This window comes from Allobosea sp. 10L422, assembly GCF_056395345.1.
Map to the genome: position 1 here is coordinate 1 of NZ_JBFTJI010000017.1, position 55,501 is coordinate 55,501.

52 protein-coding genes and 4 pseudogenes (1 of these 56 cut by a window edge) are annotated in these 55,501 nt (G+C 63.3%); 29 read left to right on the forward strand and 27 right to left on the reverse strand.

Annotated features, from left to right (window positions below):
- The coding region (locus AC1DEZ_RS25040; protein ID WP_476780969.1) for a sulfatase-like hydrolase/transferase at positions 1–677 on the reverse strand (677 nt) is incomplete at its 3' end.
- 585 nt (positions 678–1,262) lie between these two features.
- Here AC1DEZ_RS25040 and AC1DEZ_RS25045 point away from each other — a divergent pair.
- Positions 1,263–2,038: pseudogene (locus AC1DEZ_RS25045) on the forward strand (LysR substrate-binding domain-containing protein); the annotation flags it as partial.
- Between the two features lie 206 nt (positions 2,039–2,244).
- Here the strand turns inward: AC1DEZ_RS25045 and AC1DEZ_RS25050 are convergent.
- Entirely contained in the window at positions 2,245–3,276 is a 1,032-nt protein-coding gene (locus tag AC1DEZ_RS25050; protein WP_476780970.1) for an AraC-like ligand-binding domain-containing protein, read from the reverse strand.
- A 66-nt stretch (positions 3,277–3,342) separates the two neighbouring features.
- On the opposite strand from AC1DEZ_RS25050, the gene AC1DEZ_RS25055 reads away from it, so the two are divergent.
- From AC1DEZ_RS25055 to AC1DEZ_RS25070, 4 genes are all read left to right on the forward strand, one after another.
- Positions 3,343–3,750, forward strand: a complete 408-nt coding sequence (locus AC1DEZ_RS25055) for an outer membrane protein (protein WP_476781020.1) — start codon at positions 3,343–3,345, stop codon at positions 3,748–3,750.
- 60 nt (positions 3,751–3,810) lie between these two features.
- Positions 3,811–4,209, forward strand: a complete 399-nt coding sequence (locus AC1DEZ_RS25060; RefSeq protein WP_476780971.1) for an HdeA/HdeB family chaperone — start codon at positions 3,811–3,813, stop codon at positions 4,207–4,209.
- 250 nt (positions 4,210–4,459) lie between these two features.
- Complete coding sequence (locus AC1DEZ_RS25065) at positions 4,460–4,777, forward strand: hypothetical protein (protein WP_476780972.1); 318 nt, start codon at positions 4,460–4,462, stop codon at positions 4,775–4,777.
- A 10-nt stretch (positions 4,778–4,787) separates the two neighbouring features.
- Entirely contained in the window at positions 4,788–5,246 is a 459-nt protein-coding gene (locus AC1DEZ_RS25070) for a hypothetical protein (RefSeq protein WP_476780973.1), read from the forward strand.
- Positions 5,247–6,040: 794 nt separating this feature from the next.
- Here the strand turns inward: AC1DEZ_RS25070 and AC1DEZ_RS25075 are convergent.
- The gene (locus AC1DEZ_RS25075) at positions 6,041–6,754 is read right to left on the reverse strand and encodes a carbonic anhydrase (RefSeq protein WP_476780974.1); all 714 of its coding nucleotides are present in this window, start codon (positions 6,752–6,754) and stop codon (positions 6,041–6,043) included.
- A 156-nt stretch (positions 6,755–6,910) separates the two neighbouring features.
- Between AC1DEZ_RS25075 and AC1DEZ_RS25080 the strand changes: the two genes are divergently transcribed.
- Positions 6,911–7,807: a MarR family transcriptional regulator gene (locus AC1DEZ_RS25080; protein ID WP_476780975.1), complete on the forward strand. Its 897-nt coding sequence runs from the start codon at positions 6,911–6,913 to the stop codon at positions 7,805–7,807.
- A 156-nt stretch (positions 7,808–7,963) separates the two neighbouring features.
- On the opposite strand, the gene AC1DEZ_RS25085 is transcribed toward AC1DEZ_RS25080, so the two are convergent.
- Positions 7,964–8,086, reverse strand: coding sequence for a hypothetical protein (locus AC1DEZ_RS25085; RefSeq protein ID WP_476780976.1), 123 nt, complete (start codon positions 8,084–8,086; stop codon positions 7,964–7,966).
- Between the two features lie 73 nt (positions 8,087–8,159).
- The gene (locus AC1DEZ_RS25090) at positions 8,160–8,882 is read right to left on the reverse strand and encodes a Crp/Fnr family transcriptional regulator (RefSeq protein WP_476780977.1); all 723 of its coding nucleotides are present in this window, start codon (positions 8,880–8,882) and stop codon (positions 8,160–8,162) included.
- Between the two features lie 123 nt (positions 8,883–9,005).
- Here AC1DEZ_RS25090 and AC1DEZ_RS25095 point away from each other — a divergent pair, with 123 nt between their 5' ends.
- A complete protein-coding gene (locus tag AC1DEZ_RS25095) occupies positions 9,006–10,442 on the forward strand; it encodes a DUF1254 domain-containing protein (protein ID WP_476780978.1) in 1,437 nt (478 codons plus the stop codon).
- Between the two features lie 16 nt (positions 10,443–10,458).
- Complete coding sequence (locus AC1DEZ_RS25100) at positions 10,459–11,490, forward strand: DUF1254 domain-containing protein (protein ID WP_476780979.1); 1,032 nt, start codon at positions 10,459–10,461, stop codon at positions 11,488–11,490.
- Between the two features lie 403 nt (positions 11,491–11,893).
- On the opposite strand, the gene gcvA is transcribed toward AC1DEZ_RS25100, so the two are convergent.
- A complete protein-coding gene (gcvA, locus tag AC1DEZ_RS25105) occupies positions 11,894–12,769 on the reverse strand; it encodes a transcriptional regulator GcvA (protein WP_476780980.1) in 876 nt (291 codons plus the stop codon).
- A gap of 179 nt (positions 12,770–12,948) precedes the next feature.
- On the opposite strand from gcvA, the gene AC1DEZ_RS25110 reads away from it, so the two are divergent.
- On the forward strand, positions 12,949–14,364 hold the full coding sequence (locus AC1DEZ_RS25110) for an amidase (RefSeq protein ID WP_476780981.1): 1,416 nt from the start codon (positions 12,949–12,951) through the stop codon (positions 14,362–14,364).
- 63 nt (positions 14,365–14,427) lie between these two features.
- On the forward strand, positions 14,428–15,669 hold the full coding sequence (locus AC1DEZ_RS25115; protein WP_476780982.1) for an MFS transporter: 1,242 nt from the start codon (positions 14,428–14,430) through the stop codon (positions 15,667–15,669).
- Positions 15,670–15,869: 200 nt separating this feature from the next.
- Here AC1DEZ_RS25115 and AC1DEZ_RS25120 read toward each other — a convergent pair whose 3' ends face one another.
- The 3 genes and pseudogenes from AC1DEZ_RS25120 to AC1DEZ_RS25130 all read right to left on the reverse strand — a co-directional run bounded on the left by AC1DEZ_RS25120 (position 15,870) and on the right by AC1DEZ_RS25130 (position 17,998).
- Positions 15,870–16,226: a DUF2200 domain-containing protein gene (locus AC1DEZ_RS25120; RefSeq protein WP_476780983.1), complete on the reverse strand. Its 357-nt coding sequence runs from the start codon at positions 16,224–16,226 to the stop codon at positions 15,870–15,872.
- Between the two features lie 74 nt (positions 16,227–16,300).
- Positions 16,301–16,890, reverse strand: a pseudogene (locus AC1DEZ_RS25125) (alpha/beta hydrolase family protein); the annotation flags it as partial.
- 244 nt (positions 16,891–17,134) lie between these two features.
- Positions 17,135–17,998: a LysR family transcriptional regulator gene (locus tag AC1DEZ_RS25130; RefSeq protein ID WP_476780984.1), complete on the reverse strand. Its 864-nt coding sequence runs from the start codon at positions 17,996–17,998 to the stop codon at positions 17,135–17,137.
- Between the two features lie 103 nt (positions 17,999–18,101).
- Between AC1DEZ_RS25130 and bla the strand changes: the two genes are divergently transcribed.
- On the forward strand, positions 18,102–18,998 hold the full coding sequence (gene bla, locus AC1DEZ_RS25135) for a class A beta-lactamase (RefSeq protein ID WP_476780985.1): 897 nt from the start codon (positions 18,102–18,104) through the stop codon (positions 18,996–18,998).
- 427 nt (positions 18,999–19,425) lie between these two features.
- Positions 19,426–20,019, forward strand: a complete 594-nt coding sequence (locus AC1DEZ_RS25140) for a uridine kinase family protein (RefSeq protein ID WP_476780986.1) — start codon at positions 19,426–19,428, stop codon at positions 20,017–20,019.
- Between the two features lie 389 nt (positions 20,020–20,408).
- Here AC1DEZ_RS25140 and AC1DEZ_RS25145 read toward each other — a convergent pair whose 3' ends face one another.
- From AC1DEZ_RS25145 to AC1DEZ_RS25155, 3 genes are all read right to left on the reverse strand, one after another.
- Positions 20,409–21,827: an aldehyde dehydrogenase family protein gene (locus AC1DEZ_RS25145; protein ID WP_476780987.1), complete on the reverse strand. Its 1,419-nt coding sequence runs from the start codon at positions 21,825–21,827 to the stop codon at positions 20,409–20,411.
- Positions 21,828–22,036: 209 nt separating this feature from the next.
- Positions 22,037–24,835, reverse strand: a complete 2,799-nt coding sequence (locus tag AC1DEZ_RS25150; protein ID WP_476780988.1) for an ATP-binding protein — start codon at positions 24,833–24,835, stop codon at positions 22,037–22,039.
- A gap of 296 nt (positions 24,836–25,131) precedes the next feature.
- Complete coding sequence (locus AC1DEZ_RS25155) at positions 25,132–26,247, reverse strand: redoxin domain-containing protein (protein WP_476780989.1); 1,116 nt, start codon at positions 26,245–26,247, stop codon at positions 25,132–25,134.
- A gap of 263 nt (positions 26,248–26,510) precedes the next feature.
- Here AC1DEZ_RS25155 and AC1DEZ_RS25160 point away from each other — a divergent pair, with 263 nt between their 5' ends.
- The 3 genes from AC1DEZ_RS25160 to AC1DEZ_RS25170 are packed head-to-tail and all read left to right on the forward strand — an operon-like array spanning position 26,511 to position 29,025.
- Positions 26,511–27,785 (forward strand): epoxide hydrolase family protein, encoded by a 1,275-nt coding sequence (locus AC1DEZ_RS25160; protein ID WP_476780990.1) that lies wholly within the window; start codon positions 26,511–26,513, stop codon positions 27,783–27,785.
- 26 nt (positions 27,786–27,811) lie between these two features.
- On the forward strand, positions 27,812–28,225 hold the full coding sequence (locus AC1DEZ_RS25165) for an organic hydroperoxide resistance protein (protein WP_476780991.1): 414 nt from the start codon (positions 27,812–27,814) through the stop codon (positions 28,223–28,225).
- 23 nt (positions 28,226–28,248) lie between these two features.
- The gene (locus AC1DEZ_RS25170; RefSeq protein WP_476780992.1) at positions 28,249–29,025 is read left to right on the forward strand and encodes an alpha/beta fold hydrolase; all 777 of its coding nucleotides are present in this window, start codon (positions 28,249–28,251) and stop codon (positions 29,023–29,025) included.
- Positions 29,026–29,308: 283 nt separating this feature from the next.
- Here the strand turns inward: AC1DEZ_RS25170 and AC1DEZ_RS25175 are convergent, their stop codons facing one another.
- Both AC1DEZ_RS25175 and AC1DEZ_RS25180 read right to left on the reverse strand, forming a co-directional pair.
- Positions 29,309–29,824, reverse strand: a complete 516-nt coding sequence (locus AC1DEZ_RS25175) for a cytochrome P460 family protein (RefSeq protein WP_476780993.1) — start codon at positions 29,822–29,824, stop codon at positions 29,309–29,311.
- A gap of 58 nt (positions 29,825–29,882) precedes the next feature.
- The gene (locus tag AC1DEZ_RS25180; protein WP_476780994.1) at positions 29,883–30,926 is read right to left on the reverse strand and encodes an alpha/beta fold hydrolase; all 1,044 of its coding nucleotides are present in this window, start codon (positions 30,924–30,926) and stop codon (positions 29,883–29,885) included.
- A 257-nt stretch (positions 30,927–31,183) separates the two neighbouring features.
- Here AC1DEZ_RS25180 and AC1DEZ_RS25185 point away from each other — a divergent pair, with 257 nt between their 5' ends.
- Complete coding sequence (locus tag AC1DEZ_RS25185; protein WP_476780995.1) at positions 31,184–31,642, forward strand: DUF1348 family protein; 459 nt, start codon at positions 31,184–31,186, stop codon at positions 31,640–31,642.
- Here the strand turns inward: AC1DEZ_RS25185 and AC1DEZ_RS25190 are convergent.
- The gene (locus AC1DEZ_RS25190) at positions 31,631–32,917 is read right to left on the reverse strand and encodes an MFS transporter (protein ID WP_476780996.1); all 1,287 of its coding nucleotides are present in this window, start codon (positions 32,915–32,917) and stop codon (positions 31,631–31,633) included. The genes AC1DEZ_RS25185 and AC1DEZ_RS25190 overlap by 12 nt on opposite strands.
- Complete coding sequence (locus AC1DEZ_RS25195; RefSeq protein WP_476780997.1) at positions 32,914–34,542, reverse strand: ABC-F family ATP-binding cassette domain-containing protein; 1,629 nt, start codon at positions 34,540–34,542, stop codon at positions 32,914–32,916. The genes AC1DEZ_RS25190 and AC1DEZ_RS25195 overlap by 4 nt, the downstream gene beginning before the upstream one ends.
- Before the next feature lie 142 nt (positions 34,543–34,684).
- On the opposite strand from AC1DEZ_RS25195, the gene AC1DEZ_RS25200 reads away from it, so the two are divergent.
- The 3 genes from AC1DEZ_RS25200 (at position 34,685) to AC1DEZ_RS25210 (ending at position 36,900) form a co-directional block, all read left to right on the forward strand.
- Positions 34,685–35,281, forward strand: a complete 597-nt coding sequence (locus AC1DEZ_RS25200; RefSeq protein ID WP_476780998.1) for a TetR/AcrR family transcriptional regulator — start codon at positions 34,685–34,687, stop codon at positions 35,279–35,281.
- A gap of 72 nt (positions 35,282–35,353) precedes the next feature.
- Positions 35,354–35,884, forward strand: a complete 531-nt coding sequence (locus tag AC1DEZ_RS25205; RefSeq protein WP_476780999.1) for a TetR/AcrR family transcriptional regulator — start codon at positions 35,354–35,356, stop codon at positions 35,882–35,884.
- Between the two features lie 53 nt (positions 35,885–35,937).
- Positions 35,938–36,900 carry a quinone oxidoreductase family protein gene (locus AC1DEZ_RS25210; protein ID WP_476781000.1) on the forward strand — a complete coding sequence of 321 codons (963 nt, stop codon included), beginning with the start codon at positions 35,938–35,940 and terminating at the stop codon, positions 36,898–36,900.
- A 136-nt stretch (positions 36,901–37,036) separates the two neighbouring features.
- Here AC1DEZ_RS25210 and AC1DEZ_RS25215 read toward each other — a convergent pair whose 3' ends face one another.
- From AC1DEZ_RS25215 to AC1DEZ_RS25230, 4 genes are read right to left on the reverse strand one after another with little or no spacing between them, the layout of a single operon-like run.
- Positions 37,037–38,089 (reverse strand): cupin domain-containing protein, encoded by a 1,053-nt coding sequence (locus AC1DEZ_RS25215; RefSeq protein WP_476781001.1) that lies wholly within the window; start codon positions 38,087–38,089, stop codon positions 37,037–37,039.
- Positions 38,090–38,142: 53 nt separating this feature from the next.
- Complete coding sequence (locus AC1DEZ_RS25220) at positions 38,143–38,685, reverse strand: DsbA family protein (protein WP_476781002.1); 543 nt, start codon at positions 38,683–38,685, stop codon at positions 38,143–38,145.
- Positions 38,682–39,191: a redoxin domain-containing protein gene (locus AC1DEZ_RS25225; RefSeq protein WP_476781003.1), complete on the reverse strand. Its 510-nt coding sequence runs from the start codon at positions 39,189–39,191 to the stop codon at positions 38,682–38,684. Before AC1DEZ_RS25225 ends, AC1DEZ_RS25220 begins: the two co-directional genes overlap by 4 nt.
- A gap of 32 nt (positions 39,192–39,223) precedes the next feature.
- Positions 39,224–39,742 (reverse strand): Dps family protein, encoded by a 519-nt coding sequence (locus AC1DEZ_RS25230; protein WP_476781004.1) that lies wholly within the window; start codon positions 39,740–39,742, stop codon positions 39,224–39,226.
- A 276-nt stretch (positions 39,743–40,018) separates the two neighbouring features.
- Here AC1DEZ_RS25230 and AC1DEZ_RS25235 point away from each other — a divergent pair, with 276 nt between their 5' ends.
- The 5 genes from AC1DEZ_RS25235 (at position 40,019) to AC1DEZ_RS25255 (ending at position 45,047) form a co-directional block, all read left to right on the forward strand.
- The gene (locus tag AC1DEZ_RS25235; protein ID WP_476781005.1) at positions 40,019–40,810 is read left to right on the forward strand and encodes a sensor histidine kinase; all 792 of its coding nucleotides are present in this window, start codon (positions 40,019–40,021) and stop codon (positions 40,808–40,810) included.
- 189 nt (positions 40,811–40,999) lie between these two features.
- On the forward strand, positions 41,000–42,883 hold the full coding sequence (locus tag AC1DEZ_RS25240; RefSeq protein ID WP_476781006.1) for a PAS domain-containing sensor histidine kinase: 1,884 nt from the start codon (positions 41,000–41,002) through the stop codon (positions 42,881–42,883).
- Positions 42,880–43,533, forward strand: a complete 654-nt coding sequence (locus AC1DEZ_RS25245; RefSeq protein WP_476781007.1) for a response regulator transcription factor — start codon at positions 42,880–42,882, stop codon at positions 43,531–43,533. The genes AC1DEZ_RS25240 and AC1DEZ_RS25245 overlap by 4 nt, the downstream gene beginning before the upstream one ends.
- Positions 43,534–43,650: 117 nt before the next feature.
- Positions 43,651–44,025, forward strand: coding sequence for a response regulator transcription factor (locus AC1DEZ_RS25250; protein ID WP_476781008.1), 375 nt, complete (start codon positions 43,651–43,653; stop codon positions 44,023–44,025).
- A gap of 179 nt (positions 44,026–44,204) precedes the next feature.
- Positions 44,205–45,047, forward strand: coding sequence for an alpha/beta fold hydrolase (locus AC1DEZ_RS25255; protein ID WP_476781009.1), 843 nt, complete (start codon positions 44,205–44,207; stop codon positions 45,045–45,047).
- A gap of 129 nt (positions 45,048–45,176) precedes the next feature.
- Here the strand turns inward: AC1DEZ_RS25255 and poxB are convergent, their stop codons facing one another.
- Complete coding sequence (gene poxB, locus AC1DEZ_RS25260) at positions 45,177–46,913, reverse strand: ubiquinone-dependent pyruvate dehydrogenase (protein ID WP_476781010.1); 1,737 nt, start codon at positions 46,911–46,913, stop codon at positions 45,177–45,179.
- 861 nt (positions 46,914–47,774) lie between these two features.
- Between poxB and AC1DEZ_RS25265 the strand changes: the two genes are divergently transcribed.
- Positions 47,775–48,170 (forward strand): hypothetical protein, encoded by a 396-nt coding sequence (locus AC1DEZ_RS25265; protein WP_476781011.1) that lies wholly within the window; start codon positions 47,775–47,777, stop codon positions 48,168–48,170.
- Positions 48,171–48,337: 167 nt separating this feature from the next.
- The gene (locus AC1DEZ_RS25270) at positions 48,338–48,526 is read left to right on the forward strand and encodes a hypothetical protein (protein ID WP_476781012.1); all 189 of its coding nucleotides are present in this window, start codon (positions 48,338–48,340) and stop codon (positions 48,524–48,526) included.
- A gap of 86 nt (positions 48,527–48,612) precedes the next feature.
- Here AC1DEZ_RS25270 and AC1DEZ_RS25275 read toward each other — a convergent pair whose 3' ends face one another.
- Positions 48,613–48,876, reverse strand: coding sequence for a hypothetical protein (locus tag AC1DEZ_RS25275; protein ID WP_476781013.1), 264 nt, complete (start codon positions 48,874–48,876; stop codon positions 48,613–48,615).
- A 16-nt stretch (positions 48,877–48,892) separates the two neighbouring features.
- The gene (locus AC1DEZ_RS25280; RefSeq protein ID WP_476781014.1) at positions 48,893–49,150 is read right to left on the reverse strand and encodes a hypothetical protein; all 258 of its coding nucleotides are present in this window, start codon (positions 49,148–49,150) and stop codon (positions 48,893–48,895) included.
- On the opposite strand from AC1DEZ_RS25280, the pseudogene AC1DEZ_RS25285 reads away from it, so the two are divergent.
- A pseudogene (locus tag AC1DEZ_RS25285) lies at positions 49,037–49,339 on the forward strand (phosphatase PAP2 family protein); the annotation flags it as partial. The gene AC1DEZ_RS25280 and the pseudogene AC1DEZ_RS25285 sit on opposite strands and share 114 nt — an antisense overlap.
- 678 nt (positions 49,340–50,017) lie before the next feature.
- On the opposite strand, the gene AC1DEZ_RS25290 reads toward AC1DEZ_RS25285, so the two are convergent.
- The 3 genes from AC1DEZ_RS25290 to AC1DEZ_RS25300 are packed head-to-tail and all read right to left on the reverse strand — an operon-like array spanning position 50,018 to position 53,116.
- A complete protein-coding gene (locus AC1DEZ_RS25290) occupies positions 50,018–51,577 on the reverse strand; it encodes a DHA2 family efflux MFS transporter permease subunit (protein ID WP_441514202.1) in 1,560 nt (519 codons plus the stop codon).
- A complete protein-coding gene (locus AC1DEZ_RS25295; protein WP_476781015.1) occupies positions 51,561–52,067 on the reverse strand; it encodes an isoprenylcysteine carboxyl methyltransferase family protein in 507 nt (168 codons plus the stop codon). The genes AC1DEZ_RS25290 and AC1DEZ_RS25295 overlap by 17 nt, the downstream gene beginning before the upstream one ends.
- Entirely contained in the window at positions 52,064–53,116 is a 1,053-nt protein-coding gene (locus AC1DEZ_RS25300) for a type III polyketide synthase (RefSeq protein ID WP_476781016.1), read from the reverse strand. The genes AC1DEZ_RS25295 and AC1DEZ_RS25300 overlap by 4 nt, the downstream gene beginning before the upstream one ends.
- A 905-nt stretch (positions 53,117–54,021) precedes the next feature.
- Here AC1DEZ_RS25300 and AC1DEZ_RS25305 point away from each other — a divergent pair.
- A complete protein-coding gene (locus AC1DEZ_RS25305; RefSeq protein ID WP_441514040.1) occupies positions 54,022–54,372 on the forward strand; it encodes an antitoxin Xre/MbcA/ParS toxin-binding domain-containing protein in 351 nt (116 codons plus the stop codon).
- A gap of 8 nt (positions 54,373–54,380) precedes the next feature.
- A complete protein-coding gene (locus tag AC1DEZ_RS25310; protein WP_476781021.1) occupies positions 54,381–54,878 on the forward strand; it encodes an RES family NAD+ phosphorylase in 498 nt (165 codons plus the stop codon).
- 113 nt (positions 54,879–54,991) lie between these two features.
- Here the strand turns inward: AC1DEZ_RS25310 and AC1DEZ_RS25315 are convergent.
- Positions 54,992–55,501 (reverse strand): annotated as a pseudogene (locus AC1DEZ_RS25315) (IS30 family transposase) (its annotated part continues 129 nt past the right edge of the window); the annotation flags it as partial.

Here is a 55,501-nt window from a genome sequence, read left to right on the forward strand (position 1 = left end):
TCGAGGTGATACAGATAGCCCCAGAATTCCTGGAAGCCGTGCGCGGTCGGCAGCGCGTCGGTATGATCGCCGAGATGGTTCTTGCCGAACTCGCCGGTGTTGTAGCCGAGGTCGAGCAGGAACTTGGCCAGCGCCGGGGTGCCGGGCCGCAGGTAGGATGGGCTGCCGGGCAATTGCGGCGGGATCATCCCCGTCCGCAATGGATGCATGCCGGTGAAGAAGGCATTGCGGCCGGCCGTGCAGCTCTGCTCGGCGTAGTAATGCGTGAAGAGCGCGCCTTCCTGGCCAATCCGATCGATATTGGGCGTTTCCCCGACCATCAGCCCGCGGTGGTAGATGCTCGTCTGCATGATGCCGATGTCGTCACCCATGATGAACAGGATGTTCGGTTTGGACGGCGCCTGGGCGGGAGCCGGCGCCTGCGCAATGGTCGGCGTCGCTGCCGCGGCAGCGATGAGTGCGGTGGCGCCGAGCAGGCCCGCGCGGGTTCGCCAGCACCAGCCACAGAAGGCGCGCTGCAAGTCCTCTTTGACGTCAGAAAGTCCACGCATCTCGATTTCAGGTGCCATTTTCATCTCCAACATTTGCTGAATGTAAGATTTGATGAATGCAGGCCTATTCGATAAGCGCAAAAAAGCCCTTCCGCAGATCTCGATTTGCTCTGCAGAAGTACCCATTGGATTTTGATTTCGACTTTTTGCGACGGAGCAGTTGGCGTGAATATTACGGAAACAAGTCTGTTCGAGCGATATTTGAGGTAACGTAGCAACCAGCCGCCCGAAGACTATATAATCCACCGCGACATCAATGTGAAATGAATTCGGACTCTGAGAACGGTGACCGCGTGAAGGCGCTCCAGTGGCGGGTCGCCGGCGGCGATGCACGCTATGAGGCCGCGAACAGATACTAACGCCGATGGATCGGCACGCCCGGTAACCATCCATCTCGGACGCCGGACAAAGCAACCGCCAGCGGGATCTGACGGGGCCAAGTTTAGAGAGGAGCCGGTTAGGCCGGCGGACATCTTGTGGCGGTCAGCCGCTCGATTTTGTCATGCCAACTTGGATCCCCCGTGCGGGGCAGCGTGTGACCGGGTCTCAATGACGCGATCTAGTCGCTCATTCACGCTGCCGACGTCGTTCTGGACGGCGCGGAGAAGGGCCATGACCTGTCCGGCCTGATCGCGCAGGCCTGCCCTGTCGACTAGTGCTCGGCAACATGGAGCCGATGGGCCGCGAGATCGCTCGCGGGTGTCGGCCTTGCTGGAAGCGCACCTTCTGGTCCGTACGACACGGGCGCTGACGCTCACCGAGGAAGGCGAGGCCTTTCATCACGCCGCTCTTCGGATCTTGCAGGATCTGAACGACGCCGATCAGCAAGCGGCGGGTGGCGCCGTGCGTGGGCGGCTGCGCGTCAGCGCCACGGTTCCGTTCGGAACGGTGTTCGTCGCGCCAGCCATTCCAGCCTTCATCACGCGCAATCCGCGTCTCATCGTCGATCTGAGCTTTACGGACGGCATTGTCGACCTGGTCGCTGAAAAGACCGATGTCGCCATCCGCATGGGAAACCTGCCGGATAGCGGCCTGATCGCGCGCAAGCTGGGACAGAGCCGGCGCATCGTCTGCGCCGCGCCCGCTTATCTGGAACGCAAGGGCAAGACCCAGAAGCCCACCGATCTTGAGCGTCACGATTGCCTGACCTTCAACTTCCGTCGCGCACGGCCGTCATGGCCGTTTCGTCAGGGGGGCGGGATCTGGAGCAACCGGTCATAGGAAGCCTTGTCGTGAACAACGGTGAGACGCTGAAGCAGATGGCGCTTGCTGGTGCCGGCATCGCACGGCTCGGGCTGTTTCATGTCGCCGAGGACATCGCGGTAGGCCGGCTAGTGCCTCTTTTAGAGAACTGGAATCCGGGCGATCTGGAATTGGTTCACGCGATCTATGTCGGCGGCGGGCCGGTGCCCCACCGAGTGCGTGCCGTCATCGAACATATGATCGAAACCTTGGCTGGATCGTCGCTCGTGAAGGGAGCGTCTTAACCAGAGGTGTCTCGTCGTACTGGCAGGTTTCCGTGACTTGGTGAGGGTTTGCCATGTCCGCTTCCGGGCGAAGGCTAAAGGTCCGCTTATGGCGCTCGGCGCACCTTCCGATTATCTGGGTGACGGAGCCGATCGTTGGGCTCCTCAGGCGCACGCTGTTGCGGGCTCCGGCGCTGCCAGCGCTCAACACATTGGTCGAACAGACTTCAGTATTCGACGATTTTCGCTACGTGCTCGTGGAGATAGTTGTGCAGCAAGGGAGCGCCGTCTCCCCCGGATGATATCAGGTTGCCTCCGTCGCGGGCGTCACTCGGCGACATGTTGAACCGCGCCCCGAACATGCGCGCGAAATTGGCGCCGCCCGAGAGGCCACATTGGTGCAGTATCGCCTTGTTCGAGAGCGGGTTCGCATTGCCGCGGCTCAGCAGGCGATAGGCCATGTCCAGCCGTCGATCCCGGATGAAGTTGGCGACTCCGCCATCGGCGGCAAAGCTGCGGTAGAGATGCGAGCGTGACAGGCGGAAATGCCCCATGATCACCTGCGGCGTCAGCCGCGGGTCCATGATATGCCGGTCGACATAGTCGATGATGCGTTGCCTCATCGGCAGGTTGATCGGCAGGTCGTCGTTAAGGCTATCGTCTCGGCCATTGATGGCGGAGGCGAGCAGGATCAAGAGAGCCTCCTGCGCCGCCGGGACGGCCTCCTGCGGCAGCTCGACCAGAACCTTGTCCAGCCCGACCATGTATTCGCTCAGAAGCCGGGTCGTCGCAGCCTGCCCCGGTAGCACGATGCCGTGGAGAGACTGCCGCGACACAAGACGCTGCAGCTCCGACCGGGCAACCACCACCGACAGTCGCGCGCCGGCGGTGACCTGGCTGTCCATGGTCTGGGTCAGATCGTGGACGAGGATGTCGCCCGGCTTGACGGCAACGTCCGCTCCGTCGAAATCCCCCTGCGACTGACCGGACAGCACGAGCTGCACCACGCACAGGTCGAGCGTCGATCGCACGACGGTCTGGCGCGTGCGCCAGACCTTCTGATCGTTGAATGTCGTCGTCCCCACGGTCATCGAGCCGAAGGGGCGCGAGCTCACGGTTCCGCGGAATCCGGTGTCCCCATTAAGATCCCAGGGAGAAATCTCGTAGATCAAGCGCGAGATGTCGCGCCAGCATTCGTCCCGGATTATCGGGTCGATCATGTCGGAGGACAGGAAGACTTTCTTGGGTTTGGCCGGCATCCCTTGTTCGTGCTCGGCGCCGAGGCTGACATCCAGTATCTCGACAACAAGAAGACCGCCCATGTCCTGGGCAGCAATTACGCCGCCGACTTCAAGAGCGAGGGCAGCTATTTCGGCACCGTCCGTGCCCGCGTCGGCTATTCGCCGATCGACAGACTGCTGATCTTCGTCACCGGCGGTCTGGCCTATGGCGATAACAAGACGTCAGCCACGGTTGCCGGTTCAGGCAGCCTTGCCGGCTTTGATTGGGTCGGCAGAAGGTCGGAATCCCGGATTGGCTATACGTTCGGCGGTGGTGTCGAATACGCCTTCGCCCAGAACTGGACCGCCAAGGCTGAGTATCTCTACTACGACCTCAGCAACGGCACCACGACGCTCGCCGGCTCCGGGCGGGCTGCCGGCGCATCTCCCCTCGTCGTCAAGAGCGAGAACAAGGACAATCTCGTCCGCCTCGGGGTCAACTACAAGTTCTAGGCGGTGTGACGGAGGGCCGTTCGCTCGATTGAGCAAGCGGCACTCCCCGCAGTTTTCGGCATGACCGCAACCCATCCATTTCCCATCGCTTCAGGAGCAGACACCGTGAGAATGGCTCGTTTCGTCACATCCTCCGCCTGCGCTCTCATGCTGGCGGCTGCCCTCGGCGCGCCGGCACATGCACAGACCGAACTTTCGGCCTACACCGATGCCAACGGCTTTCTCGACGTTCAGGCGCTGACCTGCGCCCAACTCGCGGACACCTATCAGGAGGACGCCGACATGCTCGCCGCCTGGTATAGCGGCTGGTACAATGGGCTGGCCAAGAGGCACATGGCCCATATCACGCGCGCCAAATCCGGCGAACACGAGCTGATCGTTTATTGCAAGACGAACCGGGACAAGAAGATCATCCACGCCCTGGACGTGTTGCTGAAGGAAGAGAAGGCCAAGAAGTAAGCTTGGCGACTGCGAGTCTGCCGCTCAAGGGTCGGGCAGGCTTGCGCGGCCAACGTGCAGCGCGCCGCTGCGTCCATGGTCGCCGCGATACAGCCGGCGGAATGGCAGCACAAGGACGGATCGGCCAAGTGTCCCGCTACTGGCGGCACAACCTCCCAAACCAACCGTCGGCGCCCTCCGCCGGCTGATCCGGCCGGCCCTGCGATAGAGCCGCAATCGACTCGAATGATCCCCAGCGGAGAGAGCACCCATGAAAACAAGGAACGGGCGGCTGGTTCCGACGCTGCTATTGGCCGGCGGCCTGCTCGCGGCCCAGGCGACGCCAAGCGCCGCACATAACTCGGTCGGCGCAGCTATTGCTGCCGGCATCCTCGGCCTGGCGGTGGGGTCGGCGCTCTCCGACGGTCGCGATCCCCGCATTTACGGGCCGCCGGCGGGGGTAGGCTACGCTGCGCCGGCACCGTTCTCGCCGCAATACAACATCACCTGCTACCCGGCGCAGCGAGCCTGTTACGACAGCAGGGGCCTCTACAGCGCCGGCTGGACTTACCGCACCTTCTCCGAATGAGAGCTCGCCGATGACCCCCAATCACTTTGTCGGCGCGCTGGTCGCCCTGATCGTTTCCGCCACGCCACTCTCCCACGCCTTCGCCCAACCGGCCGCGCCGGCAGGTGCCGACGATAAGCGGCTGCACGCCGCCTGGGAGGACCTTCTCGAAACCGAAGGCGGTCTGCTGGGCAACAGGCAGGCTCTCGACCTGACGAATCTCGCCTATCAAAGCGCGATCGTCCGCGTTTGCGACAGTTTTGCGCTCGACAAGGAGACGGTCGGCAAGGCGCTCGACGACATTCTTGCCGCCGGCGACAAGACTCTCACCGCAGCGCAGCAGGAGGAACGGTCGGCGGCGATCCTGATCGCCTTCGGCGCGCGCTACGGCCTCTTCATCGCCGAGGGGCATTCCGACAGGAAAGCCTTCTGCGAGGCTGGAGCCAAGCTGAAGAGCGAGCCCGGAAAGGGGCTACGGCTGCTCAGGTGAAGGAGCGGAACTGCGCGCCCGGAAGGGATCACGATAGATTTTTTTGTGCCTTTTCAAGATCAGAGCGCCGCTTACCCATCGCGACGCTGGCGATCGGCCTGAACATCTTGTTTTGATTGAGGGCGCTCCTGTCCAGAAGCGTTAGATGATCCCACGAAAATCAAAGGACAGGGGGGCGATAGGTAGGCTCGTGTCGCGATTTCAGCAGGCGGTTATCGTCCCACTTGATCACGAATGTCCGGTTTCGGGCTAAGGGCTAAGGTCTGCAATTGGCGCGAGGCCGACGGTCCGCCTGTTTTGCCATCCGTAGGCTAGAGCGTGCTTCGTTTACACGGCAGCATATCCGGCGTTTGCGATGTAGTTTGCGCATTCTGCTGGTGAGACGAGGTGCAGCAGATCGCCGAGCTTGCGCCATGTCGCCTCGACGGTTCTGGCCTCTGTGTCGCGCATCCATGCCTGCACGGTGCATGCAGTGAGCCAGCGTCGGGCGTGCACGAACTTCCGATCGGCTGACCGAGAGCGCAGTTGCGTCCGACAAGGCCGGATCGCCAGTTCGAACGCCTACTCAGCGCCGCGGGCCGTGTCGAGAGGGCGGCAAAGCCCATCCTCGAGTGCGGCATGCGATGGTCGCGGCTGTTGCGGGAGTCGAAGCCGGCGCGTTGCGCGGCGACCTCGCCCACCTTCTCCTCGATTCCGCCCTCGTTCTGGATGGTGAACGTCCGGCTGATGCGAGCGCCTAAGTCTCGGTGAAGGCTGATCGGCCGCAACTAGCGGGATATTTACCCGGGGAGCCGTCAGAGGAGAGTGATTTTCCCGGTCGCTAATTCGTAATGAGCGCCGACCACCTTGACCTTCCCGCTCCTGACGAAATCCGCGAGGATCGGTTTGGTCGTTTCGAGGCGCCGCACGCCCCGACGGATATTCTCTGCAACCGCCGCAGCGAGAATATCGTCCGGCTTGTCGGCCTTGGCGGCTTTGACGGCGGGCCGGATTTCGCGAACCATCTCCTGGAGATGGCCCGGCAGGCTCACCCCGTCTCGCACAACTTTGATCGCAGCATCGATAGCTCCGCATCGCGAATGGCCAAGGACCATGACGAGCGGCGTGTTGAGGAACTTCACGGCATATTCGAGGCTCGCCAGCCCGTCGTCATTGACGAAATTGCCGGCGAGGCGAACCACGAACAGATCGCCGGGTCCTTGATCGAAGGCGAGCTCCGGCGCGACGCGTGAATCCGCGCAGCTCAGAATCGCCGCGATCGGGTGCTGGACCGTGACCCGCGCGGCCCGGCCGGGCGAATAATCCAGATTGGCCGGCGTATTGGCGGCATAGCGCGTATTGCCATCGATCAGCCGCTTCAGCGCCTCGTCCGGCGTGATCGCATTCTGCGGCGCAGCCTGGGCGAAGGCTCGCGGGGAGAGCGCAGCAGTGGCGCTGAAGGCTGCCATGCCGGCGAAAAGGCCGCGTCGGGACATTCCGGATATGGGCCGGGCGCACAGGTCACACATAAGATAAGCCTCCCCAGATCAGCATGCGCTGCGATCGATTCGAGCTGCTAAAGCGACGTTTGATCAACCTTGTCGCCGCACTCACCCTCACAGCGGGCACTGCATTACTGCTACAGGCGATGGGGGCTGCGAAGTCCAAACTTTGCAGGGATTCCCATGAGCGATTTGCTTGAGCCCGAGCCGATTGCGCGAGTCCTCCACTCCTCCGTTCACAGCTTTGCCGATCGGAAAATCTGGACCTATGCCGCAACCTTGATGCGGTCCCCGGTTTTTGCCGATGCGCTCGAATCCTACTGCGGTGCCATGGTCGAGCCGCCGGGAATATCCTGGCCTACTGACAAGGTATTCGCCCAGAAGCTGCGTTACCTTGTGGCGTTCGTATTGATCGGCAACGACGCCCGCTGGCGCCGCAGCGGCGGAGAGCCGCCGACGCTCGCTGCCTTGCAGCGAGCCGCGCCGGCGAGCGCCAGGCAAATCGCGGGCTTTGTCAGCGCGTTGCGTCACGGCGGCTATGTGGTCGCCACCCGAGATCGCGATGACCGACGAACGTTGCATTTGCGCCCCTCGCCGGGGCTGCTCCATGAGATCGCCCGTTCGCCGCTTGCGTTTCTTAGGGCGTCGGAACGGTTGGCGCCACCGCTGCGCCCTCTGGCCGATCGCTTGCGCGCCGAGGCCGACGATCTCTCCGACTGGCTTGGCCGCTCGCGAGACCGGTTCCACGCTGGGGATATTCTCTTCGCTCCCTTCCCGCGCATCGTCCGGTTCACGGAGTACGACTGCGGCTATCCGGTGTTGTCAGCGGTGCTCGGAGCTCACTACGCGGCGTTGCACGGCAGGGCCCCGCAAGTGCGCCTATCCTATGCCGCACTTGCAGAGCGCTTTCGAGTTTCGCGCCAGCATATTGGCAACATCTTCATTGAGGCTGAGCGGCGCGGCTGCTTCACAGTAAGCCACGGTGGTCGGGATACCTTGATGTCGCCCACCTTCGTGCACGAATTCGAGACTTGGGCAGCAGGTCAAATGGCGCATTACCGCCTGCTCGCCGAGGAATAGGCCGTCGAACTTTTAAGAGTTGAAACGAGCGGTGTTTCGCGAGGCCTGTTCATCCTGCCGCTGAAACGCAGGATGCCCGTCACGGGTTCGGCGGCCGACACGCTTGTCGATGCTAAATTCCGCATCGTGGGGGCGAATGTCCAGAAGTGGTCTCAGTCAACAGCCGAGACGACGCCTGAGCGGCGCCAGCACGACGATCAGATAGGATTGGGCCGCCGCATTGGCCATGAAGGCGAGGAACAAAGCGACCTGTGCCGCGCCGTGTTGGGGTGGTGGCATGATGTCCTCGAAACGGGGTAGCCAAGGCAACGGCTGCATTCCGCTGCCCGGCATCGAACATCGGGGTGCGAGATCAATCGGTGCCGTCTCCCTCGGCGAAGCGGCGGAGCGCTCCGGGGTCGGTGATGGTGATAGAGCGGTAGGTGTTGGTCAGCCATCCGGCCTCGGCGAACCGCTTGATGGCGGCGTTGACCTGTTTGCGCGACGCATTGGCCATGACGCCGACCTCGCTCTGGGTCAGCGGGATCGGTGCCTCTCCGATCCAGGTCGTGCGCTGAAGCACCGAGGCGATACGCCGATCTGCCTCGGGTTTTTGCAGATCGTGGATCACGCGAAGCAGGAACTCCACAGTCATCATCAGCATAAGCGCGACATGGTGCACCACCGCCGGATCGCGCCCGGCCATCTGATCCATCGCATCGAGCGGAAGATGCAGCATCGTCGTTTCCACGACGGCCCTGAGTTCAGCCTTCCGCGGCTTTCGCGTGAGAAAGCAGCCTTCGCCGGTCCAATGGCCTGGAACCCCCAGAAGGATCAGGCGCGGCGTCGCGCCGGCCGGGGCAAGGCTGACGCTGACTGTGCCCGCCACAAGCCCGTAAACCCCGCCTGGGGGATCGTCGAGGCGAAACACAGTCTCGCCCGGAGTGAAGTGCAGCAAGACCGAGCGCCGCAGCACCTCGGTCCGGAACGCCTCAGGCACCAATGTCAGCCAGCCCCGTTCGCTGATGACCCGCTCGGCGCGAGACTTGCTGATTGGCCTCATAAAAAAGCTCCGACTTTGTCCGATTTCGGACAAATATACTCTCCGTGGCGCTTATACGAGCTGCCGCAGCGCTGCCGCCTTGTTGTCGGTTTCACTCGAGACGGACGGGGTTCGACAACTTGGGCCGTCCGGGCTTCCGCTGGGAGAAAGAGCATCATGGCAAGCTCCTTTGACATCAACAGACGCACCCTCCTCGCATCGGCTGCGAGCATCGGTGCGGGCTCCTTGCTTGGCTCGACCGCGAGCCCTTCGGCGGCCGGAGCGACCGAAGCAGAGACGCTGCGCGCGATCGCAAAGGAGGCGACGATCTGGGGCTTCCCGCTCGTCGACAATTACCGCATCCAGTATTCGTATTTTGCGGATCGTGGCGGCCCCGAGTTCAAGGCGCCTTGGAACACGATCGCCAACACGGCGCGCGTCTACACGCCCGAAGACAAGGCGATCCAGACGCCGAACTCGGACACGCCCTATTCCTATATCGGCGCCGACCTGCGCAGCGAGCCGCTGGTGATCTCCGTGCCCGCCGTGGAGGCCGGGCGCTATTACTCGCTACAGTTCATCGACCAGTACACCTTCAACTTCGCCTATGTCGGCAGCCGCGCCACCGGCAACGAAGGGGACAGCTTCCTGCTGGCCGGGCCGAGTTGGAACGGGCGCAAGCCCCCGGGCGTGAAGAGCGTGATCCGCTGCGAAACCGATTTCGCCTTCGTGCTCTACCGGACCCAGCTCTTCGAGCCGGCCGACATCGAAAAGGTCAAGACGATCCAGGCGGGCTATAAGGTGCAGCCGCTCTCGCAATTCCTCGGCAAGCCGGCGCCGGCAGCCGCGCGCGCCATCGACTTTCTCCGGCCGCTCTCGCCCGAGCAGCAGCGCAATTCGGCAGAGTTCTTCCAGATCCTGAACTTCATCCTTCAATTCTGCCCGACACATGCTTCCGAGCGGAGTTTACGTCAGCGCTTCGACCGCATCGGCGTTGCACCAGGCAAAGCTCTGGATGTCGCCAAGCTCGCGCCCGAGCGGCGCAAGGCGCTCGAGGACGGCATGGCTGATGCCTGGAAGGCCTTCGCCGCCTTCAAGGCCGGCGAACTCGACAGCGGCAAACGCACAGCGGCAGAGGGCTTTGGAACGCGGAGCTTCCTGAAGAACGACTACATGGTCCGCATGGCCTCGGCCGCGCTCGGAATCTACGGCAATTCGAAGGAGGAAGCCCTCTACCCCTTCTACTACACCGATTCCGCCGGCACGCCGCTGAACGGCAAGGACGGACGCTATACGCTGCGGTTCGATCCGAAGAGCTCGTTCCCGGTTAACGCCTTCTGGTCGCTCACCGTCTACGAGTTGCCGCGGAGCCTGCTCTCGGCGAACGCGATCAACCGCTACCTCATTAACTCGCCGATGCTGCCGTCGCTGAAGCGCGATCCGGACGGGCTGGTGACGCTCTACCTCCAGCACGAGTCACCGGGACCGGACCGTGAGGCGAACTGGCTACCCGTTCCTGCCGGACCGTTCTGGACGACGCTGCGCCTCTACTGGCCCAAGCCCGAGGCTCTGGATAGTCGATGGAAGCAGCCGCCGCTCGTTCGTGCCGCCTGACAGAAAGCAAGCGATCATGAGAAAGACATTCGCATTGGTGGCCGCGGCTGCCATCGCCGCAAACTGGTCAGCCCAGGCGCAGGCGCCCCAGTCCAAGCCGGTCCCCGTCACGGTCGAGAATTTCGCGCGTGCCGAGTCGGACCTCTATTTCGCGGGAATCGTCAGGAATGGCGGCTTCGGCAAGTTCGACCACACGCGGGAGCCCGCACCGCTCGACAAGCAGACCGTCATTCGCCTCAACCGCGATACTCTGTACTCTTCCGCGGTGTTCGATCTTGATGCCGGGCCGGTCACGATCAAGATCCCCGATGCAGGCCAGCGCTTCATCTCGATGCAGGTGTTCGACGAGGATCAGTACACCCATCGGGTCGCCTACAAGCCGGGCCCCTATACCCTGACGCGCGCGAGCGTCGGCACGCGCTACGTCGCCGTGGCGTTCCGCACGCTGGCCAATCCGTCCGACAAGGACGACATGAAGCAGGCCCACTCTGTACAGGACGCAATCAAGGTCGAGCAGCTGGGCGGGCCGGGCAAGTTCGAGATCCCGGCCTGGGATCAGGCCAGCCAGAAGAAAGTTCGCGACCTGCTGATCGCGCTCAGTGATACCCTGCCCGACAAGAACCGTATGTTCGGCACGCGCGCGGAGGCCGACCCGGTTCGCTTCCTGCTCGGCGCGGCCTCGGGCTGGGGCGGCAACCCCGACAAGGAGGCCGTCTACCTCAATGTCGTCCCCGAGAAGAACGACGGCAGCACGGTCTACGGCCTGAAGGTGCCGGCGAGCGTGCCGGTAGACGCCTTCTGGTCGGTCAGCCTCTACAACAAGGACGGCTTCTTCGAGAAGAACGAACTCGGCGCCTATTCGCTCAACAGCATAACCGCGAAGAGGGGTGCCGACGGCGGCGTCGACATCCAGTTCGGCGGCTGCGATGGTGCACTTTCCAATTGCCTGCCGATCATGGAAGGCTGGAACTACATGGTCCGGCTCTACCGACCCCGAGCAGAAGTCCTGAACGGCACCTGGACCTTCCCGGCTGCCGCGGCGAAGTAGGAAGTGGTCTGGCAGAGCCGGTGCCGGGGCGGCGGCTTGTTCGGTTGATGGCTGAGGCGGCACGACGAGATAAAGCGCCGCGGCAGTGAACCTGCGATTGAGGTCGACCCTCCGATCGGATTGCGTAGCAGTCTTATCGGAGCGCATTCTGGTCCCTAGACACTACATTCCGAAATCTGGAAATGGGAAAATCCATCCGTAACGAACGTCCGGTTTCTGGCGAGCTCTCAACGTCCGGAATTGGCGCATTTAATCCGCGCCGGATGTTCGATGAGTGGCGCAAGCCCGCTGTCGCCAATGGCAATTTCCCACCACCCTAACCGCGCCTTGGTCAGTTGAAGCGTGGATATCTACTCCCTGCTGAAGTCAGTACCTGAGGATGTAACTCCCTCCCTTCTTGCCGTCATGCACTCAAGATCCAATCCCGGAACGCTGCGATCTTGGGCTGCTGCTGTCGGTTGTCCGGACAGACGAGATAGTAGGCAAACTCCTCCATTCGAGCGGGCGGAAACAACTGGATCAAACGCCGGTCGCGCAGTTCATCTTCGACCAGGGCAGCCGGAAGCAGTCCCGCGCCTTGGCCGGCGAGCACCGCTTTTAGCAAGAGGCCGCTGTCATCGAAGGAGGGGCCACGCGTAGTCGTCCTCTCCGCAACGCCGTGCGTGTCAAACCACAGACTCCAGCCCTTTCGTTCGGCATCGTGAACCTGCGGCCAACGCACGAGATCTGATGGCCGGTTCGGACGGCCGGCTCGGTCGCTGAGGTCGGGGGTCGCCACGGCGATCATCTCGACCGTGACGACGCGGTCGCTGCGAAGTCCGGGATATCCGCCCATCCCATGGCGGATCGCGACATCCACGTCCGAGCGAGAAAAATCCACCAGTGCATTGCTGGTGACGATCTGCAGATCGATGCCGGGCTGCGCCGTTCGAAAGGATGACAATCGCGGCACCAGCCATGCCGACGCAAAAAAAGGCGTGGCGCTGAGGGTGAGCAGCCCAGAATCCAGCTGGGCCGCGATCCGCTCGGATGCACCGGCGATCTGGCGGAACGCATTGCGTATCGATGGCAGATAATCGCGGCCCGCGTCAGTCAGAAAAATCCCTCGCGTCACCCGCTCAAAGAGCTTCACGCCGAGATTTTCCTCCAGAACCCTGATCATCTGGCTGACGGCCCCCGGCGTCACGCACAATTCCTCCGCGGCCAGTTTGATCGAGAGGTGGCGGGCAGCGGCCTCGAACGCCTTCAGCGCGTTAAGGGGAGGTAATCGGCTTGGCATGAGTTAGAAAATCTGAGTCATCAGGGTTAAGTCTTCTGGTTTGTCCAAGGAGAGAAGAGAGGATAATTCCTGCCGCTATCAAGCGTCAATGCTGCAAGCAAGCCACCAAGAATCGCATAAATTCTAAATCATAGCTTGTCGCGCCCGAAAGTGCGTGACCGCTGAAGAGGTTGGATCGGATGTCTTTCAACGTGGAGTTCTGTGGTCTCACAGAGGTGGGAGCGCTTATCGCTCGCCGCGCCATCGCCTCTAAGGCTGTCACCGAGGCGCTCCTTTCGCGCATTCGGCGTCTGGATGGTGAATTGCGGGCTTATGCACGCGTCCTGGACGAGGGCGCCCTCCGCCAGGCGGAGATTGCCGACCGCGAGATCGAGGCGGGAATCCACCGGGGCCCACTCCATGGCGTTCCCATAGCCGTAAAGGACCTTTGCTGGATCAGGGGCGTCGCAACGGCGGCCGGTACCGTGGTCCATAAGGACTATGTGCCGGCACGCGATGCGACCGTCGTGCGAAAGCTCATCGACGCAGGGGCAGTCCTGATCGGCAAGACCCAGCTTACCGAGGGGGCGTATTCCGACTACCACCCATCGATTCCGCCGGTGCAAAACCCATGGAACGGCGACTATTGGGCGGGCATCTCCTCCAGCGGATCAGCGGTCGCGACCGCCGCCGGCCTGTGCTTCGGCGCGATCGCGTCCGACACGGGCGGGTCGATCCGCTGGCCCTCGGCCGCCAACGGCGTCAGCGGCCTGAAGCCGACCTGGGCGCGCGTCAGCCGTTATGGGTCATTCGACCTCGCCCCCTCGCTCGACCATATCGGCCCGATCGCGCGGAACGTGTTCGACGTCGCGGCGATCCTCAATGTCATTGCCGGACATGACCTCGATGACCCCACGACGAGCGTTCGTCCTGTTCCCGACTACTTGGCCGACGCAAGCGCGAATATAGTCGGCATGCGTATCGGCATCGACCGACGCTGGAATTCCGAAGACGTTGACGATGGGACACAGGCCGCACTGACCGAAGCTTGCGCAATATTCTCGAACCTGGGCGCCGAGATCGTCGAGGTGTCATTTCCCGATGTCGGCCAGACCGTGGCGGACTGGACGCCGAACTGCGCGGTTGAAGCGGCAGTTGCCCATCAAGCGACCTATGCCCTCCATAAGGAACAGTATGGCGCCATCCTATCGTCCGTGATCGAGAACGGAATGGCCGTTTCGGGAATGGCCTATCAGGAAATCCTTCTTCGCCGCGCGGCATTCCGCAGCCAGGTCGAGGCCCTGCTATCATCGGTCGACGCCATCCTGACGCCCGTCCATCCTTTCGCGCCGCTCACGCTGAAGACGATCGCAACCCTTGGCGAGCAGCCGGAGCTGATCGCCAAACTGCAACACTACACCTGTCCCTTCAACATGAGCGGCCACCCAACGCTGGCCTTCCCCGGGGGCGCCTCGGAGGAAGGCATCCCCATCGGCCTGCAATTGATCGCCGCCGAATTCGACGAAAGCGCGCTTCTTGTTCTCGGCGCGGCGTTTCAGGGCGCAACGTCCTGGCACCGTCGTCAACCGGGCCTCACTGGCCCGCCGCGGTCCTAAGGACTTGGGAGCGGCCCGCATATCGCACCCCGAGACGGCTCCGCCCGCCAACAGAGGATAATCATGATCGTGGAAAGGCCATCGACGATTTTTTACGGCTGGCTTGTGGTCGCCGCAGCCTTCGTCATAACCTTCGTCGGCTTCGGGAGCGCCTACACATTCAGCTCGTTCCTGGACTCGCTCCAGCACGAGTTCGCGGCATCGCGCGGCTCGGTCTCGGCGGTTTTTTCGCTGGCCGGATTTCTGTACTTCGCGCTCGGCATAGTTTCCGCGCCGCTCGCGGATCGACTCGGCGTGAAGGCGCTTTCCGCAATCGGAATGACGCTAGTCGGCCTCGGCCTCATTCTGGCCGGACAGGCGCAAACCATTCTCCAGGTCTATGCGGCCTATAGCATCGGCGTCGGCGTCGGCGTCGGCTGTGCCTATGTGCCCACGCTTGGTGCTGTGCAACGCTGGTTCGTCGAGCGCCGTGGTCTCGCATCCGGGTTGGCGGTCAGCGGCATTGGCGTCGGGACGCTCGTGATGCCGCCGTTCGCGATTTGGCTGATCGCGGACATCGGCTGGCGCAACGCCTACACCACGCTCGGCGTCCTCGCGATCGTGGTCGGCCTGGCGGCTGCGTTCGTCATCGAGGACGAGCCCGGCCGCCGCGGCCTGCAGCCCGACGGCATCGTACGTATCATCGTTGTTGGCTCCCTGCAGGCGGGCAATGATACGCCCGTGGGCCAAGCAATCCGGACGCGACGCTTTGCGGGGCTCTATCTTGCGTCGTTCCTGAGCGCGCTTGGTGTCTTCGTACCGTTCGTGCATCTCGCGCCCTACGCGGTCGATCATGGTGTTCCCGCTTCGGCGGCAGTCTGGCTGCTTGGTGCCATCGGTATCGGCAGCACGATCGGCCGCTTCTTCCTCGGCGGCATCGCGGACAGGATGGGCCGCGAGAGCTTCCTGATCGCCATGTATATCGGCATGGCCGCCTCACTTCCGACCTGGATCCTTGGTGGCTCCTTGGGCCAGCTCATACTCTTCGCGTTGATCTTCGGTCTCTTCTACGGAGGGTGGGTCGCGATTTTGCCAGCAGTGGTCGCCGATCTGTTCGGTGCGCGCCATGCCGGCCGCATCATCGGCGTGCTCTATTCGAGCGTTGCCCTAGGCACGCTCGTTGGCCCAGGCGCGGCAGGCTTCATCTACGATATCAGCCATAGCTACGTCATACCCATTGCCGTCAGCGCTGTCGCAAACGCCGGTGCTGCTGCCGTCATGTTTCTGGCGGCACGTCGAGCCTCCGCTGGCAGGGTGAGCAGATGAGCCAATCCATCCCACCCGAATGAGCTGCGGTGGAGTTCGGGCGCCTTGGCCACACCGCCGAACACACCATCGCAGCTTAACGCAGCGTATTTGATGACCCGGACCGCGCGCCCTTGAAGGGCATCGCTGTACGCGAACAAGTTCGGTTCCTGGTGACGTTCCAATGTCTCCTAATGGCGCGACCCGGGCAAGCGCGCCGACTATGGTCGATGGTATAAGATCTTGTCGATCGCCTTCCCTCGGGCGAGTTCATCGATGAGCTTGTCCAAGTAGCGGATTTCACGCATCACCGGCTCGGCGATTTCCTCGACGCGGACACCGCAGACAATTCCCCTTATGCCGACGCGCGCGGGATTGAGTGCCGGCGCCTGGGCGAAAAAGGTCTCATAGTCCAAGTTTTTCGCCAGCTGGGAGGCAAGTGCCTCTTGGCCGTAGCCGGTCAGCCAGTGGATGATCTGGTCGACCTCCACCTTCGTGCGCCCCTTCCTCTCCGCCTTGGCGACCAGAAGCGGATAAATCTTGGCAAAGCTCATTCTGTAGATGCGGTGCTGCGTCATCACTTGCGCTTTCTCGGCGCTGCTCGTGGCGTCTCCCGGTATCCATCTTCATATCGCGACTCTGCCGGGTGTTTGAGCCGCCCGGCCCAGGTAAGAGTTGCGTCGGCCACGGTCACGAGATGATCGGCCGCTGAAAAACCAGAAATTCGCTTGCGGGGTTTCAGATCGTGATCGCCATCCTCCAGCCAGAGGATGTCGATCAGCGGCGAAAGATTATAGCTCAAGACCTCCTCGCGGCTGCCAAACTCGTCCCGCGTTCCTTGCACGATGAGGGTGGGAGTCTTCAGATCGACAAGGTGGCCGGCGCGCAATTGATCCGGCTTGCCGGGCGGATGGAAAGGATAACCGAGGCAAAGAAGGCACGAATCCGTCCACTCTCAAACAGCGTGTCCGCGACCATGCTCGCGACGCGCCCGCCCATCGACTTGCCACCGATAACAAGCTCTCGCTGCCTGCCGAGCGCGTCGACGGCAGCGATATATTGCCGGTTTAGCTTTTCAGCGCGGGGCGGTGGCATGCGCCCAACCCCGGTCCGCCGCGCCGCCATATAGTCGAACTCAAAGCGGGCAACGCGAAAGTCCTCTCCGGCTAAGGCATTTGCGGACGCCGTCATTGATGGCGAGTCCATCGGAGCTCCGGCCCCATGCGCCAGGAGGATCGTCACGTCGGCCTGGTCGGGGCCGTCGAAAACCTACCGCAGCAGATACCCCGCGTCGAAGCCTTCCCGATGAGCGGTGGCGGCGACTCCTTCGGCACTGTTCGGCCTACGGCCGGGCCCGTGATGCTCTCTCGGGTCAGTGCCGGCTCTTCGGTCGCGTTGTCGAAATCTCTTGCTGTCCGCTTTCGGGCTGACCACGAGTGTCCGCTGTTGGCGCACGCCGTTGAAAACGATCGTCTCCATGCTCAGCTTAAAGCTCGGCGACAATCCACCTCTTGAAGGCCACCATGGCGCCGGTTTCGGTCCGTGATCTAAGCCGCGTCATCCAGTAGGCGCCGGTAACGATACCGACGTCGAGAGGCTGTACAATCCGACCGGAAGAGATCTGACGCGAGAACATCGCGGCGGGGACCAGCGCAACACCGAGACCTTGCGCTGCCGCTTCGACCAAGGCCAGCGAGTTATCAAAAATCCAGCCTCGGGCGACCGGCGGGGTCAGCCCCGCGGTAAGGAACCAGAGCGGCCATTCGTCCTGGCGGTATGAGCGGAGGAGTGGCTGCGCCAGCAGGTCAGCCGGAGTGCGGACTGATGTCGCCAGTCCAGGGCTGCAGACCGGAGCGAGCGGGGCTTGCATCAGCTCGACCGCCTCAGTGCCATGCCAGGCACCGTCGCCGAACCGAATGAAAAGATCGAGGCCGTCGAGGAGCGTGTCGGCACGGTTGTTGTTTGTCTTGATCCGCACCTCGATCTGCGGGTGCCGCACGCTAAAGTCCTGCAGGCGCGGCAGAAGCCACCCGAGGGCGAAACTGCTGACTGCGCCGATCGTGAGAATCTCAGCCGTGCCGCCCGTACGCAGCTGGTGCACCTTGTCGCTGACCCGCCGTAGCGCATCCGTCAGCACCGGGAGCAGCGCCTGCGCCTCCTCGGTCAGAGCGATGCCACGCGGCAAACGCTCGAACAGCGTGAAGCCGAGATCTTTTTCAAGCAGCTTGATCTGATGGCTTATTGCGGTCTGGCCGACGCGCAGCTCCATTCCGGCCTTGGTCAGGCTACCTAGCCGCGCCGACGCTTCAAAGGCGCGCAGCGCGTTGAGCGGCAGTCTCGAAACATCCATCCGGAAGCCCCAGTTTTATTCATATCAAATCTGAGTAACGATCATTTGGCTAGGGCCATGCGGGCTCGCTACCTCTGCGCCTCCCTATGGAGACGCACCGCACATGACAACTCACGCCATTGATTCCCTTGCGGCGGACCGGCGCTCATTCTTGATCGGCGCCGGCGCCGCTCTAGTCGGCGCCGGGCCTGCCGCGGCCGCTCCTGGGACCAGTCTCGATCTCAAGTCTCTTGAAGCCCGCCATGGAGGCCGTCTCGGGCTTTTCGCCACGCGGGAGGGCCAGCGCGTCGGCTGGCGCTCAACCGAACGCTTCGCTTTCTGTTCGACATTCAAACTGTTTCTCGCAGCCTATGTGATGCAGACTGTGCAGCAGGGGCGGGATCGGCTCGACCGAGCCGTCCCGATCACAGCCGCCGACATGGTGCCGCATGGGCCAGTTACGCAGCCGGCGATCGGCAGAACGCTCACGCTGGACGAGCTGTGCAAGGCGACAGTCGAGGTTAGTGACAACCCGGCGGCAAATATTCTGATCCGCGAAATGGGCGGACTCGCTGCTTTCCAGCAGTGGTATCGTAGCATTGACGACCAGGTCACGCGCGTTGATCGACTGGAAATAGACCTAAACAGCGCTTTGCCCGGCGACATGCGCGATACCACGACGGCCGAGCAATATGTGGCCAACCTCGACCGCGTCTTGCGCGGCAACTTGCTTTCAGCGGCGCACCTGCAGTTGCTTACGCGTTGGATCACCGAGACACCCACCGGGGCCGGCCGGATCAAGGCCGGCGTCCCCGCCGGCTACACCGTCGGCCACAAGACCGGCACGGGCGCGCGGGGGACGCACAACAATATCGGCATCATTTGGCCGCCAAGCGGACCATCGATCCTGATCTGCGTGTTCTTCACGGGCGCACAAAACGCAACACCGGGCGCCATTGATGCCGTCGTAGCGGATGCGACGCGTCAAGCCATGAAGGCATTCGGGCTTCCATCTCGCTAGGGGAGCCGGTCGTCAGCATTCGCCGATATTTTCCGTGGCAAACTGCAACCACTGTGGTCGGCGTAACGGTTGTCGGTGGAAGTCGAATGGCCATTGATAGCGCATGATGGATGCGAGTCGAACGTGATCCACGATGATGCCCGCGCATGGATCACGCTGCGACAACCGCTATAATTGGAGGTACCACCGATGCCTAATGGCTTTCACGCCTCAAATCGCGACCGGAAGCCCGTGCCATACGCACTTTCAGAGAATGATTCCTCGCGGAGATTGATCCCGCCGCAGAATAGCTGGGTTGATTATAACTAAACGAGGAAAGGGCCACCCGCGCGCAGAGTGTTGCACGGGAACGCTGACCGGCATGGCGGGACAGCAGCTTCTCCATCCTAGGCGTATCGCGCCGGACTTACCAGGAAGCCAGACGCTGATGCATTTCTCCGATACCAACACATTCGCTCGTCAAATCCACTTGCGTGCGGCCAAGGCGGATGGGCCCTATGTGATTGCGCTCGACGGACGCAGCGGCGTGGGCAAGTCGACTCTGGCAGCCCTGCTAGCAGATAAGGTGGGAGCGGCGCTCATTGAGGGTGACGACTTCTTTGCCGGCGGCACTGGGTTGCGATCAGATTCCCCTGCCATCCGCGCTGCCGACTGTATCGACTGGCCCCGCCAGCGCGCGGTGCTGGACGCCTTGAGGCAGGGTCGCGCTGCCAGTTGGCGCGCGTTCGATTGGGAAGCTTTTGACGGCAGGTTGCAGTCAAGCGTGTCTGAGCTTTCACCGCGATCCGTCGTTATCCTCGAGGGCGTCTATTCGGCTCGGCCGGAACTCGCGGACCTCATCGACATGAAAGTTCTCGTGACCGCTTCAGACGCTTTCCGCAAAGCAAGACTGCTTGAGAGAGAGGGCACTATAGGTCCTTGGGAGCGCCAATGGCATGAAGCCGAAGAGCACTACTTCCGTGAGGTTATGCCCCTGGGCCGGTTCGAGGCGTTCTTCGACGCGGCCAATTCGGATGATTGAACGTGATTGGACCTGATGAGCCTGCTGAAAAATGGTGGCAGAGATCCCTGCGCTGACACGCGAACCGGCTCGGCGAGCTTTTGTCTCGACCGGCACCGCGGAATGTCGGCTTTCTGGCAGAGCTCCAAGTTCCGCTTATGGCGCAGTGCGCCTCGCGACGCACATCAAAGCCGACGTTGCCCTCTAGCATCGGAAGCGGATCGCTTCGGGCGAGACAGGTGCTAACCGCCTTTATATCTCTGTCCTAAAAACCGCGTTGTGCCAAACAGCGTTAGGCAACGACCGGTCTGCCTTCAATGGGCAAACATTATCGCTTCACCTCGGGTGGCGGCGCACAACAAACTTGATGAGCGCGCCGAAATCGAAGCTTCTCCTCAACCGCGCTCATTCTAGCTTCCCATTATGGCTTTGAACTCAAGGTGATCCTCGATTCCATATGAGCCGTACTCGCGCCCAATGCCCGATTGCTTGAAGCCGCCGAAGGGCGCTAGCGGTTCGTGCGCCATCCCGTTGATGGCCACTCGCCCGGCATCGAGCCGCGCGGCGATGGCGCGCGCGCGCGGGAGATCCTTCCCGAGGATGTAGGCGTGAAGACCATAAGGGGTGTCGTTGGCGATGCGGATTGCGTTGTCATCATCGTCATAAGCTATGATGCAGAGCACCGGACCGAAGATTTCCTCGCGCGCAATCGTCATCTCGTTGGTTACGTCGGCGAACACGGTCGGGCGCACAAAGTATCCACGGTCGAGGCCCTCAGGTCGCCCCTCGCCTCCGACAATGGCGCGCGCGCCCTCGGCAATGCCCTGCAAAATATACTTCAGTACCCGTTCGAACTGCCGACGATTGACCAGGGGGCCGAGGGTCGTCCGCGGATCGCCGGGATCGCCTTGCACGACCGTTCGCGCGGCCTCGGGGATCGCTTGACGGAATTCGTCCAACTGATCGCGCCGCACGAGGATTCGCGTGCCCGCGATGCAGGCTTGACCATTATTGGCGAGGCCAATGGCAAGGGCTTGGCGTGCCGCTTCAGCGAGATCCGCATCGTCCATGACGATGGTGGGCGCCTTCCCGCCCAATTCCAGGGTGACCCGCTGCATCCATTTCGCGCTCCCCTGCAGGATCGTCTTGCCGACGGCGGTCGAGCCCGTGAACGAGATTTTGCGCACGTCGGGATTTGCGGTCAGCGCGGTGCCGACCTCGCTGCCAAGCCCCGTCACGATGTTGATCACGCCAGCCGGCGCACCGGCCGCATGGAGACATTGCGTGAACAGATCGACCTGCCACGGGCTGAATTCGCTCGGTTTGACCACGACCGGGCAACCTGCCGCCAGCGCGCCGGCCATCTTGACGCTGATCGCGTTGTAGACGCTGTTCCAAGGCACGATGTGCAGTGCCACTCCGGCGGCTTGGGCAACGACTTCGGTTCCGTTGATGCGCCGGATGAAGGTGAAGTCCTTGAGCAGGTTCGCCGCGATGCGGAAGTTGGTAGCGGCGAGGCCGGCGCGCCAGCGCGCCTGTGCAATCGGCCCGCCATATTCGACGACCGTCGCCTGGGTCAGCTCCTCCGCGCGCGCCTCCACCGCATCAGCCATCGCGTTGAGCAGGTCGATGCGCTCTTCCCGGCGCGATGCCGACCACCCCGGCAAGGCGCGGCTCGCACTTTCGACGGCAAGCCGGGCATCTTCGGCATTTGCCAGCACGAGAATGCCGGATTGCTCTTCGGTCGCCGGGTTGAAGAGAGGCATCTCCTCGCGCCCCACGGTGCTCCGGAAGGTTCCGCCGATATAGGCCTGATCGTACTTGCGCATCTGGGTGTCCTCGCGTCGTTTGCCAGGCGCACTGGGCAACTCAACCAACCGGCAGCGAAGGATGGATGACCCTTCGGCTGCTCTCGCCACAGCCGTCTCGGAACCCAAGTCTGTGCATTTCCGGGCGGAATTGCGCGTTAGCCTGTGCTAGAGCCTGTCAGCTGTGGAGGGGCGCCCTAGACGCGACAGCCGGCGGCTGCGCCGGCAAACTACTGCAACTCGCCGGCGGGGAGATTTCCTGCGGCCGGACCATCGAGATCACGAGCGATCCGGCTCTCCCAGCTGCGCGAACCCTGCTTTCGAGCAAGATCGAGGGCTTCGTGCAGAAGAGCCGCGCAGCTGCCGACATCGCCGTCGACGCGTTCGACGATCTCGGCCTTCACGCGGAGTTGCTCAGGCAATCCGAACAGCTCGCCATTGCCCTGGCATCGAGCGATCGTCGCTTCGATCAACTCGCGAGCTTCGGGGTAACGAGAAGCCTGCATCAAGCCGCGTGCCAGGGCGAGGGAGAAGGACGTGGTCAGCAGTTCATATCGAAGGGCCCGGAGACGGGACAGGCTTTCCTCGATCGCGCCAACGGCTTCACCGCCCGCCCCGCGCTGGATAGCCAGCGCGCCGCGAAACCCTCCGGCCGCAGCGACATAGGGCCCGAATGCGTTGAGGCGAGCGCACTCCGCGAAGGCATCCAGGGCCTCTTGCGCGGCGTCCAGGTCATCCATCCAGAGGTAGACATCGAGCGACCAGATCAAGGCAATGCAATGGGTCACCGGATGGTCGAGCTGCGCCGCCTCGCGCACGGTCTGTCGTGCCATCGCCCCGGCCCGTTCCGGGTGTCCCGCCAGCCATAATGCGCGCGCCAGTGCGATAGCGCTCCGATTGCGGTGGTCGAAACCGTATCGAATCGTGCGGTTGCGCTGCGAAGGCGGGCTCTTCTCCAGTGCGAGTTCAAGCTCACGGCGGGCCCTGACCTGGTCGCCGGCGAGATGATGGGAGATGTCCGACAGAGAATAGGCGATGCCGATTGCCTCCGGCTCTCCGATCGTCTCGGCCACCTCGACCGCGCGCCGGGCATGCGACATGGCAGTCGAATATTCGCCGATCCGTTCGTGGAAGATGTGCAGGCCGCCAAGCGCTCTCAGCTGACTCCAGTGGTCTTCCAGGTGAGTCGCGACATCAAGGGCGCGCGTGAGCGCGTTACCTGCCGCGGCGCTATTCCCACGCGTGAACATGAGCGAGATGCCGAGGGAGGTCTGGAGTTCCAACTCGGTTGCGGTGCCGCGCTGCGAGTCCTCCAGATCGGATAACGCGCGGGCGCACCAGGTGCGGCATTCCAGCAAGTGAGACAGGTTCTGAAAAACAGGCGCACTCGCTGCCGCCAGTCGAACCCCGATCTTGATATCTCCGGTTCTGCTGAAACACCAATCCAGCGCGCTTCTGATGTTGCCAAGCTGGAGCCGCAGCGGCTGGGGATCCTGAAGCAGATCCTCGTCCTGCCTGACGATCGCCTCCAGCTCGCGGAGAAAATAGCTGGCATGGCGGCGCGCGGCGGCGACGTATTGATCACCTCCGCGCGCGTGGAGTTTTTCTCGCGCATAAGCGCGTGTCATTTCGAGCAGCCGATAGGTTCCGGATTCGCGCGATCGATTGGGCGTAATCAGCGATTTCGAGGTGAGCTCGTCGAGCGCGACCGCCACCTCGTTGGCTCCGATTTCAGGATCCGCGGCGACATCGAGCGCCGCGTCTATCGAGAAGGGCCCCACAAAGATCGCGAGACGCTCCAGAACGATCCTTTCCGTTTCGGACAGCAGGTCGTAGCTCCAGTCCAGCGTGGCCTGAAGCGTCTGTTGGCGCGGTCGTGCCGTTCTTCGGCCAGACCAGCCAAGGCTGAATCGTTCGCCCAGCTGGCGAGCCGTCGCCGAGATGCCGTGGGTCGCGACGCGGACGGCGGCGAGCTCGATCGGCAGCGCCATGCCGTCGAGCCGGTGGCACATGCCGCCAATCAGGCGCGCGGATTCTTCGTCGACCTCCAGCGAGCTGTCTGCGGCGGCGGCTCGCTCGCAGAAGAGCTGGACCGCGGGAAACTCCAGAAGCTGCTCGAGGGTCAGATCTGCCGAATTCTCGGGGTAGGCGAGGGCGTCGAGACGGTGAATATGTTCGCCGCGTACGCGCAAAGGTTCACGTGATGTGGCGAGCACGCGGGTATTGGGCGCCAGCTCCACGATACGCTCGACGATGTTGGCGGCGGGCTCGATGACGTGCTCGCAATTGTCGAGCAGCAGCAGGAAACTGTGATCGCGAATATGGCCGAGAATAACCGCGAGAGGGTCCTCGCTCTGGACCGCAATGCCCATCGCCCCGGCGATCATGGATGGAACGACGGTCGGATTTTCGAGCATGCTGAAATCGACGAAGGCGACCCGTCCTTCGAAAGCGACCGCCAGCTGATGCCCGATTTCCACGGCAAGTGACGTTTTGCCGACACCCGCAGATCCGACGATCGTAAAGAGGGGCGTATCCGCCACGCGTTCCATGAGGAGCCGCATGTCGCGCTCTCGCCCGATCAGGCGTGGCAGACGGGGCGGCAGATTGGTCGTGCCAGCGGGAGGATTACCGGCATCTTCGTCCTGGCCTGGAATGGACGGCGGCGCCGTCTCGCAGGCCGAAGGGCCACTCCGCTGCACTGGGGCCACGAAGGCGTAGCCAACGCCAACCTGCGTGGCGATGTATCGAGCCCCGTGCTCGCCATCGCCCAGGAGCTTGCGCAAACCCGCCATATGAAACCGGAGGCTTCCGTCCTCAACGACCACATCCGACCAGACGCGCTTGAGCAGCTCGCGCTTCGATAGAACCCGTCCGGGCTGTTCCGTCAGAACCACGAGAAGGTCGAAGGACCGCCCGCCAATATCGACGGCCTTGCCCTTCCGGGTCAGCAGGCGTTCCGTCGGAGAGAGGCAAAAGGGGCCGAAAGCACGGCGCTCGCCAGTTTGCCGGTTGCCTGTTTCAGCCACGATCGCCTCGTCTCCGAACCTGATCGACGCGCATGAGAGAAGATGGTGAGGCATGGTGGCGAAGCGCGAAGCCGATCGCTGAAACGCTCCATGCGAGCCTGGTGCCCGCCGGCCTTCGAAACGAGACATCGGTGAGCCGGCGGGCCGGCATCGACCGCCCTCCTGGCACGCGAGCTAAGCCGCACAAGCTTCCTGTCATCAAACGAGCGCCTGTCATGGGCAGGTTGTCTAGCACGGGCGGTTTTATTCTGGAACTATCATTCAATAAAAAGCCGGGCCTCTGCTGCCTGACGGGGTCAGCCGAATGTGAACACATATGCGCGGGCGCCCGATCGCGAAAACTCGATGGAAATCGTGCGATCGGCGATATCAGCCGATTGCCGGACCAGTTGATAAAGCCGCCCCTCCCTGATCTCGCCCCAGCCATCCGCGTCGACATCCACGCCGTGATTCTCGCCCGGCGCGTTGCCGTCGAGGGTAACGCGATAACGGATCGGCTTGCCATCGTCCGCGCCGCCCATGACGAGATGTGCGTCCCGCGCGTGGAAGCGGAACCGGATGACGCCGCCGTCACTGTCGAGCGTCGCGAACTCGCGTCCGACCGTCCATTCTCCCTTGAGGTCCCAGCGATTTAGTGGGAGCGGGTAGGCAGCGGTGTAGCCTCGCGATGAATTTCGGCTGACAGCTTCCGGAGATGCAAAGCCGCTGGCCTTGCCGTATCCTAGATAGGTTTCCGGCGATCCAAGATCTGCCCAGTCGGCCTCGGCTTCTATGCCGCTGCCACTGACAGGGACCACGGGGATCCCGGACAGGTTCTGGCCTGCCTCTGCCAGGAGGCCGCGGAGGAACTGCTCCGATTCCGCATACTGCCCTTCGCCGATGCGGTAGCCGCGCATGCGGCCTTGGGCGTCGATGAAATAGAAGCCAGGCCAGCCTTCATTGGCGAAACTCCGCCAGACCGAATAGTCGTTGTCCTGAAGGTTCGGATAGGCGACGCTGAGTTGCGTCGAGGCAAGCCGCACTCTCGCAGCATCATGCTCGAACTGGAATTCGGGGGTATGAACGCCCACCACTACGAGCCCCTTGCTCGCATATCGCTCGCTCCACGAACGCAGATAGGGCAGCGCGCGCAGCGAGTTGATGCATGAATACGTCCAGAAATTGACGACAACGACCTTGCCGCGCAGCGACTGCGGGCCGCCGGGAACGGCCGTCAGCCAGGGCTTCGCACCTTCCAGAACGGGCAGCGGGCTCGTGGTGGCGCCGTCCGGAGCGGCGGCGACGGCTCCCAGGCCGAACGGGCCGGCCCCCAGACCCGGACCGCTCAGGGCGCCCGTCAGGCCAACGGCCGTCGCGGCGCCGGCCGCCAGAAGAGCGGCGGTCACAAATCCGATTGCGTGGGTCTGGGCCATCGTCGCCAACCTTCTGCGGAGCGAGTGTGTCTCGGCCTCGCAGTCTGGCGGCCGCGTCCGGGTGCTTCACGTTAGGAGACGATGCCTCCTGTTAGTTCGTGATAGCGCGAGCTGTCGGCGGAAGCGCCGCAAGCGCGCCTTCTTAACCGTGCCGAGCGTTTCGCCACACGCTAACGCCCCATCATCGGACCTAACGAGCGTCGCGCTGCCGCTTCTCTACTCTCGGCCCGTGCAATTCGGGTCCCCGATTGAGGAGAAGGCGAGTGCTTGAAGATATCTCGACGTCGCGCCGCCGGTTTCTGGCGGGTGCAGCGCTTGCCGGGGCCGTGACCGCCGTTCCCTCGATCGCGAATGCCCAGACGCTTGCCGGGACCGCGATCCGGCCATTCAGGGTCGCCGTTCCGGAGGCCGACATCTCGGCAATGAAGCGTCGCGTCGCCGAGACGCGATGGGCCGATGCCGAGCCTGCGCCGGACGACAGCCAGGGCGTGCGTCGCCAGACCATCGAGCCGCTGCTGCGGTATTGGGCGACCGACTATGACTGGCGCAAGGTCGAGGCGAAGCTGAATGCGCTGCCGATGTTCCTGACCGAGATCGACGGGCTGGACATCCACTTCATCCATGTCCGCTCGCGCCACGAGAATGCGCTGCCGATGATCCTGACGCATGGCTGGCCGGGATCGGTGCTCGAATTCCTGAAGGTCATCGATCCGCTGACCAATCCGACGGCGCATGGCGGGGCCGCCGACGACGCTTTCCATGTGGTCATCCCCTCGATCCCAGGCTTCGGCTTCTCGGCGAAGCCGACCAGCCTTGGCTGGGGATCGGACCATATCGGACGTGCCTGGTCGGTCCTGATGCGTCGCCTGGGCTATGACAGCTATGTGAGCCAGGGCGGCGATTGCGGTTCTGTGATCTCCCAGCGCATGGCGCTGCAGCATGTGCCGGGGTTGCTCGCCGTGCACCTGAACATGCCTGCTGTGGTGCCCGCCGATATCGCCAGAAACCTGGCGGCCGGCGATCCGGCTCCCGCCAGCCTGTCCCCGAAGGAGCGCGGGGCGTTCGACCAGTTGGAGGCGTTCTACCGCGACAATTCCGCTTATGCGGCGATGATGAACACCCGGCCCCAGACCATCGGCTATTCGCTCGTCGATTCCCCGGTCGGCATGGCGGCCTGGATGTATGAGAAGATCGCCCAGTGGACCTATAGCGGCGGCCATCCCGAGCGCGTCCTGACCCGTGACGAGATCATCGACGATATCGCTCTCTACTGGCTGACCGGCACCGGCGCCTCGGCCGCCCGGATCTATTGGGAAGATCATTCCAACAATTTCAACGCGCGCGGCCTGATCGAGCTGCCGGTCGCCGTCAGCGTGTTTCCCGGCGAGATATTCCGTGCGCCGAAGAGCTGGGCGGAGCGCTGCTACAAGAACCTCATTTACTTCAACGAGGCGAGCAATGGCGGCCATTTCGCCGCCTGGGAGCAGCCGCAGATCTTCGCGGAAGAAGTGCGCGCCGCGTTCCACCCCTTCCGCTGACTTCCAACCCCATGAAGGAAAATACGATGTCGGATACCAGGACCCTGTACACCGCCAATGTCCATGTCGTCGGCGGCCGCGAAGGCAGCGCCCGCAGCGCCGATGGCCGCCTCGACGTCAAGCTTGCGCCGCCCGGCGGCCGCGGCGAGGGCACCAATCCCGAGCAGCTCTTCGCTGCCGGCTGGTCCGCCTGCATCGAGGGAGCGATGGCGATCGCCGCCCGGGCGAAGGGCGTGACCCTTCCGGCGGGCGTCGCCATCGATGCCGAGGTCGAGCTCCGACACGGCGATGACGGCTACTCGCTCGCCGCGCGCCTGAATGTCAGCGTTCCCGGTGTCGACCCCGAGATGGCCCGCCAGATCATCGAGGCGGCGCACCGGACCTGCCCGTATTCGAAAGCGATCAAGGGCAATATCGACGCCGTCGTCACCCTCGTCTGAGCAGCCATTCAAAGGAGATCGACATGAACAAGCTTATCGCCGGCGGGCTGCTGCTCGCCGCCCAACTGATCGCGCCTGTCGTGCAGGCGCAGCCGGCCAAGCCGACTGTCGTGCTTGTCCACGGCGCGTTTGCCGACTCGTCGAGCTGGAACGGCGTGATCGCCATCCTCGAACGGGACGGCTATCAGGTCGTCGCCGCCGCGAACCCGCTCCGTGGCGTCCGTGCGGATGCCGATGCCGTCGCGGATGTCGTGAAAAGCGTCGAGGGCCCGGTCGTTCTCGTGGGGCACTCCTATGGCGGCTCGGTGATCAGCGAGGCGGCGGAGGGGCGGGCGAACGTCAAGGCGCTCGTCTACGTTGCCGCCTTCGCGCCCGAGGCCGGCGAGACCGCGATCGGATTGACCGGGAAGTTCCCCGGAAGCACCCTCGGCGGGGCGCTCTCTCCACCTGTCAAGCTGACCTCTGGCGGGAACGACCTCTACATTCAGCAGCCGCGCTTTCCCGCGCAATTCGCTGCGGACGTGCCGGTCGCTCAGGCGCGTCTCATGGCCGCCGGCCAGCGGCCGATCGCGGAAGCCGCCCTTTCGGAAGCCTCGACGGCGCCGGCCTGGAAGAGCGTGCCGTCGTGGTTCATCTACGGTTCGAAGGACAAGAACATTCCGCCCGCCGCGTTGAGCTTCATGGCGGAGCGCGCCAAATCGCGCAAAACCGTGGAGATCAAGGGGGCGTCACATGTCGTGATGGTCTCGCACGCTCGCGCCGTTGCCGGGTTGATCGAGACCGCCGCGAACGCGCGGTAAACGGATCGGCTCAACAGGACTCCGAGCCCCGACTTTGAATTTGCGGCCGGCTACGCTGTCACGTAGCCGGCTGCTACCGTTTGGAGCTTCGTTGCAACAGCGAGGGCGAGGGCCGTCTGCGAGTGATATTCCTCGCGACCGATGCCGACCCTGAGGGCCGTGCTGTAGCGCGAGCGCCATACAGACCTCCAACGCATCGGGCCGGACCGCGAGCTTTGCGAACCGGCCCTTTGCATCACTGGGCGAACTGCGCTGCGGGTGGGACGAGGCCCCACCGGCAAAGTCAATGCGAGTAATCGGTGAAAACGTAGTCTGCGCTGGCTTCGAGATTCTGGAGCTTTGAATGGCAGGCGAAGCACGACTGAACCACGGCGGGGTTCTTCGTCGGCAAGCCGTTCTCGAACTGCCCGTAGCCCCAGCCGGCGGTCGCAGCGTAGCGTTTCGAATCCTTCACGCTGACCTGCACATTCGTCGGCGGGCCAGCCACGAATGATTGTGGAGACGGAAACACGGCGTCGTTGCGCGGCGAGGACTCATACCGCCATGCCAGCCGGGCGATGACCGCACCGTCCGGGAAAGGCCGGACTTTCTCCCGATAAGCCTTGATCGCGATATCTTTGCCGAGAATGGCGCGGATGTCGTTGTTCTGCCCGTTCTCCTGGGCGACGCTGACGAGCTTCCAGTCCCGATATCCCTCCGGAAGCTTCACCCCATAGGTCGGCGACCCCGCAGAAACATAGGCCGCAAGGCCCGCCGAAACCGTGACGATGGCAAGCGCGCAGGCGATCGTTTTCTTCATGGCATCCTCCTGAAAGCGGATTTGACGCGCGCGGCAGATGGCCCCGCGCGTCAATCGCTCATCCCGCCAGCTTGTCGACGTCGAGGACCGCCTGTGCGAAGGCGGCGGGCGCTTCCTGAGGCAGGTTGTGACCAATGCCGCCAGTGATGAGCCGGTGCTCGTAGGCGCCTGTGAACTTCGCCCGATAGGCCGAAGGATCGGGATGAGGTGCGCCGTTCGCATCGCCCTCCATGGTGATCGTCGGGATCGTAACCGGAGGGGCCAAGGCCAGCTTGGCCTCGAGCTCGTCGTACTTGCTCTCGCCCTCCGCGAGACCAAGCCTCCAGCGATAGTTATGGATGACGATGGCAACGTGATCGGCGTTCACGAAGGAGGCCGCCGTACGCGCGAAGGTGGCCGAGTCGAATTTCCACTTTGGCGAGGCCAGCTGCCAGATCAGTCGGTTGAAGGCGTCGGTATTGGCGGCATAGCCCGCCTTGCCCCGCTCCGTGGCGAAGTAGAACTGGTACCACCACTGCAGCTCCGCCTCGGGCGGCAGCGGCTTGACGTTGGCCGCCTGGCTGCCGATCAGATAGCCGCTGACGGAGACGAGGGCCTTGCAGCGCTCGGGCCACTGGACAGCGACGATGTCGGCGGTCCGTGCGCCCCAGTCAAAACCGGCCACGATCGCCTTCCTGATGCCGAGCGCATCCATCAACTCGATCGCGTCGGCGGCCAGTGCGGCCTGCTGAGCGTTGCGCGGGGTCGATGTGGAACGGAAGACGGTCGAGCCGTGGCCACGCAGATGCGGGATGATCACGCGATAGCCCCTGGCGGCAAGCCGTGGGGCAACCTCGGTATAGGCGTGAATGTCGTAGGGCCACCCGTGGAACAGCAGGACGGGGGCTCCGGAGGCCGGCCCCATCTCGGCATAGCCGATGTTGAGCACGCCGGCGTCGACTTGCTTGATCGGCCCGAGCGAACCGACCGGGCGCGACGGCTCAGGATGCGAGCTCGGTGTCTGGGCGTAGGCGCTGCCGGCGACGACCGTCGCAGCCGCGGCCGCCGCCATGCGTACAAATTCGCGGCGTTGAGGGGCTGCTATATCAAGCTGTCCATTCATGATTTCTCTCCATTGCAAGGCTAGGGCAACGGCAAACAGCTACGCTCATCCCCTCGCACGCGCCTGTTAATCGCTGTGATGCCGTGCGAGCGACGCGCGGGCCCGTCTTCACCACAGCGAGCTGTCGAAATCAGGCTCGGAGGAACTAACAGGAGCTAACTGGAGGAGCGCCGGGAACTCGCCATCATAGAGGCGGCGAGCGCTGACGATTTCGAGATCGTCTCGAGATCGGGAGCAGTGTCCGACGCGAAAATTCAATGGACGTCAAAATGTTGCAATTGAGTCCGGCCATGCTGCAGCGGGTCCGCGACGCCGAAACCGCTTGGAACACAAGTAATTCCGACAGGCTCGTTCGAAGCAGCACGATCGATTGCCAATGGCGCAATCGCGTTGATTTTTTGTGGGGTCGCGAGCAGATCCGGCTCTACATCGAGCGTCAGCTCAGGCGCGAAATGGACCGCCGGGTTATCCTGGAGCCCTGGGCGGAAACCGGCAGGCGATTGTCGCTTCGCTTCGCCGCCGAGTTTCGCAATGACAGCGGCACGTGGCTCAGGGTGCATGGCAGCGAGGAGATGGAGTTCAGCGAGTCCGGTCTCATCGCCCGTCGCTTCACATCGGCCAATGAGCAGGAAATCCGGGAAAGCGATCGCATGCTGCGCTGGGCCGAAGGTCCCCGGCCCCACGACCATCCGTCTCTTTCCGAACTAGGCTTCTGATCGGGCCGCGTCGAGGATCACGGCTCGCTCCGTGTCCTGGCTTTGCTCGCCGTCGCCGGTCAACAGATCGATGCCGCGCGTTTCTCGCAGCCGGGCCACGGCGATAAGCACCATCGTGTAGGAACCGGCGACATAGAGGCCGATTGCCTGACTGAAGCCGAGGGCGCCGATGCTGGTTCCCACTGCGATCGGCGTGATCCCGGCGAGGCCGCGCCCGACATTGTAGCAAAACCCCAAGCCCGATCCGCGCAGGGGCGTCGGGTAGAGCTCGGTCAGTACGGGGCCGACCGTGCTGTAGATTCCGAGCGCGAACAGCCCCAGTACGGGGGTGAGTGCCAGCAGCGCATGCGTCGAAAGCTGAAACTGCGTGGCTGCCAGTACGGTGATGATGCCGGCGGCTGCGAAAGACCCCAAGGTCAGGCGCCGTCCCACGTAATCGGTCAGCCAGGCGCCGAGCGCATATCCCAGGAGGGAGCCTCCGATCAATGCGGCGGTATGAACTCCGGCTTCCGCGGCCGTCAGTCCCCGTTCGACCCGCAGCATGGTCGGCCACCATGTCGCGATGGCCCAATATCCGCCGTGCATGCCTGTTGCGAGCATGCTGCCCTTCACGGTGCTGGGCCAGACGCCTCGCGAGAAGATCCTGTGCCAGCTCTGCCGTTGTCGAGCCGCCGTCAAAGCAGGTGAATCCTGCAAGTTGTTCCGGACCAGAAGCAGCGCCACAGCCGGCAAGAGAGCGACGAAAAAGACGACCCGCCAGCCCATTTCAGGTGGCAGACATGCAACGGCGACAGCCACCGTCGCTGCGGCCAAGCCCCAGCCGACGGCCCAGGCGCTCTGCAGCGTGCCGAGGACGCGGCCGCGCGTGGCGGAGGGAGCGATCTCGCTCATGAACACGACGCCGACAGCCCATTCCGCGCCGAAGCCGATCCCCTGGATCAGCCGCGCGAGAAGAAGCTCGTCGTAGTCGCGCGCGAGGCCGCACAGCAGCGTGGATACCGCCACCCATATGATCGTGCCGCGAAGGACCCTGATCCGGCCGATGCGGTCGGACAGCGAACCTGCGAGCCAGCCTCCGAGAGCACCGGAAATCAGAGCCGCCGAAGCCAGCATCCCGGCGCCCGAGGGCGTGAGCCCCCACAGGGCGAGGAGCGTCGGCAGGATGAAGGCGTAAAGCTGTACGTTCATCGCATCGATGGTGAAGCCCGCATAGGAGCTCCAGAACGCCTTGCGTCCCGTTCCGTCGAGGGATCGATACCAGAGAGGTCGTATCATCGCGATGTCTCCGCGCCATTCTCGACGCCTCTCCGATCGGCCGTCACCGCATCGAGGTCGACGATGCGGTGGATGGAGATGTTGCGCAGGAAGGCCTCATCGTGGCTGACGACCAGCAAGGCGCCGTCATAGCCTGCCAGCGCCGCCTCGACGGCGGTTATGGACTCGAGGTCGAGATGGTTCGTGGGCTCGTCGAGAATGAGCAGTTGCGGCGGTTGCGGACCGCACATGCGGCAGGCGAGGCCCGCCCTCAGCATCTGCCCCCCGCTCAGGGTACCGACGGTCTGCAAGGCTGCATCGGCGCGGAACAGGAAGCTGGCGAGAGCTGATCTGCACATGTTGTCGTTGGCACCCGGATTCAGGATGCGGAAGTTGTCGAGGATCGATCGCGCGGGATCCAGGAAGGACATATGCTGATCGACCAGCGCCGTCGACACGCCAATGCGGACTTGACCGGCGAGCGGGGCAAGAGTGCCCGCGATCACCTTCAGGATGGTGCTCTTGCCGATACCATTGCGCCCGGCGAGGGCGACACGTTCCGGCCCGACCATCGTGAATTCGAGGTTCTCCAGGAGGGGGCGTTCCCGTTCGTATCCCGCGGAGACGGCTAGCAGCTCCAGCACCCGCCGATCGGCATGCAGCCCCGTCGGGGGCAAGGCGATCGAGAGCCGCTGAAGTACCTCCACCTTCGCCTGGGCGGCTGCGACTGCGTCCGCCGCCTGAACTGAACGCTTCTCGCTGAGGCGAGCGCCGCTGCCGCCGCTGGCCTCGGCCGCATTCTTGCGTGCTCCGATCAGGAGCGCCGGCATGTCGCCACGGGCCGCCTTGCGCGATCCCGAGGCATCCCGCCTGGCTTTACGTTCGTTCGCGCGCTGTGCCTTTCGCTCCAGGTTCTCGCGTCTCTTCTGCGCATCGACGAGCTCGTGCTCGGCAGCTGCGAGCTCGACGGCCTTGCGCGCCGTGAACTGGCTCCAGTTGCCGCCATAACGGGCAGCCCCGATCGTGCTGAGCTCGATGATCGCGTCCATCTTGTCCAGCAACGCGCGATCATGACTCACGGCGACGAGTCCCATGGTCCACTGATCGACAAAGCTGAGAAGGGCCGCCCGCCCTTCGCGGTCGAGATTGTTGGTCGGCTCATCCAGGAGCAGGAAATCGGGTCGTTGGAAAATGGCCGCAGCAAGCTTGGCCCGTGTCTGCTGACCGCCGGACAGGATGCGCATCAAGGTCGACGCATCGGCGTCCAGCTGGACCTGGGCCAGAGCTTGCCGCATTCGCTCCTCGAGCGTCCAATCAGCCTCCCCAAGTTCCTCGACGCTTGCCAGCCCGAGCTCTGCCCGCCGCAGCACCGCGAGAGCGTCTCTGGCCTCGAAGACATCGGCGATCGTCGCCTCGGCCGCGACCTGCACGTCTTGCCGCACGAGGCAGATACGGCCGTCGATCGTCACGCTGCCGCCCGCACCGTTGCGCTTGCCGGCGAGCAGCTGGAGCAGCGTGGTCTTGCCAATGCCATTGCGGCCAACCAGCCCGACCCTCTCGCGGCCAAGCTGAAGATCCAGCCCCGTCAGGAGGGAGCGCCCATCAGGTGCCGTCAAGCTCAGCCCGGATGCGCTAATCGAGACCATGTATGCCGAGACCGACTTCTATATAATAGCACGGAGCAGTGCTATTATATAGAAGTCGGTGGCGATGCAACCACGGGGCTTTTGTGGGGCGGCGATTGTGAATTCGCGGAGAGGGGCCGGGAGACCGACGAAGGCGCAGGCGGTGGCGAAAACCGAGGCCCTTCTGGACAATGCCAGGGCGCTGTTCTGCGCACGCGGATATGCTGGCGCGTCGATTGACGAGATCGCGGATACGCTGAAGTGGTCGAAGCATACGATCTACAGCCGCTTTGCCAGCAAGCTGGCGTTGCTCGAAGCTGTCGTCGACCGGGATGTCGAGCGCTTCAAGCGATCCATGCTCGATGCCGCCGCAACGTCCGGAGGTCCTGTCGACGCGTTGCAAGCGGTAGCCCGCGCGTATTTCGGCTTCTCATCTTCGCCCAGCTATGCGGCCTTGTACTCAGCCGTCATGCTGGAGGCAGCGTCATCCTCGCATTTGCAGCAAAAGCTCATGATGTGGGCGGCGACCTCCCTCGAACCGTTACGCCGGGCGATCGAAGCAGCCACACCGCGTTCCGGCTGGACCGTAGGAACCGTCGAAGAAGCCAGTGAAATTCTGATCGATCTGCTCGATGGCGAGGCCAACAGGCTGAAGTGGTCGGGGAATTTCGCGAGTGCCGCCGCGGTCGAGCGCGCGTTCGTGCGGCGGTGGCAGGTTTTCACTCTGGCCGCCGTGCCGCAGGGACGTTGGCAAGAATGATCTTGAACGTTCGGTCAAATATTCTATTTGTGGGATATGGGCAGGGCGAAAGAATTCGATGTCGAGAAGGCGGTGGACGCGGCCGTGGCCGTGTTCCGCGAGCACGGCTATGAGGCGACGTCCGCACGGATGCTCGTCGACGCGATGGGCATCGGCCGGCAGAGCATCTACGACACGTTCGGCGACAAATGGGGGCTGTACCGCGCGGCTCTCACCCAATATTCCGAGATCGAGACCCGAGCGCATCGCGACATGCTCGCCAGCAGCGACCGAGGAATCGACGCGATCCGCGCCATGCTGGACCGTGTGGTCAGCCAAGCCTCGTTGGGTTGCCTCGGGATCGGGTCGATCGTCGAGTTCGGGTGCTCCCGGGCGGACCTCGTGGAAATTCGCGAAACATTTGGCAGATACCTCAATGAGGCCGTCATGGAGGCGCTGAAGCGAGCGGAAGCTCAAGGTGACGTCGCCTCCGGACTCGGAATCGAACAACTCGGGACATTTCTCCTGAGCGCAATTGCAAGCATGCGTATCGCAGCGCGGTCGGGCGCGAGCCGCGAGCACGTCGCAGCCATCGCCGAATTGACCATGCGAGCGCTGATATAGCCCCCTTTTTTTGTCGAATTCTGGAATGATCATTCTAATAAAAGGAACGTAAGATGAAGGCCGCTGTCATGACCGCCGTTGGCGCACCCGATGTCATGAGGATCGTCGAACGCCCGGACGCTAAGCCCGGCCCCGGAGAAGTTGCGGTCGATGTTGCCGCAAGCGGCGTCAACTTTATGGATATCGGCATTCGTCGCGGGATGCTCGAGGTGCCCCTCCCGCACGTGATGGGGGTCGAAGGAGCCGGCAGAATTGTCGAACTCGGCGAAGGCGTGACGGGTCTTGCCGTCGGCCAGCGCGTTGCCTGGGTTTATGTCCCCGGCAGCTACGCCGAGCGCGTTGTCGGACCTGCCGATTCCTTCGTGCCGCTACCGGATTTCATCGACGATCGGACGGCCGCCTCGCTGATGATGCAGGGGCTTACCGCCAGTCATTTCGCCACCGACTTCTATCCGGTGCAGGACGGAGACATCGCCCTGGTGCATGCCGCGGCCGGCGGCGTCGGCCAGCTCCTCACCCAGATCATCAAGATGCGCGGCGGGACGGTTATCGGAAGGGTGTCGAGCGAAACCAAGGTCGCGGCGGCGAAGGCTGCGGGCGCAGATCATGTGATCGTCGATGCAGAAGGGGCTTTCGCGGAGGAGGTCGTCCGGCTCTCGGGCGGCCAAGGCGTTCATGTGGTCTTCGACGGATCGGGACCTGCGACCTTCGAAGGTTCGCTGGCTTCACTGCGCCGCGCGGGCACCTTCTGTTGGTTCGGCCCTGTCCTGGGTTCTGGGACTGCGGTGCCCATCCTGTCGCTGCCCAAGAGCATCAAGCTCGGATACGCCGTCTTCTTCGACCACATCCATACGCCCGAGCTGCTGCGCTCCCGCACATTGCGATTGTTCGAATGGGTGCGCGATGGGCAGTTGAATCTGGCTCCGGCCACCAGTTTCGCGCTGTCCGAAGTAGAGAGGGCGCATTCCGCGATGGAACGCCGCGCGACGACAGGCAAGCTGCTGCTGATCCCCTAACGTCGGCGTTGGCTGGCTGTTGCCGTCGCCTTTCGCCCTGTCCCCGCGCGCCATCAGATGCAATGACGCGCACGTGAGTGCCGGCGAGACAAGGGCCGCCCCACCGCGACAAGCCACGTGCGCCCGGTCAAGCGGCTCAGGTTTCTGGCGGCTGCTTCCCGGGGATCGCGAAATGCGGCCGGCGCCTCAGCTGCTCGGCAGTCTGGCGCGGAAGGCCGAGATTGGCCGCGAGGACATCGACGGGGTTGGAGGCGAGCCAGGACGAGAGGTCGTTCGCCTCGTAGTGCCCATTGTTAAAGCCGATCAGCACGCGCAGCAGCGTGGTACCGGTGTTGCGAATGTAGTGGCCCGCGCCCATCGGAGCGTAGCCGACGTCGCCGGCATCGAACTGCTCGGTCACGACCTGGCCCTCGGCCAGAAAGACCGACATCTCGGCGCTGCCCTCGATGTAGTACTGCCACTCGTCGGCGTTGGGATGCCAGTGCAGCTCCCTCATCGCGCCCGGCTCGATTTCGAGCAGCGACCCGGCCATGCCGGTCGAGATCGGAAACTCTTCCACCGTGACCGTCCGCTGCGTGGCACCACCAGCGACGCGCCTCGGTTGCTGTGCCATCAACGGATAGCGATGGGCCGTCGTCAGCTCGGGCCGCAGGCGTTGGTCAGCATCGATCGAGGCGTCGTCCGGCGCCGGTCCCTGCACGAAATAAGCTTCGCCGCTTGGCAATTGCGCGATTTCTGCGGAGCTGAGGCCGAGATTTTGCGAGAGCACCCCGGCCGGTGTGCGGGCGAGCCAGTCGGTGATGCTGAAGGTATGATCCTCGGAGAAGTCGCCATTGTCGAAGATCAGGATGAAGTGGCATTCGCCGGGGCCGAGCCCCTGGATCGAGTGCCCCCAGCCGCGCGGGAAATACCAGACGTCGCCGGGGCCGAAGCTGTCCGTCGCGGAGGAGCCGTCGGGGTGCAGGATCGTCGTGCGGCAGCGGCCGGAGACCACATAGGCCCATTCGGCGGCGTTGGCGTGCCAGTGCAGCTCCCTCATCGCGCCGGGGCCAAGCCGCATCGAGACGCCGGCGATGCCGATACTCGCCGGAAACTGACGCACCGATGCACCCCGCGTCGCACCTCCCGCTCCAACGCGCGGCGTGGTCCGTTCGAGTTGATACCTGAAAGAGAGCTTCGGCCGAGACATGGCTTGATCCAATCGAAAGGAGGGGTGTCGGCAGGCGTCGACGCCTGACGGAGTTAGCCGCGAGGCTGGTCCGAAGCTTGGGCGGCCGACCTGAGCGTGGCGACGAGGCTTTCGACATCGCGCGCGCCATCGTAGCGAAGCCCGTTGATGAAGAGGCAGGGGGTGCCGTTGACGCCGCTGCGGATGCCGCCGAGAAAGTCAGCCCGGATCTTCGGATCGAAACGACCGTCGAAGCCTGCCGCGATGACGGCGGCGTCGAGCCCCAAACTTAGGCCGTAAGCAAGCAGATCGTCGGCGCTCAGGGCTGACTGGTGCTCGTATAGCAAGTCGTGTGCTTGCCAGAACCGTCCGCTGCTGGCCGCAGCCTCCGCGAATTGCGCTGCGCGGAAGGCATGCGGATGAAGCTCGGAGATTGGAAAGTTCCGGAAGACAAAGCGCAGATCGTCGCCCAAGCTGCGTTGCACCGCCCCGATGATCGGATAGGCCTCGCCGCAGTACGGGCACTCATAGTCGCCATATTCGACCAGCGTGACGGGAGCCTGCGGCTTCCCCTGCGCATGATCGCGGCTGCTGACAGGGATGGAAAGGCCGGTCATGCCAGGCCTCCTTCCGCAGGCGCCGATGCGTCGAGCCTGTCCAGCGCCGCGAAAATTCCGTCCGCGCCCGGATTGATGCCGAGAGGCGCGACGAAGCTCCAGCGGATGATGCCAGCCCCGTCTATCACGAAAAGAGCCCGTTCCGAGATGCCCTCGCTCTCTCGATAGACGCCATATCGGCGGGCAACGGTCCCCTTGGGCTGGAAGTCGGCCAGCAGGGGGAAATGCAGCTTCCGCTGCTGGGCGAAGGCGGCATGGCACCAGACGCCGTCGACCGAGATGCCGACCAGCTGCGCACCGGCCCGGTGAAACTCGGGCAGGATTTCGTTGTAGAGCGCCATCTGGTCACCGCAGACGGGACTCCAGTCGGCAGGATAGAATGCCAGGATTGCCGGCCTGCCCCGCAGGTCGGCAAGGGAGACCTGCTGGTCCGGCGTCGCCGGCAAGCTGAAGTCCGGGGCAGCGATGCCGGCGGGCAATGCTCGGCCAGAATGGTGATCCGACATGAACAGGTCTCCGATCCGGTCCCTCACGACACTCAGCGGCTCTGACGGGTGGTTTCGTAGAGGAACCAGCTCCGGCGCTCGGATTCGTCGATCCAGACCTCGATCAGGCTGGTCGAGGCGACATCGCCATGGTTCTCGCAGACGCCGTGGGCCGATCGCAGAAACCCGGTCAGGCGACGGTTGTCGTCAGCCAGCTCCGCGAGCATGTCTTCCGGCGTGACATAGTCCGCGTCATTGTCGGGGAGCCGCTGGATTCGCGCGATATGGCCGATCGAGCGCAGCGTCGTGCCACCGACCTTGCGGGCACGTTCAGCGAGAGCGTCGGTCGTCGCGAAGATCTGTTCGCCCTGCTCATCCAGCATCAGGTGGTAATCGCGGAAATGCGGGCCCGACATGTGCCAGTGGAAATTCTTGGTCTTCAGATAGAGCGCGAACATGTCGGCGAGGACGCCGGTCAATGCAGCAGCGATATCCGTGGTCGCGTTCGTGCCGAGGTCGGTTGGCGTGCGCAGCGCGGCGTCGCGGATAGGATGACGAGACAGATCGTTCATGACGGCTCTCCGGTTCTGGCTGAGAAGGAGCCGCACTCGGAGCGCTCCTCCGCCGGGCTTCTTCAAACCCGACGACCAGAGCCTAGGCCACGCCGATCGGGCGCTGAATCGAACGAAGGCATGCCGACCTCATACCTGAGTTTATGGTCGGGCCGTCCGACGCAACCTGCCGGGCCGAAACCTAAACCACTGTATGATTTCATTACCGCGCGTATTCACCAGAGTAGCCCGGCGGAAAAACGCGCCCGCTTTCAGCTACCGGGGGAGAATACGAGCATGCAGATCCCGATCTCAGGGCCTGGTGAGGCAATCCAGGTCACCGCCGAGCGTTCGCGACAGGAGATGGCGCGTCTGATGGCGGTTGCCGGACACGATCTCAAGCAGCCCATCCAGGTCGCAATGCTGTCGATCGCGATGGCTATTCGTGGAGATGTCTCCGCCCCGACTGCAAAGCGACTGAAGGTTGCGCTCGATGCAATGAAGCGGCTCAACGTCGAACTCGACGACATCGCCCGGCTCTCGCAGCGCGACGGGGCGACCTCAGTCCGGCTAAGGCCGGTTCGCCTGGGCGAGCTCCTGGCCGAGGTAGAAGCGGATTGGCGCATCTATACCGATGCCTGCGGCACCGTGCTTACGATCGATAGCCACACCGGCTATGTCGCGACAGATCCGCGGATGCTGAAGACGATCCTGCGAAATCTCGTGGGGAATGCGATCCGGCATGCCGGGCCACGCGGACATGTGTCGGTTCACTGCCAGCGACATGGCGATCGGATTCGGATCAATGTCGACGACAACGGAGACGGAATCCCTGCTGCGTATCTGTCGCGGATATTCGATGCGTTCGAGCGCGGAAGCGCTTCCGGCGGGGATGACGGCCTCGGGCTCGGCCTGACCATCGTTCGGCAGACAGCCGACCTGCTCCGCCATCCTATTTCAGTACGATCCGCAGAGAATGAAGGCTCGACATTCTCGATCGAGGTGCCGTGCGCGGGGGTGGAAACGCCGCCGGTCATCGATGTCGACTTTGTCCGAACCGGGCGAACTGATCGGATTTTGCGGCTGTGATTATTTTTTCTACAGGAGATGACGGCCACTGGCGCTCGAAAGCGGCTCGGATGATCTATCGTTCGCATGGCCGCACGCCGCGGCCGGAGTCGATCATCCGCTGTGCGTTCCAAACCATTTCCCGATCGAAACCTCTTCTCCCACCCCGCCGCAGAGCGATCAGGTGGGTCATTTGATGCCATTTCGATCATGAGCGCGACCGCGTTTCGAGCTGCGGCGGCGCTGCTGGCGCTCTGCATTTTCCTGTTCGACACGCTCTCGCCCCTGGAGGGGGCAGTCGCGGTTCTTTACGTGCTCGTCGTTCTGCTGGCAGCGGGCACTGGCCGGCGGGCGGACATCCTCGCGGCGGCGATGGCGAGCCTGGTCCTGACGGTCGCGGCCTATATCGACACACATGGTTTGCACGCGGTGGGCGCGCCAACGCTTCGCGCGCTGGTTAGCCTGGCGGCCATGACGATCGCGACTTTTCTCGCGCTTAAGAACCAGGCAGGCACCGCCACCCTTGCTGCACAGGCGCGCCTGCTCGACCTGTCGCATGACATGATCTTTGTGCGCGATCCCGAGGGCCGCATCACCTTCTGGAACCGTGCGGCGGAGGAGACCTATGGCTGGTCGCCGGCGGAAGCCGTTGGGCAGATCGCCGACGAGCTTCTGGCGACGGAGTACGTGCTGCCGCGCGGAGCCGTCGAACGCACCTTGCGCGAAACCGGCCGTTGGGACGGCAAGCTGGTGCATCGTACCCAGTCCGGCGGGCGCATTGTCGTCGAGAGCCGCTGGGCGCTCGAGCGTGATGCCAGGGGCGTCGTCGCCGGGGTCCTGGAGACCAATACGGACGTCTCCGAGCGCGAAGCCGCTCATCTCGCACTGGTTCAAAGCGAACGGCGCTATCGGCGCATGTTCGATGCCAGCCGGATCGGGGTGATCCAAGAGGATTGGGCTGCGATCCGCGCTGAACTCGACGAACTTGGGATCGCAGACGGGCCGTCGCTGTCGAGCTACCTAGCCAACCATCCTGCGTTTCTGTTGAAGGCGCGGAAGCTCGCCCGGATCGTTGACGTGAACCCGGCTTTCCTCGCCATGGCCGGGGCGGACCGCGGAGATGATGTTCACCGGTCGGTCGACGATGTGTTGAGCGAAGGCGACCAGACCTTCGCAGCCGCGCTCGTTGCCTTCGCGCAGCGTGAAAGCTTCCACGAAGGCGAGACGGAGATCATCGGGATCGACGGACGCCGCGTGCCGGTGATCTTCGCCATAACCTTCCCCACAGTCGATGATGTCGACGGCAATGTCCTGGTCTTCGTCGTCGATGTGACGGAACGCCGGAAAGCTCAGGACGCCCTGCTGCAAGCCCAGGCCGAGCTCGCGCATGCAGCGCGCGTGGCGACGCTGGGCGAATTCACGGCGTCGATCGCGCATGAGGTCAACCAGCCGCTGATGGCCGTGGTGACCAGCGGAGAAGCGGCTCTGCGCTGGCTGCATCGCAGCCAGCCCGACCTGCACGAGGTCGATACGGCTCTGCAACGCGTCGTTTCGGAAGGGCGGAGAGCGAGCGAGATCGTCAAGCGGATCAGGGCCTTCCTGACGAAGGCTGCGCCCCGGTCCAGCATCGTCGAGGTGCCCGCGCTCATCGAGGAGGCGAGCCAACTCGTGCAGCGCGAGCTGGCCCGCGCGGATGTCGAACTGCGCTTGAATGTCGATGCAGGCATTTCGCCGATCCTCGGGGATCGCATTCAACTCCAGCAGGTCGTCGTAAACCTGATGGTCAACGCCGGTCAGGCAATGACCGAGCACGGCGGAGCGCGGGTGCTGACGATTACCGCAGCCCAGCCCTCGCCACTGACGATCGAGATCGCGGTGCAGGATACCGGCCCAGGAATCGCGCCGCAGAACCTCGAACGCCTGTTCGATCCCTTTTTTACGACCAAGCCTGAGGGCATGGGGATGGGCCTTGCGATCTGCCGAACGACCATTGAGGCGCATGGCGGCAGGCTCGCGGCAGAGAGCCCGTCATCTGGTGGAGCGGCTTTTCGCCTGACCCTGCCCGTTCCGCAACGGAGTGGATCGGCCTCATGACCAAAATGGGCTCCATGAAGCCAGCGTCGACTACCTCGGGACTACCGCTCGTCGTCATCGTCGATGACGACCCGGCGGTGCGCGCTTCGCTTGACAGCCTGTTCCGTTCCGTCGGCCTCTCGACGCGCCTTTTCGGCGCCCCGGCCGAGTTGCTGGAGGGGCCGCTTCCCGATGTGCCCGGCTGCATCGTTCTCGATGTGCGCTTGCCGGGTATCAGCGGCCTCGATTTCCAAGGCCATTTGGCAGAGAAAGGAATCGCCTTGCCGGTCGTTTTCATGACCGGCCATGGGGACATTCCAATGACCGTCCGCGCGATGAAGGCAGGGGCCGTAGACTTCCTGGCCAAGCCCTTCCGTGACCAGGAAATGCTCGACGCCGCTATGGCTGCGATCAAGCGCGACAAACAGCGGCGCAGCGCCGCGGCGGCTTTGGGCGATCTTCGTGGCGCCTACCAAAACCTAACGCCGCGCGAGCGGGAGGTCATGACGCATGTCGTGTCAGGCCTGATGAACAAGCAGGTCGCCGGCGTCCTCGGCCTGAGTGAGATCACGGTGAAGATCCATCGCGGCAACGTCATGCGCAAGATGGGAGTGCGCACGCTGGCGGATCTCGTCCGCATGGGCGAGGCGTTGGGCATTCGGCGCCCGTGAATGCTCGACCGCAAACCTGCGTATGATGTTCGGATCGTCGGCGATCAGCCATAACGGTGGCAAGACACGCGCAGGCCTTCCCTTTGGCGCGTCGCCGTTACCCAGAAACGTAGAGACATGCAGCACCCCCCAACCATCGCGATCGTCGATGACGACGATGGCGTTCGCAGCTCGCTCTCGAGCCTGATCCGCTCGCTGGGATATGATGCCCATAGCTACGGCTCGGCGCGGGAGTTCCTCGAGGATTGCGATAGCGGTGATCCCGATTGCCTGATCACCGATATCCAGATGCCTGAGATGACGGGCGATGAGCTGCAGGCACAGCTTATCGCGGCGGGGCGACGCTTCCCGATGATCTTCATGACGGCCTTTCCTTCGGAGGTAACACGCAGCCGGGTGATGGCCGCCGGTGCGTGCGCGCTTCTCGAGAAGCCTGCCGAACCCGACACGATCGCAAGCCAGCTCGAGGCGGCTCTGTCGCGGCGCAGCTGAGTGGCACGCCGCACACCAAAGTATGAAGCGGCGAACCGAGCGTAGGATTCTGGCGCGATACCCATTCGCCTACCTTTTCTTCGTCAGCCCACTCTCGGAGACAAGGGCGGGCCAGCGTCATCGTCGCCGGCTTCTCGGCTTCGGACGCTCGCGCGCCCCCCCCGCAGGAGACGATTCAAATGACCAGCAGCTTCGTGAAGACCAAGGACGGCGTCGATATCTTCTTCAAGGACTGGGGCCCCGGGGATGCCCAACCCATCATGTTCCACCATGGCTGGCCGCTGTCGTCGGACGACTGGGACGCCCAGATGCTGTTCTTCCTGCAGCAGGGATACCGCGTGGTTGCGCATGATCGGCGCGGCCATGGCCGTTCTGCTCAGGTCGGCGACGGCCACGACATGGACAGCTATGCGGCAGACGCTTCCGCCGTGGTCGAGCATCTCGACCTGCGCAATGCCGTTCATATCGGTCACTCCACCGGCGGCGGCGAAGTCGCTCGCTATGTCGCCAGGCACGGGCAGCCGGCGGGCCGCGTCGCCAAGGCCGTACTCGTCTCCGCGGTGCCGCCGCTGATGCTCAAGACGGCGAGCAACCCGGAAGGTTTGCCGATCGAGGTCTTCGACGGCTTTCGCAAGGCACTCGCCGGCAATCGCGCCCAGTTCTTCCTCGACGTACCCACCGGGCCCTTCTACGGCTTCAATCGAGATGGTGCGACGATCTATCCCGGCGTGATCCAGAACTGGTGGCGCCAGGGCATGATCGCCTCGGCCAAGGCCCATTATGATGGCATCAGGGCCTTCTCCGAGACCGACCAGACCGACGACCTGAAGGCGATCACCGTGCCGACGCTGGTCATGCATGGCGACGACGACCAGATCGTGCCGATCGCCGACGCGGCGCTGAAGTCGGTCAAGCTGCTGAAGAACGGCACGCTGAAGGTTTACGAGGGCTACCCGCACGGCATGCTGACGACACATGCCGACGTCATCAATCCGGACCTGCTCGCCTTCATCAAGGGCTGAGCGCGCTGTTGCGCTCTGCCAGGCATGGTCGAGCGAGGGCGGCTATCTCCGCCCTCGCTTATCGCGAATGCTCCGCCGCGCCGGATACCGGAAATGCCTCGCTCAACGAGCTCAGGCTCTCCGAGAGCTTCAGCGCGGCAGCAGGTTCTGTTTCGCGAGGTCCAGCACTTCGTCGCCGCGCCCGCTCATGACGGCCCGCAGCGCCCACAGACCGAAGCCCTTGGCCTGCTCGAGCGAAATCGTCGGCGGCATCGAGAGCTCCTGGGTGGCGGTTACCACGTCGAGGACGGCCGGCCCGTCGTGACGGAAGATGTCTGCGACCGCGCCCGGCAGGTCACCCGGATCCTCCACCCGCACGCCGTGAATGCCCGTGGCGCGCGCCATTGCGGCAAAGTCCGGGTTCTCCAGATTGGTCCCCAGTTCGACAAAGCCGGCAGCCTTCATCTCCAGCGCTACGAAGCCGAGCGTTCCATTGTTGAAGATGACGACTTTCACGGGCAGCTTTTGCTGCTTGAGCGTGATGAGATCGCCCATCAACATCGTGAAGCCGCCATCTCCCGAGAGCGAGATGACCTGTCGGCCAGGTTGGGCTGCCTGGATGCCGATGGCTTGTGGCATGGCATTCGCCATCGATCCGTGGACGAGGGAGCCGACCAATCGGCGCTTGCCGTTCATCCGCAGATAGCGGGCGGCCCAGATCGTCGGCGTACCAACGTCAAACGTGAAGACCGCGTCCTGTGCGGCCTCGTCGCTTACGATCTTCGCCAGATATTGCGGGTGAACCGGCCTGCGCCCCGGCGTTCCGCGCGCCAGCGCATCCAGGCCCTCGCGCGAGCGCTTGTAGTGAGCGAGGCTGTCGTCCAGATGCCTCCGGTCCTGCTTCTCCGTGAGATGCGGCAGCAATGCATCGAGGGTTGCGGCTACATCGCCGACGATGCCGAGGTCGAGTTTGCACCGGCGCCCGAGCTGGCTTGCCCGGATATCGACTTGCGCGATGGTGACGTCGCTGGGGAAGAATTGCTTGTAGGGAAAGTCGGTGCCCAGCATCAGCAGCAGATCGCACGCATGCATCGCTGCGTAGCCGGAGGAAAATCCGATGAAGCCGGTCATTCCAACATCGTAGGGGTTGTCGTATTCGACATGCTCCTTCCCGCCCAGCGCGTGCACGATGGGCGCTTTCAGCATGTCCGCCAGCTCTATCAACTGGCCATGCGCATGAGCGCAGCCGCGGCCGCAGAACAGCGTCACCCGCCTTGCGTTGTTGAGCAGGCCGGCCAGGGCTTCGACCTGGGCGGCGGCGGGGCTGATGACCGGTTGCGGGGGCAGCAGGCCCGGGGCCGGCGCAGTAGCGCGCTCGGGCGCCTCCTTCAGTGCGATGTCGCCCGGAATCACGACGACGGCGACGCCACGTTCGCCGACCGCAGCCCGTATCGCATTCTCCAGCACATAGGGCATCTGGCTGGGGTCGGAGACGGTCTCGCAATAGACGCTGCATTCGCGAAACAGGTTCTGCGGATGCGTCTCCTGAAAGTAACCGCCGCCAATCTCCGCCGAGGGAATTTGCGCGGCGATGGCCAGCACCGGGGTGCGACTGCGCTGCGCGTCATAGAGGCCATTGATCAGGTGAAGATTGCCCGGGCCGCAGGACCCGGCGCAGACCGCGAGCCCACCGGTCACCTGGGATTCACCGGCGGCGGCAAAAGCCGCGACCTCCTCGTGCCGCACGTGAACCCATTCGATCGTGCCTGCCTGCCGCAATGCTTCGGTCAGTCCGTTCAAACTGTCGCCGACGACGCCATAGATTCGCCCGACCCCGGCGCGGCCTAACGTTTCGATGATCAGATCTGCGACATTTCGCTTCGACATAGCGGGTTCTCCTTCGCAGGCGGCAAAGCGTGAAGCCGCCTTTCACGCACCTGGGGGAGCGATCTGCCCATACCAGGCGTTCCACGGCATCGCTTCCCAGCCGGACGGGATGACGATCAATCAGCGAGAAGCCGCCGCATCATCGATGCGGCGGCCATTTGCGTCCTGCACAAGGGGGCAGAGCAAGACACACTCCGGAAAAGCGGCGGACATTCGGTCTCAAACGACAGCCGCAGCTGGAGCATCGCTCGTGATTGAAGTCCGCACAATTCATACCGGTGTATGAGGTGCCGAAGACACTAAAGCTATCCTAGTTTTGTCACTGTCTGCTCGCCCCAGCGGCTGGCATTAGGCTTCCAAAGCTACAGTCCAAGCTGGGCCACAAACATTCCGACCTCACTGCAATGTCTGCTTCCTGGCGAGGCTCGAACTTCCGCTTATGGCGCCAAACGGCCGGGCGCCCCCATCCGCGCCTGTTTTGAAGCGGCGCGGCGCCTCGCGGACATTAAGGCCTGGCTGGAAGCGAACGACGCAATTTTCGCGATGACATGCTGCATGGGTTAGCTTCTTATTGTCGAATCTTGGACGCCAATAGACCGTTGCGTTGAATGGAATTACTGCTTCCTGTTTCAGATCCAGAAGATGATCTTCGCGCGCCGCAGGCGTTAGATGATCTCGACATCATCGATATCCTCGCGCGAATGGAGGCGATCAATTCGTCGAGCGCGGGCCTCACCGACCTGGCAAGCTCGGTAGGCCTGAGCCCTTTTCAGCTTAACCGCCGGCTCAAACGTGCGGTCCGGTTCTGCGCACGGAGGCAAGGATACGCTGACCGGCGGCAACAACACCGACGGTGCCACGATGACGAACGTTCTCTTCGGTGACGCCGCAAACCTGTCGGGCTCCGCCAAGGGCGGCAACGATACCTTGATCGCCGGGACCGCAGCATCCGGATCCGCGGTCAGCAACGACATGTGGGGCGACGGACAACTGAGCGACCAGGCTCAAGGCGGCACCGATGTGTTCCTGTTCAAGGACGCTGGTTCGATGACGGTGGGGACCGATAACATCATCGAAGACTTCAGCCAGGTCCAGCAGGACAAAATCGCGTTCAGCGGCGTGGCGGGCGTGCAATCCTTCGCCGACCTGACCGTTGCGCAAAGCGGCGCCGATACCGTCATTACGGCGGGAGCAGATCAGGTGACGCTCCACAGTTTCACGCACACGCTGACGCAGAGCGATTTTTTATTCGCCTGAAAGCGGAAGCAGGTCGGCCGACTGCCTAGGCAACGGAGCGTGCGATCAGCAGCGTCGCGAATAGCGTTACCGGGATCAGCATGCGGACCTCCGCTGCGATCATTGAAATCTCCTCAACTTAACCCTCACGCGTTGGGTGGGGTTCCGCATCACATCCGGAGCATTTGATGGACACGACCGCAGCACGGCGGGCGCTGGTCGCCGGCTATTCGCTTGTTGTTGGCCGTGGCCCGCAGTCCAATAAGGCGACGACGGACCCCTTCGGCGTTTTGGCGCAGCTCTCCTTCTTCGTCGGCAGACCCTTGTTGGTCACGAGCAGAAGGCTGATCGCAACGCCGGCAACGGCACAGGCATAGGTCATACGCTTTCTCCGATCCTTCGATCGGCCAATGAGAGGCGCATGCGATGGCCATTGGGTGATCCCGATGCAGCGCTGACGCGATCATTCTGTGACCGGCCGCGCCCCATTTCCTCGCCCGCCGCGCGCGGGCTTTTTCATTCCTGGAGCATTGTCATGGTGACCTTCAAGGGCGCTGCGAAGCGCCTTGGCGATATCGATTTGCCTCGGATCGGCGCTACGATCGGCGTCGGCGAGGACGAGATCCACGCTGTTCTTGATGTCGAGGCGTCCGGGGCCGGCGCGTCGGGCTTCATGGAACGTTTTCGCTGCTGCTTCGACCGCAATCTCTGTTCGTTCGTCAGGCATCGTGGGCCTCACCAACTCAACATCGCTGCAGATAGAGAACCACGACGGCCGCCGCCTGTTCCCGTACTCCCGGCCACTTGTGGCGCGCCTCGGGTAGATCGCGCCCCCTGACCGGCGAGCTGTAGAGCGGGAATATCGCGCCGGCGTCAGGGATCCCAACCTGCAGTGTCACCAGATCGTCCTGCTGTTCGTTCACCGCGTCCGGCCTTACGACGGCGGCGTCACCCATCTGCTGATCGAGCACAGTTCCGACCCATCCTTCCCGTCCGATCATGCGACCCCGACCTTTGCCATCGCCGCAGCATTCCTAGTCCACGGGATGCGCCGAATGGGCCTGTTGTTCCTGGCCGCTGCCGTGCTGGTGTCGATTTCGCGGGTCTATGTCGGAACGCATTATGTCGGCGACGTTCACGGAGGAGCCGTGACGGGCATCGTCGCCGCCGCTCTCGTCAGGGTGTTCTAGCGCGAAGGGACGCGGCTGGACCGACTCGTCACCTCGATCCTGTAGGAGGCGTGCCCTGGTGAGGTTCACCTTTGGGGCAGTCGCGGGCCGCCACAGCGTCGCCGAGGATGGCCCGGCGCGCGTCCGGACTGTGAGTAGCAAGTCAGATCTGCTGCTGCGACGAAGCCATTGCTTGCTGTTATCGGAGGCGACTCAATTCGCCCGTGACAGGTTGATGGATGCTTCAAGCAGGGAGCCCCGAGCAATTTTTTATCGTGGCGAGGACATCCAAACCGCCATACGACTGCCTTCTCCCGGGCCTGACTTCCTCTCCGGTCCCTAAGCGCACTCCTGGCGTTAGCGATGAGCAACGGCGGCAAGGTCCGCTCCCTCAACTTGATCAGTAGGTAAGGTCAGCCAATGCAACGAGACGTTGGCCGAATGCCAGCGGAACGGACGGCTCGGCGCTTCCCCGGTCGCAAGTCGATTATCCGAGCCGGGATTTCCCGCGCTCGGACACGCTCTCAAGTTTGTGCTCATCGCGCCAGCCGGCCCTGGAACTCGATGTCGATCTGGTCGTCGACGATGTTGACGTCACGACCGATATCGTAGGCAGGGCGTAGGAAGCTGCCGCTGGCGCTGAAGGGCAATGCGTCGCCGCGCCGGGCTTTCCCGACATATAGCTCGGCACCAAGCCCCTCAAACGCGAAGCTGATCGCCGATGGGCACCTTCCTGGCGAAGGGAACAAATGCCAATGCTGCGATTGTGAGGACAGCAACCAGTCCCCAGGCCTCGTTGATCGACAGGACCAGAGCTGCCTTCTCGACCAGTGGCTGAAGCAGCGCCTGCGCCTGCGCGTCGAGCGGCCCGGGCGGGCGCATTGCCATGAGTCCCACAGGCACGCCGATGAACTTCGCCGTCTCGACATCACCTCTTTGCAGCCGCTCCATGATCGCCGTGCCGTGCAAAGGCGAGCGGCTGTAGATGACGGTGTCGATCAGGGCGAGACCGATCGCGCCGCCAAGGTTTCGCATCAGGTTGAACAGGCCGCTGGCGTCTGGAACGCGCATCGGGGGAAGCTGTCCCAATGCAAGGCGCGTTGGTGGTAGAAGGCAAAACATGATTGACAGGCCACGGACGACCTGCGGCCAGAACATCGCGTCGTAGTCGGTCTGCGGGGTCTGAAGTGCACTCAGTCCCAAGCCGATGGCGAAGAGGGCGAAGCCGATGCCGGTCAACAAGCGGACTTCGACACGACGCTCCAGAGCGACGGCAACCGGCGCGATGGCAAGTTGGGCGACGCCGGTCACCAGCATGATCTTGCCGATCTCAAGGGCGTTGTGATCGCGCACGAAGGCCAGGAAGACCGGCATCAAATAGACCGATCCAAACAGCCCGATGCCGAGAACAAAGCTTAGGATGCTGCCGATCATGAAATTCCGGTCGGCAAACCTTCTGAGATCAACGATCGGATTGTCGGCTTGCAACGTCCGCTTGATGAAGCAGAAACCACTTGCCAGGCTTAGTGCCATGAGCCCCAGGATCAGGCCCGAAATCCATCCACGCTGAGGCGCCTCCTTCAGTGCGATCTCGATCGCGGCCAGCGCGATCGCCATCATCACCAGAGACAGGGCATCGAGCTTGCGCGCTTCGGTGAAGTTCGGCTTGTCACGTGGCAGGAGGAAACCAGCAAGTCCTGCTGAGAGGATACCGGGAATGACGTTGATCAAGAACAGCCAATGCCAGGAATAGGTCTGCGTGATCCAACCGCCGACGATCGGCCCGACCGTAGGCGCCAGCACGGCAAAGACGCCAGCCAACGTCGTCGCGATGGGCTGCCTGCTCGGGGGAAAGAGCAAAAAAACAGCCGAAAAAACCGCGGGAATCAGAGTACCACCTGAAAACCCCTGGAGGACGCGCCAAGCGATCAGGGCTGGGAACGACTGACTCGCCGCACAGCCGATGGAAGCTACGGTAAAGATGGCGAGCGCCACGACGAACAGCCAGCGCATCGAGAGAAAGCGCGTCAGGAAACCGGTCAGCGGAATCGCGATGACCTCGGCGATCAAATAGGCGGTCTGGACCCAACTCATCTGGTCGGGCGGAAGGTCCAGTGCGCTCTGGATCGTCGGCAGGGACGTCACGACAACCTGCACGTCGAGGATCGCCATGAACATGCCGATGCACATGGCGGCAAAGCCGATCCATGTCGCCACGCTGACGCGCCTTTCGCCCATCACATCATCCCGGGGCGGCATGACGAACCTCTTCAAGTGCCGTATTCTCCGCGCGAATGCGGATCGTCAGGACGAGGCCGTTGGCGATCGAAAAGACAAGGGCGAACCATGGCAGGCCAAGGCACAGCGGCAAGACAGCGATCTCGCCAATGACGACGATGTAGTTCGGGTGCGACACGAACCGGTAAGGGCCCCGCGCCACGAGCCTTTCGCCGGGTGTTACGATGATGCGAGTCGTCCAACGACCGCCCAGCGTCGCCAGAACCCAAAAGCGCAGCCCTTGAAGCAGGCAGAAAACCGCGAGCCAGCCGAAATGGAGCGCGTGTGCCCAACCAAGCCCCCAGAGCCCGATCAGCCAGGTTGCGTGCAGCAGGACTATCAGCGGATAGTGGCCGGCAGCCTTCTCCACGGCGCCCTTGGCGAGCAAGGCAGACGTGTTTCTCTTCGCGAGCCAGAGTTCTCCGATCCGCTCGGCAGTCGCCAGGGCCAGCAAGACGATGGCCGGTGTCATGTCCCTTGCCGCAGCGAGGCGCAGCTCACGGTGAAGCCCGGCCCCATCGCCGTCAGAAGCGTGCGCGRGGGCAGGCCTGCCGCGATCGCACGCTGGAGGACGAAGAGGGCGGTCGGAGCCGACATGTTGCCATAGTCGGAAAGGACGGCACGTTCGTGGTCGAGCGCTCCTTGCCCGAGTGACAACGCGATCTCCAGGGCCTCGATCACCTTCTTCCCGCCGGGATGACAGGCAAATAGATCGACGTCGGAAAGCGATAGCCTTTCACGCTTCAGGATGCCTGTGATGGCCGGGTTGAGCCGCTCCTCCACGAAGGGCGGGATCGCCCGGTCGAAGATCACGCCGAAGCCCTCGGGATCGACAGTCCATCCCATGATATCCAGCGTATCGGGCCACATGTGCTGCCCGGTCATCTCGACCGCGGCGATACCATCCGGTCCTGCCTTCAGGATGCAGGCTGCGGCGCCGTCGCCGAACAAGGCGGTCGCAACAATGTTGGCCTTCGTCAAAACATCAAGTCGGAAAGCCAGCGAGCAGATCTCGACAGCCACGAGGAGGATTGTCGAACCCGGGCGGGACGCGGCCAATCGAGACGCGATCGAGAAACCCGATACGCCGCCGGCACATCCCAGGCCAAACACCGGCACACGTTCGACGTCGCTTCGGAATCCAAGTCTCTCGGCGACACGGGCATCGAGGCTGGGGGTCGCTATGCCCGTCGATGAGACCGTCACGATCATATCGATCTCGGATGCCTGAAGGCTGGCGACGCCCAGCGCCTTCGTCGTTGCCTCCACGAACAGGTCGCAAGCGCCAGCAATATAGGCGGCGCTGCGCTCGGGCCATCCTAATGGCTGCAAATACCACTCAATCGGCCGGACTGCATATCGGCGGCTGATGCCCGAACTTTCGAAAACGGCCGCAAGGCGCTCGAAATCGGGATAGCGGTCAGCAAAATTCCGATGGGCGGCGGCTGCAACATCGCGTTGGCTCAATTCCTGGGGCGGGACAGCCGTCGCGATGGAAACGAGCTTGACCGGGTGAGCCATAGCCACTTCCTGCCATGGCGCGCGGTACCGCCCGATGCGGGCGGACCTGCAACACCATCCCAACTACGTGTCAGTGAGCCCATAAGTTCCAGGACAGGCTGCGTGATTACGGCGCGTGCCCGCGGACTGCTGGCTCGGTCTCGTGCTCACATTCTTCGCCGCCCTATTCTCAGCGTGATGGACCGACGTTGCGACGGCTGCCACGGTCGCGGGAACCTGGGCCTGGCCCTTGCTCCTGGTTACCTGGCTGCTGCTTGGCACCGGATATTCGGGGGTACAGACCCCAACCGGCAGATTGCTGCGGCGTTCCGCCCAGGCTGCCGACAGAACCGCCGTATTCGCGGCGCAGTTCGCGCTCTCATATGCCTGCTGGCTCTTAACCTACCCGCTTGCAGGCTGGCTCGGGGCGACGCTTCCGCTCTCGGTGCGTTGGTCTTCGCTGTGCTAACCTTCGCTGCGCTCGCCACGGCCACTCAGGTCTGGCGGGCGGAGGACGCCGAGAGCCTGGCGCACAGCCATGAAGACCTGCCTCCCGAACATCCGCACCTGGCCGAAGCCAACGGTCAGCCGCTTGATCGCCTTCCACAAGAAGCCGGTCATCGCTGCCAAAAAGAAAGCCTGCCGCGAGTGCGGTGCGTTGATGCGCCAATAAAGGCAAACTATGGTTCCACTCACAACGAGCCCGCCGCTGGTCAGCGGCGGGCTCTTTCTTGGGTGAGGCAGACAAGTACCAATGCGCTGTAGTGTCAAACTCAGCGTCTCTTGAGTCGAGTGAGGCGACGGCTCGTACCGCGTGACCAGATCGCTAAGCACTTCGCGTATGCCTGCTCGTTCAGCCCCTTGCAATGCGCTCATACTGACGCGATATAGCGTCAGTATGAGTGGCGGGCTAGAGGGAGGATATCATGGGTCTCGCGCAATATGCTGATGACGGCATCTTCGCTCCTCGCAAAATCGCGGACGCTTTCCGCACCACCAGCGAAGAGGTCGCCCGGACGGCTGGCCTCGGCAAGGACGCCGTCCAGCGGCGGGATCGGGTTCAGTCGGAGCGGACGCAGCGCCGACTGCGGGAGATGGTCGAGGTAATCAACAAAGTTGAATCGCGCTTCGGATCAGCGCTGATTGCTTATGCTTGGTATCGGTCGGAGCCGCTACCCGGCTTTTCCGGCCAAACTGCTATGCAGCTTGTACGCGCGGGCCGTGCCGAAGATGTGCTCGACTACGTAGACGCAGTTGATGCCGGCGTTCATGCCTGACCATGGCGATCAGCTACCAAGGGAAGCTTTATCGCGCGCTCAATCCGGTTTTTGCCCGCGAGCCGCTCTCAGGGCGCGGAGCTGAGCTGTATGGAGGGCGGTTCAATGCGAAGGGCATGCCGGCGCTTTACACCTCCCTGACTGTCCTGACAGCGCTGCGCGAGGCGAACCAAGTCGGCAACCTCCAGCCGACCACGCTCGTCTCTTATGAAGCGGAGATCGAGCAGATCTTCGACACGCGCGACGTCGACGCAATTGCTGCAGAGGGCATGGACACGGATTTGCTCATGGCGCCAACTTGGCGCGACGAGATGAAGGCGAATGGCGTATCCCAAACGCAATCCTTCGCCCGGCGATTAATGGGAAGCGGTTATCACGGCCTTTTGGTCCGCAGCTTCGCTCCGGGAGCAGGATTGGGTGATCTAAACCTGGTACTCTGGACTTGGAGTGATGCTCCGCCTGCCCGCCTGATCCTGATCGACGACGAGGGGAGGCTGTCGATATAAGTCGAACAATTGCAAGTGTGAGTTCTCGCTGAAGCGCGACTTGCGGCCGTGTGATCCGATCCAACCGACCGCATCTGGGCCCGGAAGACCTCGGCCGGTGTCCTGTAGCCCATTCATTTTCGCGGCGTGGTGTTCAAGCGCTCGCAAATGTCCTTGAGCTCTTGGTCGGCGAGGGAGAGGGGATCGACGTCGCGCGAGAGCCATTTCCTGGCCCGGCCGTTCGTGTTCTCGACGGGACCCTTCTGCCAGGGCGATTGCGGGTCGCAGAACCAGGTCTGAGACCCGATCCCGGCCTGGAGATAGGGCCAGTCGGTGAACTCGGTGCCGTGGTCGAAAGTGATCGAGCGGCGGCGCGATGGGGCAGGGCCTGCAGCACGCCGACGAGCCGCTCTATGATCGGCCGCGATTGCCGATCATTGTTGCGCAAGAGGACGGCGACGCGGCTGACCCGCTCGACCAGCGATGTCACATTGGCCTTGCCGAACTTCTGACGGAACTGGATGAGATCGCAGAACTGCTTGCGGTCGGCGACGACGTCCGGGCGGCGCAGGATGTTCAGTTCCGGGCTGAAGCGCTTGCCATGCCGGCGCCTGGCGCGGGCGGCGGCGCGCGCGGTGTTCCGG

Bases quoted from the DNA above. Each gene is read 5' to 3' on its own strand.
- AC1DEZ_RS25050 (WP_476780970.1), bottom strand. From the start codon at position 3,276: ATGCCGGCCAAACCCAAGAAAGTCTTCCTGTCCTCCGACATGATCGAC.
- AC1DEZ_RS25060 (WP_476780971.1), top strand. From the start codon at position 3,811: ATGACCGCAACCCATCCATTTCCCATCGCTTCAGGAGCAGACACCGTG.
- AC1DEZ_RS25065 (WP_476780972.1), top strand. From the start codon at position 4,460: ATGAAAACAAGGAACGGGCGGCTGGTTCCGACGCTGCTATTGGCCGGC.
- AC1DEZ_RS25070 (WP_476780973.1), top strand. From the start codon at position 4,788: ATGACCCCCAATCACTTTGTCGGCGCGCTGGTCGCCCTGATCGTTTCC.
- AC1DEZ_RS25075 (WP_476780974.1), bottom strand. From the start codon at position 6,754: ATGTGTGACCTGTGCGCCCGGCCCATATCCGGAATGTCCCGACGCGGC.
- AC1DEZ_RS25080 (WP_476780975.1), top strand. From the start codon at position 6,911: ATGAGCGATTTGCTTGAGCCCGAGCCGATTGCGCGAGTCCTCCACTCC.
- AC1DEZ_RS25085 (WP_476780976.1), bottom strand. From the start codon at position 8,086: ATGCCACCACCCCAACACGGCGCGGCACAGGTCGCTTTGTTCCTCGCC.
- AC1DEZ_RS25095 (WP_476780978.1), top strand. From the start codon at position 9,006: ATGGCAAGCTCCTTTGACATCAACAGACGCACCCTCCTCGCATCGGCT.
- AC1DEZ_RS25100 (WP_476780979.1), top strand. From the start codon at position 10,459: ATGAGAAAGACATTCGCATTGGTGGCCGCGGCTGCCATCGCCGCAAAC.
- gcvA (WP_476780980.1), bottom strand. From the start codon at position 12,769: ATGCCAAGCCGATTACCTCCCCTTAACGCGCTGAAGGCGTTCGAGGCC.
- AC1DEZ_RS25110 (WP_476780981.1), top strand. From the start codon at position 12,949: ATGTCTTTCAACGTGGAGTTCTGTGGTCTCACAGAGGTGGGAGCGCTT.
- AC1DEZ_RS25115 (WP_476780982.1), top strand. From the start codon at position 14,428: ATGATCGTGGAAAGGCCATCGACGATTTTTTACGGCTGGCTTGTGGTC.
- AC1DEZ_RS25120 (WP_476780983.1), bottom strand. From the start codon at position 16,226: ATGACGCAGCACCGCATCTACAGAATGAGCTTTGCCAAGATTTATCCG.
- AC1DEZ_RS25130 (WP_476780984.1), bottom strand. From the start codon at position 17,998: ATGGATGTTTCGAGACTGCCGCTCAACGCGCTGCGCGCCTTTGAAGCG.
- bla (WP_476780985.1), top strand. From the start codon at position 18,102: ATGACAACTCACGCCATTGATTCCCTTGCGGCGGACCGGCGCTCATTC.
- AC1DEZ_RS25140 (WP_476780986.1), top strand. From the start codon at position 19,426: ATGCATTTCTCCGATACCAACACATTCGCTCGTCAAATCCACTTGCGT.
- AC1DEZ_RS25145 (WP_476780987.1), bottom strand. From the start codon at position 21,827: ATGCGCAAGTACGATCAGGCCTATATCGGCGGAACCTTCCGGAGCACC.
- AC1DEZ_RS25155 (WP_476780989.1), bottom strand. From the start codon at position 26,247: ATGGCCCAGACCCACGCAATCGGATTTGTGACCGCCGCTCTTCTGGCG.
- AC1DEZ_RS25165 (WP_476780991.1), top strand. From the start codon at position 27,812: ATGTCGGATACCAGGACCCTGTACACCGCCAATGTCCATGTCGTCGGC.
- AC1DEZ_RS25170 (WP_476780992.1), top strand. From the start codon at position 28,249: ATGAACAAGCTTATCGCCGGCGGGCTGCTGCTCGCCGCCCAACTGATC.
- AC1DEZ_RS25175 (WP_476780993.1), bottom strand. From the start codon at position 29,824: ATGAAGAAAACGATCGCCTGCGCGCTTGCCATCGTCACGGTTTCGGCG.
- AC1DEZ_RS25180 (WP_476780994.1), bottom strand. From the start codon at position 30,926: ATGAATGGACAGCTTGATATAGCAGCCCCTCAACGCCGCGAATTTGTA.
- AC1DEZ_RS25185 (WP_476780995.1), top strand. From the start codon at position 31,184: ATGGACGTCAAAATGTTGCAATTGAGTCCGGCCATGCTGCAGCGGGTC.
- AC1DEZ_RS25190 (WP_476780996.1), bottom strand. From the start codon at position 32,917: ATGATACGACCTCTCTGGTATCGATCCCTCGACGGAACGGGACGCAAG.
- AC1DEZ_RS25195 (WP_476780997.1), bottom strand. From the start codon at position 34,542: ATGGTCTCGATTAGCGCATCCGGGCTGAGCTTGACGGCACCTGATGGG.
- AC1DEZ_RS25210 (WP_476781000.1), top strand. From the start codon at position 35,938: ATGAAGGCCGCTGTCATGACCGCCGTTGGCGCACCCGATGTCATGAGG.
- AC1DEZ_RS25215 (WP_476781001.1), bottom strand. From the start codon at position 38,089: ATGTCTCGGCCGAAGCTCTCTTTCAGGTATCAACTCGAACGGACCACG.
- AC1DEZ_RS25220 (WP_476781002.1), bottom strand. From the start codon at position 38,685: ATGACCGGCCTTTCCATCCCTGTCAGCAGCCGCGATCATGCGCAGGGG.
- AC1DEZ_RS25225 (WP_476781003.1), bottom strand. From the start codon at position 39,191: ATGTCGGATCACCATTCTGGCCGAGCATTGCCCGCCGGCATCGCTGCC.
- AC1DEZ_RS25230 (WP_476781004.1), bottom strand. From the start codon at position 39,742: ATGAACGATCTGTCTCGTCATCCTATCCGCGACGCCGCGCTGCGCACG.
- AC1DEZ_RS25235 (WP_476781005.1), top strand. From the start codon at position 40,019: ATGCAGATCCCGATCTCAGGGCCTGGTGAGGCAATCCAGGTCACCGCC.
- AC1DEZ_RS25240 (WP_476781006.1), top strand. From the start codon at position 41,000: ATGAGCGCGACCGCGTTTCGAGCTGCGGCGGCGCTGCTGGCGCTCTGC.
- AC1DEZ_RS25245 (WP_476781007.1), top strand. From the start codon at position 42,880: ATGACCAAAATGGGCTCCATGAAGCCAGCGTCGACTACCTCGGGACTA.
- AC1DEZ_RS25250 (WP_476781008.1), top strand. From the start codon at position 43,651: ATGCAGCACCCCCCAACCATCGCGATCGTCGATGACGACGATGGCGTT.
- AC1DEZ_RS25255 (WP_476781009.1), top strand. From the start codon at position 44,205: ATGACCAGCAGCTTCGTGAAGACCAAGGACGGCGTCGATATCTTCTTC.
- poxB (WP_476781010.1), bottom strand. From the start codon at position 46,913: ATGTCGAAGCGAAATGTCGCAGATCTGATCATCGAAACGTTAGGCCGC.
- AC1DEZ_RS25265 (WP_476781011.1), top strand. From the start codon at position 47,775: ATGACGAACGTTCTCTTCGGTGACGCCGCAAACCTGTCGGGCTCCGCC.
- AC1DEZ_RS25270 (WP_476781012.1), top strand. From the start codon at position 48,338: ATGGACACGACCGCAGCACGGCGGGCGCTGGTCGCCGGCTATTCGCTT.
- AC1DEZ_RS25275 (WP_476781013.1), bottom strand. From the start codon at position 48,876: ATGCCTGACGAACGAACAGAGATTGCGGTCGAAGCAGCAGCGAAAACG.
- AC1DEZ_RS25280 (WP_476781014.1), bottom strand. From the start codon at position 49,150: ATGATCGGACGGGAAGGATGGGTCGGAACTGTGCTCGATCAGCAGATG.
- AC1DEZ_RS25290 (WP_441514202.1), bottom strand. From the start codon at position 51,577: ATGCCGCCCCGGGATGATGTGATGGGCGAAAGGCGCGTCAGCGTGGCG.
- AC1DEZ_RS25295 (WP_476781015.1), bottom strand. From the start codon at position 52,067: ATGACACCGGCCATCGTCTTGCTGGCCCTGGCGACTGCCGAGCGGATC.
- AC1DEZ_RS25305 (WP_441514040.1), top strand. From the start codon at position 54,022: ATGGGTCTCGCGCAATATGCTGATGACGGCATCTTCGCTCCTCGCAAA.